Here is a 56773-nt window from a genome sequence, read left to right as displayed (position 1 = left end):
CCACGGTACGAAGGGTGCCGCCGAGTCTGCCCCGGGCGGGACCCCCCGGTCGAACCGATTGTCGACAGGTCGCTGCGGCGCGGGCGGGTTCAGCCCGGACTCGCCGGGGAGCCGCGCCCCGAGGATCGCCGCCGTCCGCGGCGCCGGGGCCGCCCGCTGATCCGGCCGGGAGCCGCCGGCCGGGGCCCGGGGCGTCCTGCCGGGTGACCGGCGCAGTGCCCGCGCCCGCGTGCCGGGTGGGCTACGGTCGGTCCATGTCAGAAGTCATCCTGATCACCGGCGGGGGGCGCGGGATCGGCGCCGCCACCGCCCTGCTGGCCGGCCGGCGCGGCTACCGCGTCTGCGTCAACTACCGCAGCGACGAGGAGTCCGCCGCCGGCGTCGTGGACGGGATCCGCGCGGAGGGCGGGACGGCGATCGCGGTCCGGGCGGACGTCAGCCGCGGCGCCGAGGTCGAACGCCTCTTCACCACCGTGGACGGCGAACTGGGCCCGCTCACCGCGCTGGTGAACAACGCCGGCACGCTGGAGCGGCAGGGCCGGCTGGAGGAGTTCGACGAGGAGCGGCTGACCCGCATCTGGGCCGCCAACATCACCGGGCCCTTCCTCTGCGCGGCCCAGGCCGTCCGCCGGATGTCCACCCGCTACGGCGGCGGTGGCGGCGCCATCGTGAACGTGTCCTCCGCGGCGTCCCGGATCGGCTCGCCGAACGAGTACGTCGACTACGCGGCGTCCAAGGGCGCGATCGACTCGATGACGCGGGGCCTGGCCCTGGAGGTCGCCGACGAGGGCATCCGGGTGAACGCCGTCCGGCCCGGGCTGATCCACACCGGCATCCACGCCCTGGGCGGCGAGCCCGGCCGGGTCGACCGGGTCGCGCCCGCCCTTCCGATGCGGCGCGGCGGCACGGCCGAGGAGGTGGCCGAGTCGATCCTCTTCCTGCTCTCCCCCGCCTCCTCGTACACCACCGGCGCCTTCCTCGATCTCGCCGGCGGTCGCTGACTTCGCCCGATCTCCCGGCCGGGCCGGGCCCGCCCGCCTACCGTGGAAGCCATGACCGCCCGCGAGTTCGACTCAGCGCCCGCCACCGCCACCACCCCGGCCGCGTCCGACACCGGTACCGGCTCCGCCTTCATCACCGTCCCCGGCGTCCGCAACCTCCGCGACGCCGGGGGCACCGGCGGCACCGGCGGCCTGCGCCCCGGCCGGCTCTACCGCTCCGGCTCGTTCCACACCCTCACCCCCGACGGGGCGCAGCGGCTGAAGGCGCTCGGCCTGCGCACCGTCATCGACCTGCGCAGCGCCACCGAACTCGACAACTGGCCCGACCTGCGGCACGGTCTCGACCACGAGAGCGTCCACCTGCCCACCTTCCCGGTCGACCGGGAGAGCACGGACCAGCCCTGGCCGGACAACCAGGCGGACCTCTACCTCTACCTCCCGCGCTACGCCGGCCCCTCCATCGCCGCCGTCATCCGCCGCCTGATCGCTCCCGGCGCCCTCCCGGCCCTGGTGCACTGCGCCGTCGGCAAGGACAGGACCGGACTCACCGTCGCCGTGCTGCAGTCCCTCCTCGGCGCCACCGAGGCCGAGATCACCGCCGACTTCCTGCTCTCCAACGCCGGACTCGGCCTCCTCGACGGCCCGACGCCGTACGTCGACGAGACCGGCACCGAGCGGATCTCCCGCCCGATCACGGCCGCCCTGCTCCGGTCCTCCCTCGACTGGATCCGGCAGAACCACGGCTCGGTCGAGGGCTTCGTCCGCGCGGCAGGCGTGACGGACGACGAAGTGGCGGCGCTGCGGGCCGCCCTGGGGGACGGTCAGACCCCCGGCTGACCCGGCGGCCCGGGCGACCGGACCGGCGGTGTGGCACCCTGGCGGGCGTGAAGCGAAGCGACCTGCTCGACACGCTGGCCGGGATCCGCCAGGCCACCGTCGGGGGCCGCCGGGCTCCCCACAAGCCCCTGCTCCTGCTCTGGCTGTTCGGGCTGCACGCCCGGACCGGCTCCAGCGAGGTCGCCTACCCGGACGCGGAGGCACCCGTCAGCGCCCTGATCAACGACTACGGCCCGCCGATGCGCGATCCCCGGGCGGCGGGCCGCCGGGCCGCCATGCCCTTCGTCCACCTGGAGCGCTCGCTGTGGACGCTGCGCGACGCGGACGGCACGCCCCTCGACACCGGCTTCCGCGACGACGCCGCCGCCCTGCGCGGCGCCGGGGCCGTCGGGCGCCTGCGCCCCGAGGTCGAACGGCTGCTCGCGCAGGACCCGGCGGCGCGGGCGGACGCCGTCCGCCTGCTCCTCGACCGCCACTTCACGCCCACGCTGGAGGCGGCGATCTGCGACCGGGCCGGACTGGGCCCGCCGCCCGCGGACCGGCCCGGCCTCCCGGAGGACCGCGGGACACCGGAGTTCCGGTACACCAGGCGCCGGGTCCGCAGTCCCGCCTTCGCCGAGACCGTCCTCCGCGCCTTCGCCCACACCTGCGCCATGTGCGGCTACGACGGCGCCCTCGACGGCCGGCCCGTGGGCGTCGAGGCCGCGCACATCCGCTGGCACAGCCAGGGCGGCCCGGACGACCTCGACAACGCCCTCGCGCTCTGCTCGCTCCACCACGCGCTGTTCGACTTCGGCGTCCTGGGCGTCACCGCGGACCGCGCCGTCCGCGTCTCGCCGCTCTACCGGGCCTCCAGCCCCGCGGGCCGGGCCGTGACCGCGCTGCAGGACCGGCCCGTGGCACTGCCCGGGCCGCGGCTCACCCCCGGCTCGTACGACTTCCTGCACTGGCACGACCGGCAGGTGTTCAAGCACGCCCGGCCCGCGGCGCACTGAGGCCGACCGCGCCGGTCAGCCCTTCTCCAGCCGCCACCACTGCGCCGGGCTGTCGGTGTCCTCCCACTGGCGCACGGCCGTCCCGGGGGCCGTGCCGGCGTCGGCGGCTTCGAGGGCCTTGCCGCTGACGAAGCTGGTGAGGGTGAAGGTGCCGGGCGCCTCGACGTGCTGTTCGAGCAGCCACTCCTGGGCGCCGAAGGCGTTGGCGGACCACTGCTGGACGAGGGTGCCGTTCTCGGTGGAGGCGCCCGTGACGTCGAGGCGCTTGCCGCTGGCCGCGTTCTCGAAGTGGTAGAGGGCGCCGCCGGGGTGGACGGCGGTGAGCCGCCAGAGCTGGGCGGGGGTGCCGGCGTCCGCCGCGAGCCGGGCCTTGGCCCCACTGCGGTTGCTGCCGTCGGTGATCTCCAGCAGGAGCCCGCTGGCGACGTTGCGTACGCGGTACAGGCCGTCCTCGATGCTCACGCCGGCACACTCCCCATGCTGGTCCCCTGCCGTCGGCGCCGATCCGCGCCTGCGGCCAGTCTGTCACCGCGCTCGGACAGTCCACTCCTCGTAGCCGAGGGCGGCGGCGAGCACGGCGGCCGTGGCGGCGACCTGGGCGAGGGCGGAGACGCCCGTACCCAGCGGGACGGTGACCGCGAGGCAGGCCGCGGCGACGAGGCGGGGCAGCAGCGGGGTGAGCGCGAAGGTCCGACGGACGGCGGCGTTGGCGGCCAGGAACAGCGCGACCCCGGCCGCGAGGGCGAGGGCCTGGCCGGTCGTCACGGGAGCCCCCGGACGGGCCACCGCCGACTTGACGCCCGCCGCGAAGAGGAGGACCCCGAGCAGCAGGCCGTAGTGGCCCAGGTTGTAGACGCTGACGGCGAGCCGGTTGCGGTGGGCGTCGGACAGGGCCGCCATGTGGTGCTCGGCCCGGGTGTCGTCGTCGCGGCCGAAGTAGGCCCACCAGAGGGCGACGCAGACGGCCAGGGTGAGCAGGGCGGTGGCGATCAGCGGGGCGGAGAGCTCCGCGTCGCCGGCTCCGACGCCGATGGCGATCACGGACTCGCCGAAGGCGATGATGACGATCAGGCCGTGGCGTTCGACGAAGTGGTCGGCCCGGAGCTGGAACTGCGGCAGGTCGACCAGCCGGGGGATCGCGAACTGGAGCGCGAAGGCCGCCGCCCAGAAGGCCAGCTGGACGCTCCCGGAGAGGTAGCCGCCGGTCACCACGAGGCCGGTGTTCACCAGGTTGAGGGCGCCCATCCGCAGCACCGAGGTGACCGCGACCCCGGCCGCCGCGAACATGCCGGTGTGGACGGCGACGATCACCAGGTACGCCCAGCCGAAGGCGACGCCGCTGCCCTCGAAGGCGTGCGGCACGGCCAGCGACACCACCAGGAAGGCCGCCATGCCCAGCAGCAGCATCCCCCGGCGTCCGTGGGTGGAGGGCGGCATGGCGTTGGTCAGCCAGATGAAGGCGTCGTACATCCACCAGATCACCGCCAGCATCACCAGTACCTGCAGCAGCCCGCCGACCGTGAGGTGGTGGGCGAGGCTGCCGGTGAGCTGGGTGATGGTGAAGACGAAGACGAGGTCGAAGAACAGCTCCAACGGGCTGACGCGCAGGGCCGGTTCCTGCGCCCCCTGCGGCGCGGCGGCCGCCGGGCCGTCCGCCTCGGTGGCCGTGCCGGCCCGGGCGGTACCGGCGGGGTCAGGGGCTCCGCCGGCTTCGGGCGCTGCGCGTCCCGGGGCTGCGGGTTCGGGGAGGAGAGCGGTCACGGCGCAGAGTATGGACGCTCGACCGCACCGGGGTCGGCGGTTTCGGTCATCCTCCGCCAAGAGCGAACGACAGGGGCCACCGGTCCGTCCGTCGGCGGGTGGCACCGGAGGCCCGCCCCGGCGTCAGCTGCCCACCAGACCCAGCATGCCCCAGACCGCGACCGTCCCCGCGACCACCGTGAGCGGGACGACGATCACCCCGAGCCGGGTGAACACCCGCAGGTTCACCGGCTCGGGCAGCAGCCCCCGCCACAACAGGGTGGCCAGTGACCCGACGTACGTCAGGTTGGGGCCGAGGTTGACCCCGACCAGGACGGCCAGCACCGGCCCCGGCCCGCCCGCCGCGGCCAGCGGGAGCAGGGCCAGCGTCGCGGGCAGGTTGTTGATCAGGTTGGCCAGTACGGCGGCGATCCCGGCCACGGCGAGCAGTTCGGGCAGCCCGCTGCCGTCGGGGAGCAGCCGGCCCAGGGCGTCGCCCAGGCCGTTGTCGACCACCGCCTTGACCACCACCCCCAACGCGAGGACGAAGAGGCAGAAGAAGACCCCGGCCGCACCCGCCAGTTCACGGACGGTGGCCTCGCCGCGCCGAAGCGCCCGGGCACCCAGCACCAGCGTCCCGCCCAGGGCCGCCCAGGCCGGATTGACCCCGGCCAGCGAGGTGACGGCGAAACCGAGCAGGGTCAGGGCGAGCACGACCAGGGCGAACAGCGGCACCGCCACCGGGCCGCGCGGGGGCGGCAGCGGCGCCCCGGCCGCCAGATCGGCCCGGAAGAAGAGCCGGAACACCACGAACTCGATCCCGATCACCAGCAGCCAGGCGGGCCCCATCAGCACCGCGAAGCGGGTGAAGGTCAGCCCGCTGGCGGTGAACGCCAGCAGGTTGGTCAGGTTGGAGACCGGCAGCAGCAGCGAGGCCGAGTTGGCCAGGTGCGCGCAGGCGTAGGCGTGCGGGCGGGCCCGGGCACCGAGCCGGGCGGTGGTGGCGAGCACCACCGGGGTGAGCAGCACCACCGTGGCGTCCAGGCTGAGGACGGCCGTGACCAGTGCCGCCACCCCGAAGACGCCGCCGAGCAGCCGCCCGGGCCGCCCGTGGCAGACCTTGGCGACCAGCTGCCCGGCGGCCTCGAACAGGCCTTCGTCGGCGCAGAGTTTGGCGAGCACCAGGATGGCCGCGAGGAAGCCGACGACCGGCAGGAGTTCACGGGTCTGGGTCCAGGCGTCGGCGGGGCCGACCGCCCCCACGGCGAGCAGCAAACCGGCCGCCGGCAGCGCGGCGACCGCCTCCGGCCAGCCGCGCGGCCGTAGGACGGCGAAGGCCAGTACCACGACCAGCAGGGCTACGGAGAGGACTTCGGCGGCGGCGGTACTCACCGCCCGATCATGGCACGGCTCCCCTGAGCGCCTCGGGCACGGGTGCGGGTGGCCGTGAAGCCGACCGGGACGGGTGCGGGTGGTCGTGGACCGACCGGGACGGGTGCGGGCACCGCCGGTCGCCGGGTTAGGGTCGGAGGATCCGGCCGCCGTCCCCGGGCGGCCCGCGACCCGGTTCCCTGGAGTGGATGATGGCCAAGATCCCCACCGCACTCGTCGCCGCGACCGGCCTGCTCGGCGGCTACGGTACGGCCCGTTGGAGCGGCCGGCGCGAGCTGGGCGGGGTCGTCCTCGCCGCGGCCGGGGCGACCGCCGCCGTCGGGTGGAACCGGCAGGCCGGCACGGGCGCCGCGGTGGCACTGACCGGCCTGTACCTGGCGGCCTTCGGCGGCTCGCACCCGCTGGCGAAGAAGATCGGCGCGTGGCCGGCCGTCCTCACCGTCACGGGTGTGGTGGCCGCCGCCTCGACCGCGGTGACGGCCCGCCGGTAACGCCGCGTCGGCGGGGCCCGCCGGGCCCGGTGGCAGTGCACGAAGGCCGCTCGCCGGTGATCGGCGTGGCCGCCGTGCGCCCGCGCTCAGCCGACCGCCGTGCCGAACCTGGCCTCGAAGGCCGCGCGGTTCGGCGAGACGGGGGTGCGGTCCCAGACCGCGAACACCACCCGGTCGAAGGCGGCTCCGTACTCGGCCAGCCCCGCCTCGAAGGCCTCCGCCACCTGCGCCGGATCGTTGCGGAACACCCCGCAGCCCCACGCCCCGAGGACCAGCTCCCGGACACCGTGCCGGGCGGCCACCGCGAGCACCCGCAGGGCCCGCTCGGCCAGCACGCCGCGCACGTCGGTACCGGCCGAACGCAGCTCCAGCTGGCCCGCGTTGGGCGCCGGAGAGGTCAGGAAGTCGACCTGGTAGGGCTGTCCGAGGAGGGCGCCGTCGTCGCCCCGGAGCACCGGCACGGCGGGCGAGAAGATCACCCGGTGGCTGTAGCGGAGGTCGCTCGACGCCCGGTGCGCCTCGTAGTAGTCGGGCGCCTCCAGCAGGCAGGTGTACAGCAGCGCGCTGCGGCAGACGTCCTCCTCCTGGGCCTTGGCGCCCCGCAGGTAGCCGCCGCCCGGGTTGCGCGCGGACGCGAAGTTGAGCACCCCGACCCGGCTCCCGCCGGCCGCCACCAGCCGCCGGGCGGCCTGCATGCTGCCCTCCGCCGTCACCTCGACCGCCTCGGCCCCTGTCCCCGGTGCCCGCTCGGCCACCAGGGCGGCCAGGGCCTGCGGGGAGTAGGAGACGGTGCCGGCCCGGGCCGCGGCCAGCCCCTCCCGCAGGTCGACCGGCTCGCCACCGGCCGCCCGGTAGCTCCCCCGCTCGGCGATCTGCTCGTTCACCACGGCCACTTGGTGCAGTCTGCTGCTCATGTCCGGAACGGTAGGCGAGCCGGCCCGCCCAGCGCCACCGGTTATTCTCACCTCAAGAACAACGGGCCGGACGCCGGGCGCCGGAGCCCGCGGGCCACAACGCCGACGGGCCCGCCCCACCGAAGTGGAGCGGGCCCGTGGCCTGGTACTACGCCGGCCCGGGGGGCCTAGCGGGCGTCAGTTCTTCCAACGCGGCTTGCGGTCGCCGCCGTTGAAGCTGCCGCCGCGGTCGTCACGGTTGAAGCCACCGGAGCGGCCGCCGCGGTCGTCGCGGTTGAAGCCGCCGCCGGTGCCCTGCGGGCGGCCACCGGAGCGGTGGTCGTCCCGACGGGAGAACGGACGGCTGCTGCTGCCGCGCTCGTCACGGTCGCCGAACGGGCGGGCCGGACGGTCGCCGAAGGAGCGGGCCGGACGGTCGTCACGGTTGAAGCCACCGGAACGGGCCGGACGGTCGTCACGGTTGAAACCGGAGCCACCGCCGCGGTTGTCACGGTCGCCGAAGGAGCGGGCCGGACGGTCGTCACGGTTGAAGCCACCGGAACGGGCCGGACGGTCGTCACGGTTGAAGCCGCCGGAGCGGCCGCCGCGGTCGTCACGGTCACGGTTGAAGCCGCCGGAGCGGCCGCCGCGGTCGTCACGGTCACGGTTGAAGCTGCCCGAACCGCGGCTGTCGCGGCTGTCGCGGTCGCCGTAGGAGGGACGCTCGGTGCGGGCCTCGCGGTAGGCGGGGACGCGCTCCTCCTCGACCGCCGCCGGGGCGACGGTCTCGGTGCCGGCCTCGGCCGCGGCGTCCTCGGTGACGGCGGCCGGGGCCTCGTCCTCGATGCCCAGCTCGGCCCGCTCGCGCGCCGCGCGGGCGGCGAGGCGGTCGGCCTCCTCGCGCAGCTCGGTGGCGCGGCGCTGCGCGCGCTCCAGCTGGCGGGTCATGTCGGCGAGCTCGCGCTCGGCGGCACCGGCGATGCCGGCCGCGCTCTCGGCCTGGACCTCGACGAGCGAGCGGGCGCCGGTGATCCGGGCCACCTCGGCGTCGAAGGCGTGGTCGAGGATGTGGCGGCTGGCGTCGACGCCGGCGTCCTCCATCAGGCGGAACACGCCGCGGCGCTGGTGCGGCAGCACCAGGGTGACGACGGCGCCGGAGCGGCCGGCGCGGGCGGTGCGGCCCGAGCGGTGCAGGTAGTCCTTGTGGTCGCCGGCCGGGTCGACGTTGAGCACCAGGTCGATGTCGTCCACGTGGATGCCACGGGCGGCGACGTCGGTGGCGACGACGACGTTGAGGTAGCCGTCCTTGAAGTCGCCCAGCACCCGGGTACGGGCGCCCTGGGTCATCCCGCCGTGCAGCGCGTCGGCCTTCACGCCGGCCTCGATCAGCTGCTCGGCGACGCGGTCGGCGCCCATCTGGGTGCGGACGAAGATGATCGTCCGGCCCTTGCGGGCGGCGATGGCGTTGGTGATCGGCGCCTTGTCCTTGGGCTTCACCACGAGGATGTGGTGGCTCATGGTGGTGACCGCGCCCTGGGCCGCGTCGACCTCGTGGGTGACCGGGTTCTTCAGGTAGCGCTTGACCAGGCTGTCGATCTCGTTCTCGAGCGTCGCCGAGAAGAGCAGGCTCTGGCCGCCGGACGGCACCTTGTCGAGGATCTCGGTGACCTCGGGCAGGAAGCCCATGTCGGCCATCTGGTCGGCCTCGTCCAGGACGGTGACCATGACCTCGTCGAGCTTGGCGGTGTTGCGGTTGATCAGGTCGCGCAGCCGGCCGGGGGTGGCGACGAGGACGTCGACACCGCGCTCCAGCGCGTAGATCTGGTTCGACATCGAGGTGCCGCCGCAGACGACCTTGAGCTTGAGGCCGAGCACCGAGCCGAAGGGCTCCAGCGCGTCGGCGACCTGCATGGCCAGCTCGCGGGTCGGGACCAGGATCAGGCCGCGGGGGTGCTTCGGCTTGGTACGGCCCTCGGCGCCGGCGATCCGGGTGAGCAGCGGGAGGCCGAAGCTCAGGGTCTTGCCGGAGCCGGTGCGGCCACGGCCCAGCACGTCCTTGCCGGCCAGCGCGTCCGGGATGGTCGCGGCCTGGATCGGGAACGGGGTGGTGACGCCGCGCTTGGAGAGGGCGCGCACCACGTCGTCGTGCAGACCGAGGTCGCCGAACGTGACGGTGGCCTCGGCGGGCTCGACGTCGTCGGCCTCATCGGCCTCGTCGGCGTCGACGCCGTCGATCTCGTCGGTGAAGTCGTCGAGACCGGTCAGCTCGGTGAGCTCGGTCTCGGAGGGGGAAACATCGGCGGCGGACTCGCTCGCGGGCATGGCGAAGCGGGCGTCGTCAACGAGAGACATGCAAAACCTTCCGGAAGTGGCACGCGCCTAAGTCCGGGGTTCTGGTCTCAACCGCCTCTATGCGGTCAGCCACGGATCGCCGGAACGCGCCAAGGGCGCCAGATGGGAATAGGGCGCCAAGCAAATGGTTCAAAGTAACGATCTACTACCATAGACGAACCTGGGGATCATAGGCAAATGCCCTGGCCAGATCGCTAATGGCCGCTCGTCCCCTGGGTCTGCGCCGACGATCCCGAACTGCTGGGCGAGGGCTGCGGGGCGGCGGTGGCCGTCGGGGCGGGCGAGCTGTGATCGGGGGCGGGCGACGGCTGCGGCGGAGCGCTGGGGCCCGCCGCCGGACTGCCCGCCTGCCCGCCACCGGCACCGCCCGCCGCGCCGCCACCGGCACCGCCGCCGGCCGTGGGCGCCGGCGAGAGACCGCCGCCGGCTCCGGGCGTGGCCACCGGGCCGGTCTGCTCCGGCTCCCCCGGCCCGGCCCCCGGCACCGCGACCACGCCCGCCACCGCCGCACCCGGCGGAGCCGCCGCCGGCTCGCCCGGCACCGCGGCCGGGGGCGACATCGTCGCGTCGCCCGCCACCACCGCCGGACGCTCGCTGTGCCCCGTGCCGGCGTGGTTGCCGCCGGCCGCACCGGCCGCCGCTCCGCTCCTGCCCGCCGTACCGACCGAACCGACCGGCAGTGAGCCGCCCTGCCGGTCCGAACTCGGGCCGACCGACATGCAGCCCGTCAGCCCCAGGCCGGCCACCGCCAGCACCGCCGCCGCCCGCGCGGCACCCGCCCGCACCGCGCGGGCCCGCGGCGCGGCCACCCGCGCCGCCAGCACCCGCGCCGGGAACACCGGGAGCACCCCCGCACCCGGAACCGCGGGCGCCCGGCCCGGACCGGCCTCCACGTCACGAACCGCCTGGACCGACCCCATCGAACGAACCGCAGTCACCGAGCTCCCTCTCCTGCCGGCCCGGCCGCCCGCTGCGCACGGCCGTTTCCGGTGCCCAACGCGCCCCGGCCGACGGGGACACGGGCACCCGGCCACGAAGGTCGCGAGGGCATCCGCTCGGCGCAACCCCGCCGGGCCGCCCCGCCGTGGGTTCGGGTGCGACCCAGCCCCGGACGGCCGGAGCCCCGCCGGTGAACGGGCCGCCGGCGGCGCGGACGGGCCGGCGGTGTACGCGCGGACGGCCCGCCGGGGTGGCGGACGGGCCGGGCGCTAACCCCAGACGGCGTGCGCCAGCCCCGTCCCCGCGTACACCGCCGCCAGGCCGGCCGCGATGCTCCCCGCCACGTTGGCCAGCGCGTACCGCCGCACGCCGGTCCCGGCCAGCCGCAGCGTCTCGTACGAGAAGGTCGAGTAGGTGGTGAGCGCACCGCAGAACCCGGTGCCGAGCAGGAGTTGCAGGTGCGAGGAGGCCGCCCCGGCCGCCGCGGCGCCGGTCAGCAGCCCCAGCACCAGACACCCGGTGACGTTCACCACGAAGGTGCCCCAGGGGAACACCGAGTCGTGCCGCGCCTGGACGGCCCGGTCCGTCAGGTAGCGCAGCGGCGCGCCGACCACCGCCCCCGCCACCACCAGCAACCAGTTCATCGGCGCTCCTCCCCAGGTCCGTTCGGCGCGCCGCCGGCCCGGCGCCCGGGCCGGAGCACCTCGCAGCGCTCCAGGGTCACCAGCCCGGCCGGGGCCAGTTCGTCGAGCTCGGGCAGGAACGCCCGCACCCGCTCCTCGGTGTCCACCAGCACCACGGCCACCGGCAGGTCCTCGCCGAGGGACAGCAACCGCGAGGTGTGGATCACCGAGGAGGCGCCGAACCCCTCGATCCCCCGGAAGACGCTCGCCCCGGCCAGGCCCGCGGCGTGCGCCCGGTGCACGATCTCGCTGTACAGCGGCCGGTGGTGCCAGGTGTCGTACTCGCCGACGACGACGGTCAGCCGCAGCGCCGCACCCTCGGGCCCGTCCACCCCGTTCCGGCCGTCCGGGCCGTTCACCCCGTTCAGCCCGTTCGGGTCGTTCACCCCGTTCAGCCCGTTCGGGTCGTTCGGGCCGTTCACCCCGCGCCCCCGGACTCCGGACCGCCACGACCGGACCGCCCGCGGCGACCGACGGCCGGGCGGCGGATCAGCCACCGGGTGAGACCGGCCGCCGCCCAGACGGCGGCCAGCGCCGCGAACAGCGTCAGGCCCAGATAGGCCAGCCCCGCCCCGGGCCGGCCCTCCGCCAGCAGCCGGTGGACGTCCACCGCGTAGGTCGAGAAGGTGGTGAACCCGCCCAGCACACCGGTGCCGAAGAACGGGCGGACCAGCGGATGCACCGGCCGGCCCTCCGTCACCGCCACCAGGAAGACCCCGATCACCGCGCAGCCGGCCACGTTCACCAGCAGCGTCGTCCAGGGGAACTCCTCCGCCCCGCCGGTCGGCCACCACAGCCCCGCCGCGTACCGCGCGGACGCCCCGAGGGCCCCGCCCGCCGCGACCACGCCCACCGCCGGCCAGTGGCCGCGCAGCAGCGGCGGTCGTCGCACCGCGTCCCGCCCGCCCGCGGCCGCCCGCCGCAAGGTCCGCTCCGAACTCATGACCCCATGAAACACCTGCGCCGATCTCCTGGCACCGCGTCACCCCAGAGCCGACAATGAACCGTGGAGATGACCCGGGAAGACTTCGAACTGCTCGTGAGCGACGCCCTCGACCAGATCCCCCCGAAGCTCGCGGCCATGATGGACAACGTCGCCGTCTTCGTCGAGGACGAGCCCGACCCCACCGCCCCGGACCTCCTCGGCCTCTACGAGGGCACCCCCCTCACCGAGCGCGGCGAGTGGTACGCCGGCGTCCTGCCCGACCGGATCACGGTCTACGTGGGCCCGACCCTGCGGCAGTGCGAGACCCGCGAGGACGTGGTCGCCGAGGTCCGCACCACGGTGATCCACGAGGTCGCCCACCACTTCGGCTTCGACGACCACGAGCTGGACGAACTCGGCTGGTCGTGACCCCCGCCCGGCCCCCCGCCGACCCGCCGCCGGGGGCTCCCGGACCCGCGCCACGCCTGCCGGACGAAACCGTTTTGGCGATCCGCCCGGCATCCCATATGCTTCTCGACGTCCCCGAACGCTGGAAACTTCAGAACCGGACAGGCCGCAAGCCCTCATCGTCTAGTGGCCCAGGACGCCGCCCTTTCAAGGCGGTAGCACGGGTTCGAATCCCGTTGGGGGCACGTAGTACCGTAGTGAAGTCGGCATCGCAAGATGCCGAAGCGGATAGGATCCGCACGAGGTCCTGTGGAGCAGTTGGTTAGCTCGCCACCCTGTCAAGGTGGAGGTCGCGGGTTCAAGTCCCGTCAGGATCGCTCGTCCCGCAAGGGACGGTGCAGTACGGCCAGGTAGCTCAGTTGGTACGAGCGTCCGCCTGAAAAGCGGAAGGTCGCCGGTTCGACCCCGGCCCTGGCCACAGCTGCTGAACAGCACGAAGGCCCCACCGAGTCCGCTCGGTGGGGCCTTCTACGTGCCGCGTCCGCCGGTGAGGTCACCGGCCCGGATCTCGCGGTGACCCTGCCGGGCGGTCAGAACTGGCGGCGCTTCCCGGGCCGCTGCTGCCCGGGTTTGCCGAGAGCCCTCCTGAGCTTCTGGGCCTCGTACTGTCGCCCCACGGCGGTCAGCACCGAGGTGAGGTCCTCCGTGAACCTGACGGTGTCGGGGTGATCGTTCCCGAGCACGCGGAGGCTTCGGCTGCGGGTGTCCTTGAGAAGGCCGATCGCCTTCTCGTGGTTTCGGAGGGCGTACAGGGTCACGGCGAGGCTGTGGGCGGAGCGGAGGGTGTCCGGGTGGTCGTCGCCGAGGACGAGGCGACGGCGCTCCAGGACGTCCTGCTTCATCGGAAGCGCTTCGTCGAAGCGGCCCAGCGCGTGCAGGGTCACGGCGAGGCCGTGGGCGGAGTCGAGAGTCTGAGGGTGATCGTCGCCCAGGAGGAGCCGACGGCGCTCCAGGACGTCCTGCTTCATCGGAAGCGCTTCGTCGAAGCGGCCCAGCGCGTCCATGGCCACGGCGAGGCTGTGGGCGGAGTCGAGGGTCTGAGGGTGATCGTCGCCCAGGAGGAGCCGACGGCGCCCCAGGACGTCCGTGTCGACGGGGAGCGCCTCGTCATAGCGGCCCAGCGCGTGCAGCGCCACGGCGAGGCTGTAGGCGGAGTCGAGGGTCTGGGGGTGGTCGTCGCCGAGGACGAGACGGCGGCGCCCCAGGACGTCCTCGACCATCGGGAGCGCCTCGGTGTGCCGGCCCAGGTTGCTCAGGGTCGCGGCGAGGTCGTGGGCGGAGCGGAGGGTGTCGGGGTGGTCCTCGCCGAGGATGAGCCGACGACGCTCCAGGACGTCCTCGACCATCGGGAGCGCCTCGGCGTAGCGGCCCAGGTCGACGGTGGCGTGGGCCAGGTACTGGGCGCAGGTGAGGGTGTCCGGATCGTCCGCACCCGCGGCTTCGGCCCAGACCGGACGGAGTGCGCCGGTGAGTTGGTGGGCGGTTCGGGCCTGTCCGCTCCTCAGCAGGTAGAGGACGGCCTGGGTGAGGGATCGGCGCAGTTGCGGGTGGCCGGTGGTGATGTCCTGGCGATCGGTGAGGTGGGCGGTGAGGGCGGCCCAACGGGGCCAGAGCGTGGGGTTCTCCGGGTCCTCCGGGGTGGCGGCGGTGAGGACTGCGGCGACGTCGTGCTCCGCGGCGGCGGTGTCGGCCGGGCCGGTCTGGTCGCGGAGGATCGCCTGGGTGAGGCGGTGGATCTGGAAGGCCTCGTGGTCAACGCGGGCGAGGCCGTAGCGGGCGAGCGCCTGCAGGGCGGTCTGGGGCCACATGAAGTCGTCCGGGTCCACGGTGACGGTGGTCAGACGATCGCGGGCGGTCTCCAGCCAGGCGGTGGGGATGGGCTCGGGGCCGAAGAAGGCGCCCAGGCGCAGTACCGCGGCGGCCTCGGGGTGGTCGTTGGCCAGGCGGGTGGTGGCGATGTCCACCGTGGCGGCGAGCGGGGCCGGGTACCCCTGGGGAAGGCCGTTCCGCAGCAGACTCGCGGTTCTTTCGGTGAGCAACCGGCGGTAGCGGTCGGGGGTCATGCCCGTGGTGATCACGCCGGCGGCCTGGGCGAGGGCGAGCGGGAGATCGCCGAGGGCGTCCGCGAGGACCTCCGCGTGATCGCGGGCCAGACCGGGGGCGCGGGCGGTGAGGTAGGCCAGTGACTCGGCCCGGGTGAACACGCCGAGGTCGAGGCTGCGGACGCTCCCCGCCCAGTCGGGATTGCGGGAGGTGATGAGGACGTGGCCCGGCCCGCCGGGCAGCATCGACTCGAAGGCCTCGGGGTCCTCGGCGTTGTCGAGGATGATCAGCCAGCGGTCACGGGTGCGCAGGTGTTCCAGCAGGGTGCGCGCGTTGTGCTCGGCACCGGCGTCGGGCTTGGCCAGGCCCAGGCGGGTGGCCAGTTCGTTGTAGCGGACGGCGAGTTGGTCGGACTGCTCGGCGTCGATCCACCACACGATGTCGTACTGGCTGGCGAACCGGTGAGCGTACTCCAGGGCGATCTGGGTCTTGCCGATGCCACCGAGGCCGTGCAGCGCCTGCACCACGGCCTGCCGGCCTCCCAGCAGCCCGTCCCGCACCTGCCCGAGCTGTTCCTCGCGCCCGGTGAAGTGAGGATTGCGCCGCGCCACCCTCCACGCCTGCGGCATGCCGACGCTGCTGGGCAGTCGCGGCGTCCGGCCGTCGGTCGGGGAGCCCGCCACGGTCACCGCGCCGGACGCGGGGCCGCCCGGGAAACCGGGCGCGGTGAGCGGGACGGTGGGTCCGTTGACGGCCTCCAGCAGGGCCGCCCGCGCAGCGGACTCGTCCAGGCCGTGCAGGTCCTTGCGGAGGACGGCGGACACCATGTCAGGGATGTCCGCACTGGTGAGGGGCTCGATCGTGACGGGGACCAGCCGCTCCCGGTTCGCCACGACGGAGGTCCACTCCTCGCCGGTCCACCGCCCCGGAGCGAAGTAGTTGTTGGAGAACAGGGCGACCACCGCGTCGGCCTGCTCCAGGGCGGCGGTCATCCGCGTGACGAAGTTGTCCCCGGTGCGCCAGTCCCACACGTCCAGCTCGACCCGGTGCCCCCCGTCCCGCAGCTGCCAGGCCACCCACTCGGCCCACACCCGATCAGGTCCCGCGTAGCTCACGAAGACCGACCGCGCCCCTGCAACCATCCCCGCCCACTTCCCGACGATCACGCCGCCATCGCACTGCCCCAATCATTCTGCGCTTGCGTCGACGAGCGGCACGATTCGTGGAAATCGCAGTAACTCGGTCGGCGGATCAGGAGTTACCGCGGGCGCCGAGGAGCGGGGATGCGAATCCCGAACCTGCACGCGGGTCCGAGCCTCCGGCGCCTGGGGGGCGCGGCGACGAGGCGTCGGGCCGCCTGAACTCCGGCGGAGCGGCGGCCGGCGGGCTGCCCCGACCGCCGCCCCCGTACGGGCCGCACCGGCCCCGTCCCGGACTACGCTGAGATGCGGTCCGGCGCACCCAGGAGGCATCGCGCATGGACCCGGAGCACTTCGCACTCCTCGAAGAGGCCCGCAGGAGCCTGCCCGACGGGTTCAAGGTCGAGCTGTCGGGCGACACCATCGTCATGACGGTCAGCCCCTCCGGCATCCACCAGCGGAACCTTCTGATGGGGATCCCGCTGTACCTGCTGATCGACGCCCGGCAGAAGACCGTGACGCTCTTCAGCCGTCCCGACGGCACGAGGTACCACCGCCGCGAGGACATCGAGTTCGGGGAGACGCTGCACATCCCCGAGCCGTTCGACTTCGACCTGGTCACGACCGAACTGCTCCCGTACTGATCCACGCCGACGCACGACGGGACGTCGGCTTCGAGCCTACGGCGACGCCGGTGGGCGGTGGCGATCCGAGGACGAGCAGCAGCGGAGACGGCTCCACGACCGGCGCCGCGGCGTGAAACCGTCCTCGGTCAGCGCTTCTTGCGGCCACGCTTCTTCTGTTTCTGCGACCCCAGCACGCGCTGCGCCTCGTAGTGCCTTCCCGCCTTGATCAGTGCGCCGGCGAGGCTTTGGGCAGCTTTCACGGTGTCAGGGTGCTTGTCACCGAGGATGCGTCGGCGACGGTTCAGAACATCTTCAAGAAGTCGGACCGCCCCTGCGTGATCCCGCAGGGTGATGAGCGTGATGGCGAGACTGTGGGCGGAATGGAGTGTGTCGAGGTGGTCGTCGCCCAGCGCACGGCGGCGCCGGGCGAGCGTGTCCTCGTCCATGCGGCGCGCCTCGGCAAACTTCCCGAAGTTGTGCAGGCTGATGGCGAGGCTGTGAGCGGAACTAAGAGTGTCGGGGTGGTCGTCGCCCAGCGCACGGCGGCGCCGGGAAAACGTGTCCTCCTTGATGCGGCGGGCCTCGACATGCTCACCCAGGTCCTTCAGGGTGATGGCGAGGCCGTGGGCGGATCTGAGTGTGTCGGGGTGGTCGTCGCCGAGGGCGCGGCGGCGGCGGGCGAGCGTGTCCTCGTTCATCCGGCGGGCCTCGGCATGCTCACCCAGGTTGTTCAGGGTCACGGCGAGGCTGTGGGCGGAATGGAGTGTCTCGGGATGGTCGTCGCCGAGGGCGCGGCGGCGCCGGGCAAGCGTGTCCTCGTTCATCCGGCGGGCCTCGACATGCTCACCCAGGTAGGTCAGGGTGGCGGCGAGGCTGTGGGCGGAATGGAGTGTCTCGGGATGGTCGTCGCCGAGGGCGCGGCGGCGCCGGGCAAGCGTGTCCTCGTTCATCCGGCGGGCCTCAACATGCTCACCCACGTTGTTCAGGGTGGCGGCGAAGCTGTTGGCGGATTGCAGGGTGTCGGGGTGGCCCTCACCCAGGACACGTCGGCGCCGGGCGAGCGTGTCCTCCTTGATGCGGTGCGCCTCGCTCTCCTCCCCGAGGTTGTTCAAGATCACGGATAGGTCATTGGCGGATTGCAGGGTGTCGGGGTGGTCGTCGCCCAGGACACGGCGGCGCCGAGCAAGCGTGTCCTCACCTACGCGGCGTGCCTCGGCAAGCTCGCCGACGTCATACGTGGCGTGGCCGAGGAACTGCGCAGCGGTGAGGGTGTCGGGGTGGTCCGGGCCGAGGTCGGTCTCCCACGCTTCGTGGAGTGTGGCGGCGAGGTCGCGGGCGGGGCGTGACTGGCCGCCTCTGATCAGGTAGTGGGTGGCGTCGAGGATGATCTGCCGCAGCGTCGGCTGCCCGGCCGGTTCGAGGTGGGGTGCGGTGAGGTGCGGTGTGAGGGCCGCCCAGTCGGGCCAGGTCTGCGGGTCCTGGGGGTCGCCGGGGTGGGCGGTGGCCAGGAGGGTGGTGGTGTCGGCCCGGATGGCTGCGGCTTGTTCGGGTGTGGTCTGGTCGCGGAGGACGGCTTGGGTGAGGCGGTGGATCTGGAAGCTTCGGTGGTCGATGCGGGCCAGGGCGCGGCGGGCCAGGGGTTGGAGGGCGGAGCGGGGCCACAGGAGGTCGTCGGGGTCGCCGAGGACGGTGGTCAGCTGTGGGCGGGCCTTCTCCAGCCAGGCGGTGGGGACGGGTTCGGGCCCTAGGAAGGCGCCCAGGCGTAGCAGGGCTTCGGCGTCGGGGTGGTGTTCGGCCAGGCGGTCGGTGGCGATGGTGACGCTGGCGGCGACGGAGAGCGGGTAGCCGGGGGCGTCGCCTTCCTTCAGGAGCCGTGCGGTGTTGGTGGTGAGGAGTCGGTGGTAGTTGTCCAGGGTGGTGCCGGTGCCGATGACGCCGGCTGCCTGGGCCAGTGCGAGGGGGAGGTCGCCGAGGTCGTGGGCGAGGCCGTCGGCCTGTTCGGGGGTGATGCCGGGGATGCGGGTGGTGAGGTAGGCCTGGGAGTCGCTGCGGGTGAAGACGTCCAGGCCGGTCTGGTGGGCGATGCCCGTCCAGTGCGGGTTGCGGGAGGTGATCAGGGTGTGGCCGGGGCCCTGGGGGAGCCATTCCTCGATCTGGCCGGGGGCTTCGGCGTTGTCGAGGACGATCAGCCAGCCGCCACGGCCGCTCAGGTGGTTCAGAAGAGTACGGGCGTTGTGTTCCGTTCCGGCGGCGGGCTTGGCGATGCCCAGGCGCTCGGCGAGTGCGGCGTAGCTGCTGGGGATCTGGTCGGCCTGCTCGGCGTCGATCCACCAGATGACGTCGTACTGGCCGGCGAAGCGGTGGGCGTACTCCAGGGCGAGTTGCGTCTTGCCGATCCCGCCCATCCCGTGCAGTGCCTGGACGACCGTCTGGTGCCCGTCGAGCAGTCCCTCGCGCAGCCGGATCATCTCGGCCTCGCGGCCGGCGAAGTCGGGGTTGCGCCGCCGCACGTTCCACGTTCCGGGCAGGCCGGTGCTGCCGGGAAGCCGTGGCTGGTCCGCGGTCGACCGGACGGCTTCCGTAGCCGGGGTGGTTCCGGGGAAGCCGACGGGGCCGCGAGGGCCGGCGGGGCCGTGGACGGCGTCGCGCAGGGCTGCGAGCGCGCCGGTCTCGTCCAGTCCGTGCAGTTCTCGGCGGAGCCGGGCGCTGAGGATGTCGGGGATCCTGCCGGTGGCGAGCGGGGCGATTTCCAGCGGAACGAGTCGGTTCTGGCTGGCGATCGTGGCGGTCCACTCGATCTGGGTCCAGCGCTCGGGGGCGAAGTAGGCGTCGGAGAACAGGGCGACGACCGCGTCCGCCCGCTCCAGGGCCTCGTTCATGCGCAGGATGAAGTCGTCCCCGGTGCGCCAGTTCCACCGGTCCAGCTCCACGCGGTGGCCGGCCTGCTTCAGCTGCCAACCGACCCACTCGGCCCACAGCCGGTCCGGCCCGGCGTAGCTGATGAAGAACTGCTGGGCGATGTCGGCCACCCTTGTCCCCTGCGTCTAGACGATCACGGTCACACAGCTGCAGAGGCAATGATTCCCCCTGCGGGGTGCGCAGGTCGGTGGATCGGGAAGATGGCCGCGGGAGTGAGCGGTTGACGTCCTGGCTCTACGAAGTGACGACCCGTCCGGCCTCACGAAAGCCCGCCTCCGAGCCCGCGATCGTTCCGGCGAGGCCGCCCGCCTGGCCCGGTCGCGGGGTGCCGCGTCGACGAATGCCGACGCCCCCGCAGCGAATCGCTCGGGGGCGTTGTCCGTACCGGCCGAGCCGGTACGCCGGAGAACCTCCGCCGGCCGGCGCGATCGGCGCGCCGACCGGCGGAGGGGGTGATCAGGCCTGCGGCGAGCGGCGGCGCGAGACGACGACCGCGCCGGCGCCCAGCACGACGGCCGCGCCGGCGGCGCCGGCGAGCTGCCCGAGCGGGGCGGTCGCGCCGGTGGCGGCCAGCGAGCCGCCGGCGACCCGGGTGCCCGTCGTGGTGCCCGCGGTCGAGGTGGTCGCCGTGGTCGCCGTGCCGGTGTTGGCGGTGGTCGCGGAGGCGGGGACCACGGTGGTGCCCGTGGTGCCGGTGCCGGCGTTGCCGTGGGCAGCCTCGGCAGCGGCCTTCGCGGCGGCCTCGTCCTTGGCGCGGGCCGTGAACTGGCCCTCCTTCAGGAAGGCCCGGACGTCCGTGATGGCGCCGTTGAGCGCGGCGGTGCCGGCCTTCCGGACCTCGGGGCCGCCGGCCTCGATGATCTGGGAGACGTGGATCCGGTCGTCGCTCGCCCGCAGCGGCTCCAGCTCGGACTTGAGGAAGTGCTCGACCTCCGCGGCGGTGCCGGCCTGCGCCTTCGCCGCCGCCTCCCGGACGTGCCGGCCGGTGCTCGGGTCATCGAGGATCCGCTGGACCTCGGCGCGGTTCTCGTCCTCGGCGCGGGCCACGAACTGCCCGGTCTTCAGGAACGCGCGGACGTCCTCGATGGTGCCGGACATCGCGGTGTTGGCGGCCTTCTGCACCGCCGGGCCACCGCGGAACATGATCTGGCTGAGCAGGACCCGGTCGTCGTGCTCCGCAGCGTTCTTGACCCCCACCTTGAGGAACTGCTCGACCTCCGCGGCGGTGCCGGCGAGCGCCTTCTCCGCGCCCTCGCGCACACCCGGCCCGCTGTTCGGGTCGTCGAGGATCCGCTGGACCTCGGCCCGGTTCTCGTCCTCCGCGCGGGCCACGAACTGCCCCACGTTCAGGAAGGCGCGGAACACCTCGATGTCGTCCGACTCGAAGGCGGCGAAGCCGGCCTTCTTCAGGACCGGACCGGCGCCGTTCGTGAGCCGCAGGATCGCGATCCGCGCGTCGTCCCGGCGGATCCGGTCCACCTCGGCCGCGAGGAAGTGCGCCCGGTCCGCCGGGGTGCCGGCGAGCACGATCGCCACCTGCTCGCGGAGGTAGTTGCTCGGGGCCGTGATCAGGTAGTCGTTCGGGTAGACGAGCAGCTTCTCGATCGCCGCCCGGTTCTCCTCGTCCACCTTCGTCCCGGCCGGGTCGGCCTGCTCCTGCCCCGCGGGGGCGCTGTCGGCGAGCGCCGGGGTGGCGCCGAAGGCGATGGGTGCGGCGGCCGTGGCGAGGAGGACGGCAGTGGCGAGCGAACGACGGATCTTCAACGGTCCCCCGGGATCTGAATACGAGTGAGCTCCGCCGCGACTGGACAGCGGCCGGCCGAGTGATCGTATAGCGACGACACCGGAACGGCGAACACGTTTCCGCCACGTCCTACTCATCGGGAACCGTCGAACGTGAGCACGACGCGGTGCCGGCGACCGGCCGCACCCCCGCCGTTCAGGAGCGCCGGGCACCACTCAGGGACGCCGGGCGCCGATCGCCCCGGCGGGCGGGCGGCGGGGCGCCAGGCCGTGGCGGGTGCGGGGCTGCAGGGCCGCCCGGAGGGTCGGGGCGAGGATCCTGCGGATCTCGGCCGAGGTGGGGCGCGCGAGGGTGGGGAGCGGGTTGAGGTAGCGGGTGAAGATCAGGCCGCCGATGACGGTCACGGCGGCGGCGGCCCGCTCGGTGGCGTCGGGGCCGCCGAGATATTCAGCGATCCTGGCCAGCACCTCCTGGTCCAGGTACTCCCGGAAGACCCGCATCACGTCCTCGTTCTGCACCGCCAGCTCGTTGAAGGCCGTGTCGTCCCAGAGGTCGGTGACGGCCCGCAGCAGGCGGTCCGGCAGGCCGGCCGGGTCGCCCGCCAGCGCGGGGGCCAGGGCGAGCGACCGGGCGCACTGGACCTGCGTGACCACGCCGAACAGGCCCTGCTTGGAGCCGAAGTGGTAGCTGATCAGGGCCGAGTCGACGCCCGCCTCGGCGGCGATCGCCCGGACGGTCGTGCCGCGGTAGCCGTGCTGCAGGAACAGGCCGCGGGCGGCCTCGACGATGAGCTCCCTGGTCGGCGGATTGCCGCGCGGGCGGCCTCTGGATTTATTCATCACGGTGGAATATCGCGGCCCGCCCCGGCAGTGTCAAGGCGTCCAGAGCCCCGGAACCGCCGGGGCGGGGTGAGGGAGTGATCGCATGCGTATCGTCGTTCTCGGCGCCACCGGCCCGACCGGCCGTGAGCTCACCGGGCAGGCGCTGGCCGCCGGCCACCAGGTCACCGCGGTGTCGCGGCGCGCCGCGAGCCTGCCGGCCGCGGCGGGGCTCACCGCGGTCGGCGCGGACGCCACCGACCCGGACGCGCTCGACGCGGTGGTGCGGGGCAGTGACGCCGTCGTGTCCGCACTGGGCGTGCCACCCGGGCGCCGGCCCGTCGACCTCTACTCGTCGGCCACCCGGAACGCCCTCGCGGCGATGGGGCGGCACGGGGTGAAGCGGCTGCTGGTGGTCAGCTCCAGCGTCACCGATCCGCACTGGCGCCCCAGCGGGGCCCTCTTCTTCAACCACGTCCTGGACCCGTACGTGAACCGGGTGATCGCCCGGACCGCGCACGAGGACATGCGCCGGATGGAGGCGCTGCTCACGGACAGCGACCTGGACTGGACGATCGCCCGGCCGTCCGGGCTCTTCGACCACCCGGTGGTGACGGACTACCAGGTGGCCGAGAACAGCGGCGACGGGGTGTTCACCGCACGCGCCGACCTCGCCGCGGCGATGCTGCGGGAGCTCGCCGGGGGGCGTTTCGTCCGCCGGGCCATGGGCGTGGTCACGACGGCGGTGAAGCCCGGCATCCCCCGGCTGATCTGGCGGGAGGCCACCCGGAAGAAGTGACGGCCGCGGGCCCCAGGCGGGCTTCCCCGACGGCAACGGACTTCCGGGGGGCTGCTTCCCCGACGGCAACGGACTTCGGGGGGCTTCCCCGACGGCCGCGGAATGTCCCGGGAGCGGGCGGCAACCTTTCCCCGGACGGCGGCAACTGAGGACCGGACAGCACCCCCTCACCGTTAGGACCCCCCTCACGTGTCTGCCTCCCCGCACCGCCGTTCCCCCTCCCGCCGGCGCCTCGCCGTCCTCGGCGCCGCCCTGCTGACCGCCGTCGGCCTGGGCTCGGTGCCACTGGTCGTCAGCGCGCAGGCGGCCGCCGCCGACCTCGGCCACGCCGTCCTGCCGGCCGCTGACGGCTGGGCCGCGAGCGGCTCGGGCACCACCGGCGGCAAGGCCGCCGACGCGGCGCACGTGTTCACCGTCTCCACCCGGGCGGAACTGGCGAGGGCGCTCAAGGCCGGTCCGGCCGACGCACCGCGGATCATCCAGGTCCGGGGGGTCGTCGACGCCAACACCGACGACGCGGGCAAGGCGCTGACCTGCGCGGACTACGCCTCCGGAACGGGGTACTCGCTGACCGCCTACCTGAAGGCGTACGACCCGGCCTCCTGGGGCCGCTCCAAGCTGCCGTCCGGCTCGCAGGAGAGCGCGCGGGCCGCCGCCCAGGCCCGGCAGGCGGCCCGGGTGGTGCTCTCCGTGCCGTCCCGCACCACCATCGTGGGGGTGCCCGGCACCGGTGCGACGATCACCGGCGGCAGCCTCCAGGTGAAGGGCGCGGACAACGTCGTCATCCGCAACCTCACCTTCGGCGACACCCGGGACTGCTTCCCGCAGTGGGACCCCATCGACGGCTCCTCGGGGAACTGGAACTCCGCCTACGACGCGGTGACGCTGCGCGGCTCCACCCACGTGTGGGCCGACCACAACACCTTCGGCGACGGCCCGCACTACGACCGGTCGAACCCCTCCTACTTCGGGCGGGAGTACCAGGTGCACGACGGCGCGCTCGACATCACCAACGCCTCGGACCTGGTGACGGTGGAGTACAACCGCTTCACCAACCACGACAAGACCATGCTGATCGGCAGCAGCGACTCCGACCACGGGCTGCGGGTCACCCTGCACCACAACGTGTTCCAGGGCGTCGTCCAGCGGGCGCCGCTGGCCCGGGTCGGCCGGATCCACCTGTACGACAACTACTACGAGACGGCGGAACTGAACGGGTACGCCCACAGCTACAGCATCAACTCCCGAGCCGGCGCCCAGGTCGTGGCCCAGAACAACTACTGGGCCCTGTCGTCGGACCGGAAGGCCTCGCAGCTGCTCAGCGGGGACGGCACCGGCGCGGTGGCGGGTGGCGGGAACCTGGTGAACGGGCAGCCGACCGACCTGGTGGCCGCGTACAACGCCGTCAACTCGAAGAAGATCAGGACGACCGTGGACTGGACCCCCACGCTGACCGCCGGCCTCCAGCCCGCCGCCGGCCTGCCCGCCGCGCTCGCCAGGACGGCGGGTGCGGGCGTGCTCACCGCGTCCGGCACCTTCGCCCGGTAGGGCCGCCGCCGCGCGGGCGGGCCACCGCCCGCGAGCCCGGACCACCCGGTCACCGTCCCGGGCCCGCCCGCCTTCGCAGGCCGGGCACCTCACACGGAGAGGTCTCCTCCGGCATGGCCGCCGACGACGCATCCGCGGAGTTCCACGACTTCTTCGAGCGCCACTACGCCGAGCTCGCCCGGCTCGCCCAACTCCTGACGGGCGAGCCGGACACCGCCGACGACCTCGCCGCGGACGCGCTGGTCGCGCTCTGGCACCGCTGGGACCGGGTGCGGGCGGCCGGGCATCCGGTCGCCTACGCCCGCGGCGTGGTCGCCAACCTGGCCCGCGGCCGGATCCGCAGCGCCGTACGCGAGCGCCGGCGGGTCACGCTGTTCTGGGCGCGGCGGGCCGACCCCTCGGACGGTCCGGACGTCGCGGCCGTGGTGGACGTCCGCGCGGCGCTGAGCCGGCTGCCGTTCCGCAAAACGGACCTGCGTCGTGCTGCGGCACGCCTTCGACCTCTCGGAGAAGGACACCGCGCTGGCCCTCGGGATATCGGTCGGTACGGTGAAGAGCCAGACCTCCAAGGGCATGGCCGAGTTGGAACGGATGCTGGGCGGGCGCCCCGCCGAAGAGCTGGTGGGGAGGAGGACCTGATGGACGAGGACCTGCGCGCACGGCTGCGCGAGGCGGCGGCGGCCCACCGGCCCGACCGGGCCCGGATGCTCGCCCGGGTGGAGCGCGGCACCTCCCCGGGGGCCCGGCCGGGGCGCCCGCGGCCCCGGTCCGCCGGCCCGGCGTCCTGGCCGAGGGTCCTGGTGGCCACGCTCGCCACCGCCGGGACCCTGGTGGCGGGCGGGTTCGCGGTGGCCTCCGTCGTCCGGGGCCAGGCCCCCCGGCCGGGAACGGTCACCGGACCCACCGCCCCGACCCGGACCCCGGCCCCGGTGCCGCCGACGACCTCCCCTCCACCGTCCTCGCCGTCCTCACCGACCTCCGTGGCCACCCCGGCCACCCCGGCCCCGCCGTCCCCCACCGCCTCATCCGCGGCCCCGTCCACGCCCACCACGCCGGCCGGCGGGCCCCCGCCCGGCAGCCCGCACACCACGGACGGCCCGCTCTGGGCGGACGGCTCGGTGGACCCGAGCAGCACCGGCACCCGCGCGCAGAGCAACGTGACGATCAAGACCCGTACCCCGCTCACCTCGCTGACCGTGGAACTGCGGATCCCGCAGACCGGCGGCGTCCAGGACGCCGGCACCGTCCAGACCCTGCCCGCCGCCGACTTCACCGTGGCCGTGCGCCGGGAGGGCGACGTCCTCGTCTACCGGTGGACCCTCCGGGCCGGCCGGACCGTCCCGGTCGGGCAGCACCTCTTCGCCGGCCGGTACGACCACGCGCCGGGCGGACGGGACGCCAAGGACGACACCTACCGCGCCGACGCCGGGACGGCCGACACCGGCGCCTCGGTCTGGGGCGACTTCGCCCCCACCCGGTGAGGCCGGCCGCGCCGCTGCGGCTCCCGGTGGCCGGCGCGCCCGGCCGGCCCGGGGCGCCGGTGCGGTGGGCGTTCGCTACTCGGACCCGGGGGCTGTGACACTGGAGGGGCTCGAAAACTGAGGTGCGCGCCGCCGCACCTCCTTGCGAACCTAGAGGGATGCCCGCAGTGAGTTCTCCCGTAGCCCAGTCCGCCGACGCCCCCGACGGCGGCCTCAGCAAGGGTCCCGACCGGGGGCCCGGCATCGGTGAGCTGGCCGCCCGCCTGCCCGAGCTGACCCTGCGCGACCAGCAGCGGATCGGCCGCCGGCTGGAGGGCGCCCGGCGGGTCCGCAAGCCCGAGGCCTGGCAGAAGGTCGCCGCCGAGATCGCCTCGGACATCGACCGCGCCGAGCTGCGGGTCGAGCAGCGCCGCAGCGCCGTCCCGGAGATCACCTACCCCGCCGAGCTGCCGGTCAGCCAGAAGAAGGACGACATCCTGGCGGCGATCCGCGACCACCAGGTGGTGATCGTGGCCGGTGAGACGGGCTCCGGGAAGACCACCCAGATCCCGAAGATCTGCCTGGAGCTGGGCCGCGGCGTCAAGGGCCTGATCGCCCACACCCAGCCGCGCCGGATCGCCGCCCGCACGGTGGCCGAGCGGGTGGCCGAGGAGCTGCACACGCCGCTCGGCGAGGCGGTCGGCTGGAAGGTCCGCTTCACCGACCAGGTCGGCCCGGACACCCTGGTCAAGCTGATGACGGACGGCATCCTGCTGGCCGAGATCCAGACCGACCGCGAGCTGCGCCAGTACGACACCCTGATCATCGACGAGGCGCACGAACGCAGCCTCAACATCGACTTCATCCTCGGGTACGTCAAGCAGCTGCTGCCCCGCCGCCCCGACCTCAAGGTCGTCATCACCTCGGCGACCATCGACCCGGAGCGCTTCGCCAACCACTTCGGCGACGCCCCGATCATCGAGGTCTCCGGCCGGACGTACCCCGTCGAGGTCCGCTACCGCCCGATCCTGGACGAGGGCGACGAGGACGGCGAGGACGAGCGCGGCGACGTGGACCGCGACCGCGACCAGATCCAGGCGATCTGCGAGGCCGCCGAGGAGCTGCAGGCCGAGGGGCCGGGCGACATCCTGGTCTTCCTCTCCGGTGAGCGGGAGATCCGCGACACCGCGGACGCCCTCAACAAGCTGAAGCTGAAGTTCACCGAGGTCCTCCCGCTCTACGCCCGGCTCTCCTCCGCCGAGCAGCACCGGGTGTTCCAGCGCTCCTCCAGCCGACGGATCGTGCTGGCCACCAACGTCGCGGAGACCTCGCTCACCGTCCCGGGCATCAAGTACGTGATCGACCCGGGCACCGCCCGGATCTCCCGCTACAGCCATCGCACCAAGGTGCAGCGGCTGCCGATCGAGGCGGTCAGCCAGGCCAGCGCCAACCAGCGCAAGGGCCGCTGCGGCCGCACCTCCGACGGCATCTGCATCCGGCTGTACTCGGAGGAGGACTTCCTCTCCCGGCCCGAGTTCACCGACGCCGAGATCCTGCGCACCAACCTGGCCTCGGTCATCCTGCAGATGACGGCGGCCGGGCTCGGCGACATCGCGGCCTTCCCCTTCCTGGACCCGCCGGACTCGCGCAACATCAAGGACGGCGTCAACCTGCTGCACGAGCTGGGCGCCCTCGACCCGGCCGAGAAGGACCCGCGCAAACGCCTCACCCCGCTGGGCCGGCAGCTCGCCCAGCTGCCGGTGGACCCCAGGATGGCCCGGATGGTCCTGGAGGCGGACAAGAACGGCTGCGTCCGGGACGTGATGGTGATCGCCGCCGCCCTCTCCATCCAGGACCCCCGCGAGCGCCCCACCGAGAAGCGCCAGGCCGCCGACGAGCGCCACCGCCGCTTCAACTCCGAGACCTCCGACTTCCTCGCGTACCTGGCCATGTGGCGCTACGTCAGGGAGCAGCAGAAGGAGCTCTCCTCCTCGGCCTTCCGCCGGATGTGCAAGTCCGAGTTCCTGAACTACCTGCGGATACGGGAGTGGCAGGACGTCTACACCCAGCTGCGCACGGTCGCCAAGCAGCTCGGGGTCACGATCGAGGAGCCCCACCCCGACGCGGAGCCGGACGCGGACCGGATCCACCAGTCCCTGCTGGCCGGCCTGCTCTCGCACATCGGGCTGTACGACGTGGAGAAGCGCGAGTACGCCGGTGCGCGCGCCGCCCGGTTCGCGGTGTTCCCCGGGTCGGGCCTGTTCAAGAAGCCGCCGCGCTGGGTGATGTCGGCCGAGCTGGTGGAGACCTCGCGGCTCTGGGCCCGGATCAACGCCAGGATCGAACCGGAGTGGGTGGAGCCGCTGGCCGGCCACCTGATCAAGCGCAGCTACAGCGAGCCGCACTGGGAGAAGAAGGCCGGCGCGGTGCTGGCCTACGAGAAGGTGACCCTGTACGGGATGCCGATCGTCGCCCAGCGCAAGGTCAACTACGGCCGGATCGACCCGGAGCTCTGCCGCGAGCTGTTCATCCGCAACGCGCTGGTCGAGGGCGACTGGGAGACCCACCACGACTTCTTCGCGGCCAACCGCCGGATGCTCGGCGAGGTCGAGGAGCTGGAGAACCGGGCCCGCCGCCGGGACATCATGGTCGACGACCAGACCCTCTTCGACTTCTACGACGCCCGCCTGCCCGAGGACGTCGTCTCCACCCGGCACTTCGACTCCTGGTGGAAGAAGACCCGCCACGACCAGCCCGACCTGCTCAACTTCGAGAAGTCGATGCTGATCAACGACGCGGCCGGCGGCGTCACCGAGGAGGACTACCCGGACTACTGGCAGCAGGGCAAGCTGCGCTTCAAGCTCACGTACCAGTTCGAGCCGGGCAGCGACGCGGACGGCGTGACGGTGCACATCCCGCTGCCGGTGCTCAACCAGGTCACCTCCGAGGGCTTCGACTGGCAGATCCCGGGGCTGCGGGAGGAGCTGGTCACCGCCTACATCCGGGCCCTGCCGAAGGCGGTGCGCCGCAACTTCGTGCCGGCGCCGGACTTCGCGCGGGCCGCGCTGCGCCAGGTGAGGGAGCGCCAGGCGGCCGGGATCTTCGGGTCCGCCGAGCCGTTGCTGCCCTCGCTGGAGCACATCCTGCGCCGGCTGACGGCGGTCACCATCCCGCCGGAGGCCTGGGACGACGAGCGGGTGCCCGAGCACCTCAAGGTCACCTTCCGGGTGGTGGACGGCAAGCGGAAGCTCGCGGAGTCCAAGGACCTGGAGGAGCTGCGGCTGAAGCTGAAGCCCAAGCTCAAGGAGACGCTCTCCTCGGCGGCCTCCGGCCAGGGCATCGAGCAGAGCGGGCTGACGGCCTGGCCGGCCTCCCTCCCGGTGCTCCAGCGGACCTTCGAGCAGCGCTCGCGCGGCCACTCGCTGCGCGCCTACCCGGCCCTGGTGGACGAGGGCGCGACGGCGGGGGTGAAGCTGTTCGACACCGCCGAGGCCCAGGAGGCGGCCATGTGGGCCGGTACCCGCCGGCTCCTGATGCTGACCACCAACTCGCCCGCCAAGTCGATCCAGGGCCGCCTGGGCAACCAGGCCAAGCTCGCCCTGTCGCACAACCCGCACGGCTCGGTCCCGGCCCTGTTCGAGGACATCGTGGCCTGCGCCACCGACCGCCTGATGGAGGCGGCCGGCGGCCCGGCCTGGGACGAGGCGGCCTTCGGCAAGCTCTTCGACAAGGTGCGGGCCGACCTGTACGAGGTCTCGGCGGACACCACGCTGAAGACGGCGACGGCGCTGATCGCCTTCCACAAGGCCTCGACCCGGCTGAAGACGGTGAGCAGTCCGGTCCTGCTGACGGCGGTGAACGACATCCGGCTGCACCTGGCCTCGCTGGTGCACCCCGGCTTCGTCACCGACACCGGCTGGCGCCGGCTGGGCGACCTGAAGCGCTACCTGCTCGCGGTGGACCGCCGGCTGGAGGCGCTGCCCAACCACCCGCAGCGGGACGCCCAGCAGCTGCTGAAGGTGCAGCAGGTGCAGCGGGCCTACGGCGAGCTGCTGGCGGCGGTGCCGGCCGGGCGCCGGCCCACCCCGGAGGTCCGGCAGATCCGCTGGATGATCGAGGAGCTGCGGGTCAGCTTCTTCGCCCAGTCACTGGGCACGCCGACCCCCGTCTCCGAGAAGCGGATCATGAAGGCGATGGAGGCGGCGCAGGCGACGCTGTGAGCTGCGGAGGGCCCTCGGGAGCCGGTTCGACCTGGGGGCCCACCATGCAGTACGATCTGTCTTGTTCGCAGCGCAAGCCGGCGGACGACAGAGTGAAAATCTGGTCCTGTGGAGCAGTTGGTTAGCTCGCCACCCTGTCAAGGTGGAGGTCGCGGGTTCAAGTCCCGTCAGGATCGCAGTAGACAAGAGGCCCGGAACCGCGAGGTTCCGGGCCTCTTGCGTTTGACGTCCGGTCAGCCCGTGCCGGCCCGTGCCACCCTGCGTCAGCCCTGGCCGGTCAGCCCGGTTCCACTGCTCGGCAGGAGTCGGCGGGGGTCGGTGATGGTCCCCGGGGGTCCGCGGGGGTCGACGGGCCCCGGCACGGCCGTCGGGCCGCCCGGAGGTGCCGGGGGCGACGGGAGGTCGCCGGTGGCGGCGCCGGGACCCCGCGACCCCCGGAGGCCGGGATTACCCCAGCTCAGGTCTAGACCACAAGCATCCCGAGTGTGACGGTCATCACGTGCCCTTTCCTGAGACCGGACACCGGCGACCCCCCTCAGGACGGCACTAATTTAATATATAAAATTGCACTGCCATTAGCCGGGAATCCCCCCCGCCCCACAGATATCCGATCGTTACCCGGAAGAAAACATTCCGGCCACCCGATAGGGGACTCCGGCCAACGCCGAAGGGACCGTCTCCCAGACCCGGCGGAGTCTGGGAGACGATCCCTTCGATCTAAAAGAGCCTTTGGCGCTGTCAGGCCTCGGTGCGCTGAGCCGGAATACCGGCCAGCAGAGCGCGCACCTCCGCCTCACGGTAGCGGCGGTGACCGCCGAGCGTGCGAATGGACGTGAGCTTGCCTGCCTTGGCCCAACGCGTAACCGTCTTCGGGTCCACGCGGAACATGGTGGCGACCTCTGCCGGTGTCAGCAGTGGCTCAGCATCAGGGGTACGAGCGGTCATGAGCGGCCTCCTCGGAGAACCGAACCAGGGCGGTTCTATCCTTCAAATTCTGCACCTTGGCCCGCGATGCCCGAAATGACATACACAGGCCGAGTCGGTTATAGGACGAACGGCTTGTCCTGGTGTCTACAACTACACCATCCGTCCAGCCCCATCGGCCAAACCGCCAAAATTGGCCCCTACCGGGGCCAAGAGCGACGGATGGCGATGGACCATCCCATAACGGGCAGTCACTATTTCGTGACATTCGGTTATCATGGGGCCAGACCCGCTGATTCCCCACAAAGCACACATCTACTCCAGAACCACCCAAAAGTGGGCATGCTCGTGTGGAGGTGGGCTGGTTGTCCCATTTTTACACATAGGGGTAAGTTCACGTCAACGGTGAGTAGTGTCACGTTCGACAGATATTGACCCGAACCGGGACCTAGGTCACGAGCCCCGGGCCCAAGGGCCCCTTCCGGTCCGACCGCCCCGCCGACCACCCCACCGAGCGCCCCACCGCCCGGCGCACCCCGCCGCCCTGACACGGGCTCATCCCCCTCCTGCCGGCCCGGCCGCCCCGTCCCGTCAGTTCGCGTGCCGCAGGGCCAGTACCCGCCGCCAGCGCAGCGTCACCGTCTCGTACGCCGACATCGCCGCCGCCGTGTCGCCGGACCGCAACGCCGCCAGCCCCTCCTCCAGCTCCCCCGCCGACCGGTCCTCGGCCAGCCGCTCGGGCCCGAGCAGGTGCACCAGCCCGCCGTAGTCGAGCTCCACCAGCGAGCGCGGGTGGAACTCCTCCAGCCACCGCCCGATCCGCTCCGCCCCCAGCGCCGCCTCCTCCCGCACCACCCCCGTCCGCAGCGCCCGGTAGGCCCGCGCCACCCGCCGCCGGGCCTGGGCCATCGGCGTCAGGTAGAACAACGCGGCGGCCACCGGTTCATCCCCCTCCTCCGGACCGGCCGGGGCGGGCGGGACGAAGCAGCGGTCCTCCTCCCCGAACGGCAGGAACCAGCGCACCGGCACCTCCCAGCGGTTGGTCAGGATCCACGGCCGGGCGTCCGGGTGCCCGGCCCGCCAGCGCTCCCGGTCCGCCTCCGCGGCCGCCCGGGCGGCCGGCGGCAGCGCGGTGTCCAGCAGCGCCACCGGGGCGCTCTCACGCAGCTCGTCCAGGGCCTGCCAGCTGCGCAGCCGGGTGGCCCACGGACAGACGTAGGTGACCCCGTCCACGGCCCGCACGAAGGCCCGGTCGCTCTCCCGCTCGGGCAGCGGGCGCGGCGTGCGCCCCACCAGGTCGGCGAGCGCCGCCCGCTGCTCCTCCAGCGCCGCCCGCGCGACCGGCTGCTCCACCGCGCCCGCGTCCGGGCCGTGCGCCGCGGCGTACGCCTGCCAGCGGGCCCGGTCGGGCTCGGGAAAGGCGGCCAGCGGCTCGTAGACACGCAGGTGGGCGGTGTAGGGCGGGAGCACGGAGGTGCGCACGGCGGTCACGCTCTGCATCGTCGCACGCACCACCCACGGGCCGGGAGGGTGCGCACGGGAACGGCGTGGCCCCGGCCCGGGCCGGTTCCCCGCCCGGGACCTCCCGAGGGGGGCGATCGCCCGGCCCCCTCGGACTACTCTTCGCCATAGGCGCCCGCACCACAGCAGCGGGCCTCGGATACTGGAGTCACCACAGTGACCGACGTACAGACCGCATCCGCGACGCACCCCGCACCCGGCGTGCTCAGCAGGATCTTCCGCACCGAGCAGGACGGCGCCCCCGGCGACGGCCACGAGCAGGTCGTGCTCTGCCACGACCGCAGCTCCGGACTCAAGGCGATCATCGCCATCCACTCCACCGCCCTGGGCCCGGCCCTCGGCGGCACCCGCTTCTTCCCGTACGTCACGGAGGAGGAGGCGCTGGAGGACGCGCTGCGCCTCTCCCGCGGCATGAGCTACAAGAACGCGCTGGCCGGCCTGGACCTGGGCGGCGGCAAGGCCGTGATCATCGGCGACCCGAACGCGGACAAGAACGAGGCGATGCTCCGCGCCTACGGCCGCTTCGTGGAGTCCCTGCGCGGGCGCTACATCACCGCCTGCGACGTGGGCACCTACGTCCAGGACATGGACGTGATCGCCCGCGAGACCGCCTTCGTCACCGGCCGCTCGCCCGAGCAGGGCGGCGCCGGCGACTCCTCCATCCTGACCGCCTTCGGCGTCTTCCAGGGCATGCGGGCCACCGCCCGGGCCCGCTGGGGCCAGCCGACCCTGCGCGGTCGCCGGGTCGGCGTGTCGGGCGTCGGCAAGGTCGGCCACTACCTGGTGGGCCACCTGGTCGCGGACGGCGCGCACGTGGTCGTCACCGACGTCTCCGAGGCGGCCGTCAACCGCGTGCGGGCGGCCCACCCGGACGTCGAGGTGGTCGCCGACACGGCGGCGCTGCTGGCGGCGGGCCTGGACGTCTACGCCCCGTGCGCCCTGGGCGGCGCGCTGGACGACCACACGGTGGGCGCGCTCGGCGCCGCCGGCACCGCGGTGGTCTGCGGCGCGGCCAACAACCAGCTGGCCCACCCCGGTGTCGAGAAGGACCTGGCCGACCGCGGCATCCTGTACGCGCCCGACTACCTGGTGAACTCCGGCGGCGTGATCCAGGTCGCCGACGAGATCCAGGGCTTCAACTTCGAGCGGGCCAAGAACAAGGCCACGAAGATCTTCGACACCACCCTGGAGATCTTCACCCGGGCCACCGCCGACGGCGTGCCGCCGGCCGTCGCCGCCGACCGCCTGGCGGAGAAGCGGATGCGGGAGATCAGCTCGCTGCGGACGATCCTGCTGCCGGGCACCCGCGCGAACTGACCGGGGCGTGGGGGGCGGGGCGCCCTCCGGGGTCATCCCCCGTCCCCCACGCATCACAATGTGGAACCGGATTCTCACTTCCGCACCCGATCGGGCGATCCCGGACCCCCCTTGGGGGGATAATCGAGCCTGGAACGACGGACCTGAATCACCTCCGGACAGCTTGCTGAACTCCGGAAAACCGCCTGTGACCTGGAAAGACCGGGTCTCGGGTGCGGGCGGTGCGCGCCACGTCACACTGACGACGTACCGCCCGGCGGCAGAAACAGGTACCGTTAATGCTCCAAGGGACGGTTCTCCCCATTCGGGCAGGCCGCTCCTGATCATGAACACGTGTCAGACTCGGGGCCGTGAGCCCCATCGTTGAGGGGGTCGACCCATGGGGCGCGGCCGGGCCAAGGCCAAGCAGACGAAGGTCGCCCGCGAGCTGAAGTACAACAGCGGCGGGTTCGACGCCAACCGTCTGTCCAGCGAGCTGGGCGTTTCGCCCTCCATCCCGATCAGCCCTGAGCCGGTCGAGGAAGAGGACGAGGACGACCCCTACGCGGCGTATGCGAATCTCTACGCCGACGAGGACGAAGAGGATGACACCGAGGCGGACAGCGGCCACTCCCAGGCCCGCCGCCGCGCGTAGTCACAGCCTGGCCTGACCGGCCTGGTGCCCAGTGCGCCAGGCCGGTTTTCGCCGTTCCCGCGGACCGGTCGGGCACCCGCCCGGACCTCGTGTCCCGGCCGGCGGCCGGGGCACATCCGGCGTCCGGGAAGGGCCGGGGCCGGACAGCCGGGAGCCCTCCACCGGTCAGCGGCGGAGGGCTCCCGTGCGGCCCGCTCAGCCCGCGGTGAAGCCCTCGTACGCGTTGTAGAGGGCCGCGCCGTCGGTGTGCTCCTCGGTGCGGTCGACGATGTCGCCGAGCAGCCAGGCCTCCACTCCGCGGTCCTCCAGGATCGCCAGCACGGTGTCGACCGAGTGCGGCGGCACGACGGCGACCATGCCGACGCCCATGTTCAGGGTCTTCTCGATCTCCAGGGTGGCCACCTTGCCGACCCGGGCGACGGTCTGGAAGACCGGCAGCGGCGTCCAGGTGCCGCGGTCCAGGCGGGCGTGCAGGCCGGCCGGGATGACCCGGGCCAGGTTGGCCGCCAGGCCGCCGCCGGTGACGTGCGAGAAGGCGTGGACCTCGGTGGCGCGGGTGAGCGCCAGGCAGTCCAGGGAGTAGATCCTGGTCGGCTCCAGCAGCTCCTCGCCCAGCGTCCGGCCGAACTCCTCGACCTTGCGGTCCAGGCTCCAGCCGGCCTCGTTCAGCAGCACGTGGCGGACCAGCGAGTAGCCGTTGGAGTGCAGGCCGGAGGCGGCCATCGCGATCACCACGTCGCCCGCGCGGACCCGCTCGGCGCCGAGCAGCGCGTCGGCCTCCACCACGCCGGTGCCGGCGCCCGCGACGTCGTAGTCGTCCGGCCCCAGCAGGCCGGGGTGCTCGGCGGTCTCGCCGCCCACCAGCGCGCAGCCGGCCAGCGCGCAGCCCTCGGCGATGCCCTTGACGATCTGCGCGACCCGCTCGGGGACGACCTTGCCGACGCAGATGTAGTCGGTCATGAACAGCGGCTCGGCGCCGCACACCACGAGGTCGTCGACGACCATGCCGACCAGGTCGTGGCCGATGGTGTCGTGCTTGTCCATCGCCCGCGAGATGGCGACCTTCGTCCCCACGCCGTCGGTGGCGGAGGCCAGCAGCGGCCGCTCGTAGCGCTTGAAGGCGGAGGCGTCGAACAGTCCGGCGAAGCCGCCGAGGCCACCGACCACCTCGGGGCGGTTGGCCTTCTTGACCCACTGCTTCATGAGTTCGACGGCGCGGTCGCCCGCCTCGATGTCGACACCTGCGGCGGCGTAGGTGGCACCGCTCTCGTTGCTGGTCACTGCGTGCGGCCCTCTCGGGTCAGGGGGGTGAACGAACTGCGGGGCCCGGTGACGGGCCCCGCAGCGGGAGAACTACGGGCGTCGCAGCGCGTCGGCCGCGCCACCGCCGCCGAGCAGCGACTGGACACCGTCCAGGTCCGCTCCGGAGTGCGGTTTGCCGCGGACGGCGGGGGGCTGCTGGCTGCCCTTGATCTCGGCCTCCAGGAGCAGCTTGCCGAGCAGCGCCGGGTCCGGCAGCTCCATCGGGTAGACCCCGTCGAAGCAGGCCCGGCAGAGCTTGTCCTTGGGCTGCGTGGTGGCCTCGATCATGCCGTCGATCGAGATGTACGCCAGGGAGTCCGCGCCGAGCGTGCGGCCGATCTCCTCGACGGTCATGCCGTTGGCGATCAGCTCCGCGCGGGTGGCGAAGTCGATGCCGAAGAAGCAGGGCCACTTCACCGGCGGCGACGAGATCCGGATGTGCACCTCGGCGGCGCCCGCCTCGCGCAGCATCCGCACCAGGGCGCGCTGGGTGTTGCCGCGCACGATCGAGTCGTCGACGACGACCAGGCGCTTGCCCGCGATGACTTCCTTGAGCGGGTTGAGCTTGAGCCGGATGCCGAGCTGGCGGATGGTCTGGCTGGGCTGGATGAAGGTGCGGCCCACGTAGGCGTTCTTCACCAGGCCGGAGCCGTACGGGATGCCGCTGGCCTCGGCGTAGCCGATCGCGGCCGGGGTGCCGGACTCCGGGGTCGCTATCACCAGGTCGGCCTCGACGGGCGCCTCCTTGGCCAGCTTGCGGCCCATCTCCACGCGGGAGAGGTGGACGTTGCGGCCGGCGATGGAGGTGTCGGGGCGGGCCAGGTAGACGTACTCGAAGACGCAGCCCTTGGGCTTGGCCTCGGCGAAGCGGCTGGTGCGCATGCCGTTCTCGTCGATGGCGATGAGCTCGCCGGGCTCGACCTCGCGGATGTAGGAGGCGCCGCAGATGTCCAGCGCCGCCGTCTCGGAGGCGACCACCCAGCCGCGCTCCAGCCGGCCGAGCACCAGCGGGCGGATGCCCTGCGGGTCGCGCGCGGCGTAGAGCGTGTGCTCGTCCATGAAGACGAGCGAGAAGGCGCCCTTGACCTCGGGCAGCACCAGCTGGGCGGTCTCCTCGATGGAGAGCTCAGGGTGGCCCGCGAGCAGGGCTGTCACCAGATCCGTGTCGTTGGTCGCGGCGCTGCGGCCGGACCGGGAGACGTGCTCCTCACCGGGCAGTCGGGCGACCATCTCCGCCAGTTCGGCGGTGTTCACCAGGTTTCCGTTGTGCCCGAGGGCCAGCGAACCGTTGACGGTCGCGCGGAAGGTCGGCTGGGCGTTCTCCCAGACCGAGGAACCGGTGGTCGAGTAGCGGGCGTGTCCGACGGCGATATGCCCGTGCAAGGACCCCAGGGAGGCCTCGTCGAAGACCTGGGAGACAAGTCCCATGTCCTTGAAGACGAGAATCTGGGAGCCGTTGCTCACTGCGATGCCCGCGGATTCCTGTCCACGGTGCTGCAGGGCGTAAAGGCCGAAGAACGTGAGCTTGGCGACCTCCTCGCCGGGAGCCCAGACACCGAAGACGCCGCAAGCGTCCTGGGGGCCTTTCTCGCCGGGAAGAAGATCGTGGTTGAGTCTTCCGTCACCACGTGGCACGTCTTCGAGTCTAGGGCAGTTGGCACAGCCTTCCCGAACGGGGGAGGGCCCCGGGGTCGGACGATCCACCGGCGACGCGCGTAGACAAAACCCCTTACCGGAACCGCATTTCGATTCCCGGAATCGGCCGGACCACCCCCCCTGCCTTGCGGAGCGCCCCTGTTGACCCACGGCCGCGACCGCCGGCCCGGGACCGCCGCCCCCGCAAAACGTGACCCTGCTCACCCGGGGCCGGCCACCCGCCCGGGCCGCCGCCGGCGCGCCCCCGGGGGCCGGCACCGCTCCGCCCCTCCCCGGCCCGTTCCGCCGCCGGCCCGCTGCGCCACGGGCAGCCGGCCCCGGCCACGGCCCGGCCGGCTCAGGGCTCAGGCCGCGGGCAGCAGCAGTCGCCAGGAGGCGGCGTGCACCGTCCAGGTCCGGGAGCGGACCGGGCCCACCGGATGCCCGTCCGCCTCGTAGTCGAAGCCCCGCCCGGCCACCGTGACCGAGCCGGCCCGGGCCCGGACCAGCGCACCCGGCGCGCGCACCACGATCTCCATGGCGCCCTCGCCCAGCGGCAGGCTGACCTGGACCACCCGGACCGGCCGGTGGACGTCGGCGAGCAGCCGCCCGTCCGCCTCCACCCGCAGCCGGGCCTCGGGGTGCTCGCCGCCGCGCTCGGACGCCGTGGCGGTCGCCTGCTCGGCCGCAGCCAGTTTCGCCCATAGCGAACGCCAGCCGCCCGTCCGGCCCAGTCCGCGGCGCACTCCCGCACCGACGATCCGGACCGCTCCGAGCACCACCCCGCCACCGTCGTCCACCAGCAGGTCGAGCTCGCGCGGGGAGCCGGTGAGGACGGCCCGGGCGGCCCGTACGGGCTCGGCGGGCACCCCCAGCGCCCTGGCCGCGTTCAGCTCCGCGGGCCGGCCCACCGGGATCAGCCCGACCGGGTCGCTGCCCAGTTCACGCTGCCGGTACAGGGCCTGCAGCACCCGTTGCAGGGCCAGATCCGATCCGATCACCACCGGTCGCCGACGGCCCCGGTGCGAAAGAACCCGGTCGAGCTCGGAGGGACTCTCCGGGTGCGCCACCTTGACGTCCGCGCCTCCGCAGAGCACATCCTTCGCGATCCGGACCGACTCTCCGTCGGTCTGCTTGGCGGCCGGGTCGAGCAGGACGAGCAGTGGCTCGCCGTTGCCGGGGGTGGCAGCGTGGGATGCGGGCGTGGACAGGGACGACACGACCGGTCCTTCCTCAGGTAATCTCTCGGTGCAAGAGCCCCTTGCGCTATTGCGCCAGGGGCTTCGTCTATCTCGGGGCAGACTGCGGCCTACGCAGGATGCCCCAACCGGAAGGGGTGTACGCCTGTGCCGGCACTCGTGCTCGTTGGCGCTCAGTGGGGGGACGAGGGCAAGGGGAAGGCGACCGACCTCCTCGGTGGCTCCGTCGACTACGTCGTCCGCTACCAGGGCGGCAACAACGCCGGTCACACGGTGGTCATCGGCGACCAGAAGTATGCCCTGCACCTGCTCCCTTCCGGCATCCTCAGCCCGAATGTGACGCCGGTGATCGGCAACGGCGTCGTGATCGACCCGGGTGTCCTGCTCTCCGAGCTGAGCGGCCTGAACGAGCGCGGCATCGACACCTCGAAGCTGCTGATCTCGGGCAACGCCCATCTCATCACCCCGTACCACCGCACCCTGGACAAGGTCACCGAGCGCTTCCTCGGCAAGCGCCGGATCGGCACCACCGGCCGCGGCATCGGCCCGACCTACGCGGACAAGATCAACCGTGTCGGCATCCGGGTGCAGGACCTCTTCGACGAGTCGATCCTGCAGCAGAAGGTCGAAGCGGCCCTGCACGACAAGAACCAGCTGCTGGTCAAGCTCTACAACCGCCGCGCCATCCCGGCCGACCTGGTCGTCCAGGAGTACCTCGGCTACGCCGACAAGCTGCGCCCCTACCTCGCCGACACGACGCTCGTCCTGGACGAGGCGCTCAAGGCGAACAAGGTCGTCCTGCTGGAGGGCGGCCAGGGCACCCTGCTGGACGTCGACCACGGCACGTACCCCTTCGTGACCTCGTCGAACCCGACCGCGGGCGGCGCCTGCACCGGCGCCGGCATCGGCCCCACCAAGATCGACCGGGTCATCGGCATCCTGAAGGCCTACACCACCCGCGTCGGCTCGGGCCCGTTCCCGACCGAGCTGCTGGACGCCGACGGCGACGCGCTGCGCCGGATCGGCGGCGAGCGCGGTGTCACCACCGGCCGTGACCGCCGCTGCGGCTGGTTCGACGCGGTGATCGCCCGCTACGCGACCCGGGTCAACGGCCTGACCGACTTCTTCCTGACCAAGCTGGACGTGCTCACCGGCTGGGAGGAGATCCCGGTCTGCGTCGCCTACGAGATCGACGGCCGGCGCGTCGAGGAGCTCCCGTACAACCAGTCGGACTTCCACCACGCGAAGCCGATCTACGAGAACCTCCCCGGCTGGACCGAGGACATCAGCAAGGCGCAGACCTTCGCCGACCTGCCGAAGAACGCCCAGGCGTACGTGAAGGCGCTGGAGGAGATGTCGGGCGCCCCGATCTCCGCCATCGGCGTCGGCCCGGGCCGGACCGAGACGATCCAGATCAACTCGTTCGTCTAGTCCGCCCCGGCACGTCCGGTCCGCCTCCGCGCGGGACCGGCCCCGCTGCACGAAGGGCCCTGCGGTTCGCCGCAGGGCCCTTCGGCGTTCCCGGCGCCGTCTGCGACCCGGCCGGAAGCCGGGATCCGGGCCGTCACTGCCACCGACTTTATGCACTAGTTCAATAACCAGTTGCATCTAGTGCAATCTCGGGCTAGTTTGCCGACCATGACCGCCAAGCTGCCCGCGCCCGTCACCCTCACCGGCCGCCACATCCGCCTGGAGCCCCTCGGCCGGCACCACCTGTCCGAGCTCTTCGCCGCCGTCGGCGGGGACGAGGAGGTCTGGCGCTGGATCCCCACCGCCACCCCCCGCACCCCGGAAGAGCTCGGCGCCGTGATCGAGAGCCGGCTCGCCGAGATCGACGCCGGCACCGCCGTGGTCTTCGCCGTGATCGACCTGCGGGACGGCCGTGCGATCGGGATGACCGGCTTCCACGCCTTCAGCGCCGAGAACGAGCTCGTCGAGATCGGCGGCACCTGGTACGCCAGGTCGGCCTGGCGCACCGCGGTCAACACCGAGGCCAAGCTGCTGATGCTCACGCACGCCTACGAGGACCTGGGGATGGGGCGGGTGTTCTGGAAGACCGACCACCTGAACGAGCGCTCCCGCAACGCCGTCCTGCGGCTCGGCGCCACCTTCGAGGGCATCCACCGCCGCGAGCGCCGGCGCCCGGACGGCACCTGGCGCGACAGCGTCTACTTCTCGATGCTGGCGGACGAGTGGCCGGCGGCCAGGGCCCGGCTCACGGAGCGGCTGGCCCGCGGCTGAACGCGCGCGGACGGCCCGGCCCGGGGGAGTGAGCACCGGGCGGGTGGCGACGCCGGCCAGGCGCCGGAGACGTCAGGCGATGGCCGCGGCGACGATGGCGGCCACCGCGAGGTTGCAGCTGGCCGTCACCCACACCGCCGGGTGCGGCTCGGGGTCGACCAGGATCGCGCCGAGCCGGCCGGGCGTCAGCAGGTCCACCGCCCAGAAGGCCACCGCCATCAGCACCAGGCCGAGCAGCCCGAACAGGGCGGTGGAGGCGAGCCCCTTGCCGAACTCCTCGTAGGTGTAGAGGATCGCGGTGAAGACGATGCCGCCTATCCCGAGCAGGGCGGAACTGAGCAGCACCGCCGCGTTCCGGTTGCGCTCCACCCAGATCTGCCGCCCGAGCCTGCCCGGGGTCAGCAGGTCGACCAGCCCGACCCCCAGGAGCAGCAGCACCACGCCCACGCCGCCGAACGCCGCCGCCACGCCGAGGCCGTGCAGGATGTCGTTCATGGGCGCTCCCCCGAATCTGGTGCCGCCGCACCGGACCGTCTCCGCGCGGGTCAAGGATCGGCAAAACATATCCCATGGACCCCGGGCCCGCGCGGGTCGGAAGCGGATCAGCACCGCGGGGCCGCATCCCCCCGGGACGCGGCCCCGTCCCGCCGGCGGGCCTGCGCCGGCCGCCGACGCGGGCCCGCCACCCGCCCCGGTCGCCGGGCCTCAGTCCTCCTCGTCCACCAGGTGGTCCACGCAGGCCGCGACGGCGAGCAGCAGCCCGGCGTCGGCGCCCTCGGCGACGTCCACGCCGTAGGTGTCCCGGATCCGGAACCACTTGCGGGAGATCCGGGCGACCTCGTCGCCGTTGTCGTCCTCGATCCGGTAGTCCTTGTCGATCAGGTTCCCGTGCACCGTCAGCTCGCCGCCGGCCGCGAGCTCCACCCGGTACTTGTCGCGGAACGGCGTGAAGAGCTTCTCCCGGACGGTCGCGACCACGTCGCCGTCGGCGTTCTCGATCTTCATCGCGTCGCGGACGGTGAACGCCTTCTCCTTGATCACCGCCACCACCTCGCCGGTCGCGTCCTTCAGCTCGAAGGTGTCGCGCAGCCGCAGGACCTTGCCGTCCACCAGGTAGGCCTTGCGACCGCCCTCGTCCTCGATCCAGTAGTCGTCGCCGATCGCGAACAGCCGCTCCCTGACCAGGTACCTCATGCCGTCTCCCGTTGTCGCCGTGTCGGTCTCCCATTCGACCCGATCCCCGGCCCGCTGCCCAGCACCCGCGCGGAGCGGGTTCAATGCCCGTATGCGAAGCGTCGAAACCAGCGCCGTCCCGACCGACCGACTCGATCTGCTCCCCCTGCGCCCGGAGGACGCCGAGGAGATGGCCGCCGTCCTGTCCGACCCCGCCCTGTACGCCTTCACCGGCGGTGAGCCCGCCACCGCCGAGGCCCTGCGCGCCCGCTACCTGCGCCAGTGCGCCGGCTCCCCGGACCCGGCCGTGACCTGGTGCAACTGGATCCTGCGGCTGCGCGCCGACGGCCGGGCCGCCGGGTACGTCCAGGCCACCGTCACCGCCGGGGCGGCCGAGATCGCCTGGGTCGTGGGCACCCCCTGGCAGGGCCGGGGCCTGGCCGCCGAAGCCGCCCGCGCCCTGGTCGCCCGGCTCCGGGAGCAGGGCGTGCGCACCGTCGTCGCCCACGTCCACCCCGGGCACCACGCCTCGGCCGCCGTCGCCCGCGCCGCCGGCCTCGCGCCGACCGGGGAGCTCCACGACGGTGAGGTCCGCTGGCGGGCGGAGCTGTCCCCGGAGCAGCCGGCCGGCTGAGCGGCCCGGAGGCCACGATCGGGCCGACCGTCCGGAATGCGGAGGTCGGACGTGCGGTTTGATGGGGGTATGGCTTCTCGTGCACGCGTACGCGCCCCTGAACTGGTCGGAGCCGGTGGTTGGCTCAACACCGGCGGCAAGGATCTCGTCCTCGCGGACTTCCGCGGCAAGATCGTGATCGCGGACTTCTGGACCTTCTGCTGTGTGAACTGCCTGCACGTCCTGGACGAGCTGCGCGAACTGGAGGAGAAGCACCGCGACACCGTGGTGATCGTCGGCGTGCACTCCCCCAAGTTCGTGCACGAGGCGGACCACCGGGCGGTGGTCGACGCGGTGGCGCGGTACGAGGTGCACCACCCGGTGCTGGACGATCCCGCGCTGGTCACCTGGAAGCAGTACGCGGTGCGGGCCTGGCCGACGCTGGTGGTGATCGACCCCGAGGGGTACGTGGTCGCGCAGCACGCCGGTGAGGGGCACGCGCACGCGATCGCCCGGCTGGTCGAGGAGCTGGAGGCCGAGCACGAGGCCAAGGGGACGCTGCGGCGGGGCGACAGCCCGTACGTCCCGGCGGAGCCGGTCGCGCGGGAGCTGAAGTTCCCCGGCAAGGCCGTGCGGCTGCCGGGCGGCACCTTCCTGGTCGCGGACACCGGGCACCACTCGCTGGTCGAGCTGGCCGAGGACGGCGAGAGCGTGGTGCGCCGGATCGGGGACGGCGAGCGCGGGCTGGTCGACGGGCTCTCCCCCCGGTTCAGCGAGCCGCAGGGGCTGGCACTGGTACCCGAGGGCCTGGACCTGGGCTACGACGTGGTGGTCGCCGACACGGTGAACCACGTCCTGCGCGGGGTGCGGCTCGCCGACGGCGAGGTGCGGACGCTGGCCGGCACCGGGAAGCAGTGGTGGCAGGGCTCGGCGACCGAGGGCCCGGCCACCGGGGTGGAACTCTCCTCGCCGTGGGACGTCGCCTGGTTCGACGGCCGGGTCTGGATCGCGATGGCCGGCGTGCACCAGCTCTGGGCCTTCGATCCGGCCGCCGGGACGGTCGCGGTGGCCGCCGGCACCACCAACGAGGGCCTGGTGGACGGGCCGGTGGCCGAGGCCTGGTTCGCCCAGCCCTCGGGGCTCGCGGTGTCGGCGGACGGCGACCGGCTCTGGGTCGCGGACTCGGAGACCTCGGCGGTCCGCTGGGTTTCACGTGAAACGATGACCGTCCACACCGCCGTCGGCACCGGCCTGTTCGACTTCGGGCACCGGGACGGCGAGGCCGGACAGGCCCTGCTCCAGCACCCGCTCGGCGTGACGGTGCTGCCCGACGGCTCGGTGGCGATCTCCGACACCTACAACCACGCGCTGCGCCGCTTCGACCCGGCCTCCGGCGAGGTGACCACGCTCGCCACCGACCTGCGCGAGCCCTCCGGCGCCGTGCTGGTGGACGGCGACATCGTGGTGGTGGAGTCCGCCCGGCACCGGCTGACCAGGCTGCGGCTGCCCGAGGAGGCCGTCCGGGTCGAGTCGGTGGCGCACCGCACCCAGCGCGCGGCCACCGAGGTCGCGCCGGGGGTGTTCCAGCTGGACGTGGTGTTCTCCGCGCCGAGCGGGCAGAAGCTGGACGAGCGCTACGGCCCGTCCACCCGGCTGCTGGTCAGCTCCACCCCGCCGGAGCTGCTGCTCTCCGGCGCCGGGGCGGACTCCGCGCTCGACCGGGAGCTGGTGCTGTCCGAGGAGGTCGCCGAGGGCGTGCTGCACGTGTCCGCGATGGCGGCCTCCTGCGACGACGACCCCGAGATCGAGTACCCGGCCTGCCACGTGCACCAGCAGGACTGGGGGGTGCCGGTGAAGCTCACCCCCGGCGGCGTGCGCCGTCTGCCGCTGGTGCTGGCCGGCATGGAGTAGCCGGCCGCGCCACCCGTGCGGGGCCCCGGTCCGTCCTCCCGACGGGCCGGGGCCCCGTTGCGCGCGGTCAGCCCTCCAGGAACGCCTTGATCGCGCTGGCCAGCAGGAACGGGTCGTCCGCACCGCACAGCTCGCGGGCCGAGTGCATGGACAGGGCGGCGATCCCGCAGTCCACCGTGGTGATCCCCAGCCGGGCCGCCGTGATCGGGCCGATGGTGGTGCCGCAGGGCATCGCGTTGTTGGAGACGAAGGTCTGCCACGGCACGCCGGCCCGCTCGCAGGCGGCGGCGAAGACGGCCCGGCCCACGGCGTCGGTGGCGTACCGGTTGTTGACGTTGACCTTCAGGATCGGTCCGCCGTTGGGCAGCGGGTGGTGGCCGGGCTCGTGCCGCTCGCTGTAGTTCGGGTGCACGGCGTGGCCCATGTCGGAGGAGAGGCAGACCGTGCCGGCCAGCGCGCGGGCGCGGTCCTCCGGGGTGCCGCCGCGCGAGTAGACGCTGCGCTCCAGCACGTTGCCGAGCAGCGGTCCCTGCGCGCCGGTGTCGGACTCGCTGCCCGTCTCCTCGTGGTCGAAGGCGGCCAGCACCGGGATGTACGGCAGCTCGGCGCCCTCCGCGGCCGCCGCCGCGGTGGCGGCCAGCGCGGCGGCGGCCGCGTGCACGGAGAGCAGGTTGTCCAGACGGGGGCCGGCCAGCAGCTCGCGGTCCCGGCCCAGGTACGAGGGCGGCTGGACGTCGTGGGTCATCAGGTCCCAGCCGACGATGTCGTCCGCCGGGACGCCGGCGCGCTCGGCGACGTACTCGATCAGCGAGCCCTCGTCGGTGGGGCCGAGGCCCCAGATCGGCGTCAGGTGGCGCTGCTTGTCGAGCTTGAGGCCGTCGTTGACCTGACGGTCGAGGTGGATCGCCAGCTGCGGCACGCGCAGCAGCGGCTCGTCGATCTGGACCAGCCGCGCCGTCCCGTCCCGGAGCGCGAGGCGGCCGGAGAGGCCGAGGTCGCGGTCGAGCCAGGTGTTCAGCGGGACGCCGCCGTAGATCTCCACGGCCACCTGCCGCCACCCCGCCGAGCCGGTGTCCGGCAGCGGCTTCACGCGCAGGTTCGGGGAGTCGGTGTGGGTGCCGACCACCCGGAACGGCGTCTGCGGGCCCGCGCCCTGCGGCACGTACCAGGCGATGAGTGCGCCGCCCCTGATGACGTACCGTCCGCCGGTCGTCCCGTCCCAGGCGTCGGTCTCGGAGACCTGCCGGAAGCCGACCTTCTCCAGCCGCTGCGCGGCGCTCGCGACCGCGTGGTAGGGCGACGGTGAGGAACCGAGGAAGGCGATCAGGTCATCGGTGTGCGTCCGGTCGAAGAAGGCCTGGCGGGCGGCGGTCGACATGCTGCTCCTGGGTCGAGGGAGGGCCGAAAACCGGATGGGGGGTCGGCTTGGCACCATTGAGCATATGCCCGTACACGGACATGACAGCCGGAACCCGGGAACGGGTACAGAACGCGGACGGCCCTGTGAAGTAACGGGGTGAACGCGGTCCGTCAGATCCGCTCGCCGGGGGCGGTAACCGCCCCCCTCGGGAGGCCGGCTGACTGCGCGTCCGCGTGCGGGGCGGGCCGCCGTGCCCCGGGACCGGACAGCACGAAGGGGGCCTGCCGGTTCGGCGGGCCCCCTTCGTGCTGAGGGTGGGTCAGGCGGTCAGACGGGAGGTGTCAGTCCCGGCACGCCCCGGGCGGGGCGGGCGCGGTGACCGGCGGGCGTCCTAGAACGCCTCCTCCGCGAGGTCCATGATCTCATTGTCGATGCCCTCGGCGATGATCCGCTGCGGGGTGACGGTGGGCAGGATGTTGCGGGCGAAGAAGCGGGCCGCGGCGACCTTGCCCTGGTAGAAGGCGACGTCCTTGCCGGTGGCGCCGGCCTCCAGCTTGGCCAGGGCGACGGTGGCCTGGCGCAGCAGCAGCCAGCCGATCACGACGTCGCCGGAGACCATCAGCAGGCGGGTGCTGTTGAGGCCCACCTTGTACATGTTCTTGACGTCCTGCTCGACCGAGGAGAGGTCGGCGAGCATCTTGCCGACGATCGCCTCCAGGTCGCCGGCGGCCTTGGCGAGCAGCTCCCGCTCGGTGGCGAGGGCGTCGCCGGCCTCGGCCGCGCCGAGGAACTTCTGGATCTGCTCGGAGACGGCGGTGAGCGCCTGGCCGCCGTCCTTGACGATCTTGCGGAAGAAGAAGTCCAGGCCCTGGATCGCGGTGGTGCCCTCGTAGAGGGTGTCGATCTTGGCGTCCCGGATGTACTGCTCGATCGGGTACTCCTGCAGGTAGCCGGAGCCGCCGAAGGTCTGCAGGGACTGGGCGAGCTGCTCGTAGGACTTCTCCGAGCCGTAGCCCTTGACGATCGGCAGCAGCAGGTCGTTGAGGCGCTCGGCGGCCTCGTCGTGCTCGCCGCGCAGGCGGGCGGCCAGGACGTCGTCCTGGGTGGACGCGGTGAGCAGCACGAGGGCGCGCATGCCCTCGGCGTACGCCTTCTGGGTCAGCAGCGAGCGCCGGACGTCCGGGTGGTTGGTGATGGTGACCCGGGGGGCGTTCTTGTCCAGGAAGTTGGAGATGTCGGCGCCCTGCACGCGCTCCTTGGCGTACTCCAGCGCGTTCAGGTAGCCGGTGGAGAGGGTGGCGATGGCCTTCGTGCCGACCATCATCCGGGCGAACTCGATGATCTTGAACATCTGGCGGATGCCGTCGACGCTCTCGCCGAGCAGCCAGCCCTTGGCCGGGTGCTTGGCGCCGAAGGTCATCTCGCAGGTGTTGGAGGCCTTCAGGCCCATCTTGTGCTCGACGTTGGTGGCGTAGACGCCGTTGCGCTCGCCGAGCTCGCCGGTCTCCCAGTCGAAGTCGAACTTGGGCACGATGTAGAGGCCGAGGCCCTTGGTGCCCGGCTTGCCGCCCTCGGGGCGGGCCAGCACCAGGTGGATGATGTTCTCGGACATGTCGTGCTCACCCGAGGTGATGAAGCGCTTCACGCCCTCGATGTGCCAGGAGCCGTCCTCCTGCTTGATCGCCTTGGTGCGGCCGGCGCCGACGTCGGAGCCCGCGTCGGGCTCGGTCAGCACCATGGTGGCGCCCCACTGCCGGTCGACCATGAGCTGGGCGACCTTGGACTGCTCCTCGGTGCCCTCCTCGTGGACGACGCCGGCGAACGCCGGGCCGGAGGAGTACATCCAGACGGCCGGGTTCGAGCCGAGGATCTGCTCGGCGAAGGCCCAGATCAGCGAGCTCGGGGTGACCTGGCCGCCGATGGCCTCCGGGATGCCCAGGCGCCACCACTCGGCGTCCATGAAGGTCTGGTAGCTCTTCTTGAACGCGGCCGGGATCGGCGCGGTGTTGGTCTCGGGGTCGAAGACCGGCGGGGTGCGGTCGGTCTCGGTGAACGAGGCGGCGAGGTCGTTCTCGGCGAGCCGGGCGATCTCGCTGAGGATGTTCTTCGCGGTCTCGACGTCCATGTCGGCGAACGGACCGGTGCCGTACACCTGGTCGCGGCCGAACACCTCGAAGAGGTTGAACTCCACATCACGCAGGTTGGACTTGTAGTGACCCATGGCCGTTTTCTCCGGTTCGTCGCTTCCGGGGGTTCGCCGCGCCGGGCACCCCACTTACCCACCAGTAGACCTCATGATGCTACCCGGCGGTAACTTGTTCAAGCCCTTCGCGGCGAATCAGTGGCGAATCGGCTATGAACGTTGTCACGTCGCCGGCCCGCACACCCGTGGCAACCCTCCACAACGCCGGACGGGTAGTCCTTGTCAGGATCGACCGCCGCACAGGGGAGCGCGCTCCCGATAGCCTGTCCGTGTGTACGGCTATGACCAGACCGCATACCCGAGCGACCCCTACCAGCAGGCGGGGCCGCAGCCGGGAATGAACGGCATGCCCGGCCCCGGCCCGTACGGCGAGCAGCCGCAGGCCGCGCCGCAGCAGTCCCTCTACCCGGAGCCCTCGCCGCCCTCGCTGGCGGACGCCGTCCGGGCCTTCACCACGGGCTCGATGGCGGTGGAGGACTTCCAGGCCATCTTCATCACCTCCAAGGTGCACTGCCCGCGCGGCGACCGCCCCGGATTCCTCGCGCTGCACAACACCCCCACGCCGGTGATCCCGATGTTCAGCTCGCTCAAGGAGCTGCGCCGCTACGCCGGCAAGGAGTCCAAGCACTTCAGCGTCACGGGCGCCGAGGTGCTGGACCTGCTGCCGACGGGGTACGGCTTCGCCCTGGACATGGAGGGCGAGCACCGGATGGTGTTCGACGCCAAGGCCGTGGAGCAGATGGTGGACTTCACGATGCGGCGGATGTACGGCTGAACCGGCGGGCGCCACCCGCCGGGCGTCGCCGCACCCACATAGTTCAATCTTCAACTTGCTTGTGGTTGAGGATTGAACTATTCTGTGGGACGTAGGCCACACACCCCGAAGGAGGCCGACATGCCCGCCGTGACCGTCGACAACCCGCTGACCCTCCCGCGCGTCGCCACCCCCGACCCCGCCGCCAACACGCCGCGGCCGGTCCTCACGGTGGTCACCGCTCCCGAGGGCTTCGAGGGCGAGGGCTTCCCGGTCCGCCGCGCCTTCGCGAAGATCAACACCAAGTACCTGGACCCCTTCATCATGATGGACCAGATGGGCGAGGTGGAGTACGGCGTCGGGGAGCCCAAGGGCACCCCCTGGCACCCGCACCGCGGCTTCGAGACCGTCACCTACCTGATCGACGGCGAGTTCATCCACAAGGACTCGCACGGCGGCGGCGGCCACCTCGGCGGCGGCGACACCCAGTGGATGACGGCCGGCTCCGGCATCCTGCACATCGAGACCCCGCCCGAGTCGCTGGTCGCCACCGGCGGCCTCTTCCACGGCATCCAGCTCTGGGTCAACCTGCCGGCCTCCGACAAGATGACCGCCCCGCGCTACCAGGACATCCACGGCGGGCACGTCAAGCTGCTCTCCACGCCGGACGGCGGCGCGATCCTGCGCCTGATCGCCGGCGACCTGGACGGCCACCGCGGCCCGGGCGCCACCCACACCCCGATCACCCTGCTGCACGCCACCGTCACCCCCGGCGCACAGGTCACCATCCCGTGGCGGCGCGACTTCAACGCCCTGGCGTACGTCCTGAACGGCGACGGCAGGGTGGGCGCCGAGGGCCGCCCGGTGCACACCGGGCAGGCGACGGTCTTCGGCGAGGGCGACACCCTCACCATCGCCGCCGACGCCAAGCAGGACTCCCGGCACCCCAACCTGGACGTGATCATCCTGGGCGGGCAGCCGATCCGGGAGCCGGTGGCCTGGTACGGGCCGTTCGTGATGAACAGCCACCGCGAACTGGAGCAGGCCATGAAGGACTTCCAGTCCGGCTCCTTCGGTCACCCGATCGACTGAGACCGGCCCTCCCCGGCCCACCGATGCCCGGCCGCCCCGGCCGGGCATCGCCCGCACCCGGCCGCAGCAGCACCCGGCCCGCAGTACACCCGGCTGACGGCACCGCCCGGAAATCGTGGTGGCGATCAGAACCTGGCGTAGAGGGCCGAGGCGTCGTCGTGGGCCTTGCCGCGCGGCCAGCGCTCGCACCGGGCGTCGGCCCGCTCGACCTCCCTGACCTGCGCGATCAGCTCGGCCGGGCCCGACTCGTCGAGCAGCCGCAGGGCATCCGACCAGCTGCCCAGGCCGAAGCGCTCGGTGAACCGGGACGCGCCGTCCGAGACGGCGGCGAGGGCCCGCAGTTCGGCGAGCGGCACGAAACCCGTCTCGGCGTGGGCGGCCGCCTTCGGCGAGGCGGCCGCGATCCACGGGCCGTTGCCGGTGTTGCGCGCCGCCCGGACGGCCATCGCGTACCGCAGGTGCAGCTCCTCGCGCTCGGCCGAGCCCGGCACCGTCGTCCAGATCTGCCGGCGCAGCTCCTCGCCGCCGGGGAAGCGCTGGTTGTCGCCGATCACCCGGGGCGGCCCGTCCCGGTACTGGAGCACCAGCAGCGAGTCGCCGAGCACCAGGTACTCCAGCGAGCGGCCGTGCCGACGGGCGGCCACCACCATCGCGGCCGGGGTGTTGTGGTGCGCCAGGTCGCAGCGTCCGCCGTGCAGCGCCGCCGTCTCCGCGATGGCGTCGGCCAGGCACTCGGCGATCGAACGGTCCGGGCGGTCGGTCAACCGGGCCAGCAGGTGCACCCCCAGTCTCCGCACGAACCACGGCGTGCCGTGCCGGCACCCGGAGCCCATCGCCTCCGGCGAGCTCGATCCGTCCAGCAGCACCAGCGCCTCCGGCGAGGCCACCGCGAAGTCCTCGCTCTCCCGGCCCGGCTCCTGCGGTTCCCCTGCGAGCTGTACGTGCATCCCGTCAGTGTGGCCGCCGGGTGGGCGCGGTGCACAGACCCGTGCACGCCGTCCCCGGCCGGTGTCCGGTGGCACCCGGACGATTGCCGACATACCGTCGTATATCCCCGTCCCGTCCGGCCCCGCCGAGCGGGACGACCGACCTCGCGCGAGGAGTGCTCCGATGGTCTGGCAATTCATCGTCCTGGTGGCCGCCTCCATCGGCTTCCCCACGGCGGCCCTGCTCTACTTCATCGGCGGGCCGAAGTTCCCCGACGAGGACGCCCGCACGCGCTGACGCCGGGGCCGCACGCGCCGACTCCGGGGGCGGCCGGGCCGGCGGAGCGGAATCGGGCCGCCGCACCCTCCTGGACGTGGCATCGTGTGCATGACGGCATGATCCGGTGCCACCCCCGTCCAGGAGGTCCTGAATGAGCAGCGATACGAGCGGTGTGGCGGAGAGCGAGACGCCCGCGACCCCGCAGACGCCCGAGACCGAGGCGCCCGCCCAGGACGACGTGAAGGCGAAGTTCCTCGCCGCGCTGGAGCGCAAGCAGGGCAGCCGCTCCGACGCCGCCGGCGGCGGCAACGGCGCCGACGGCAAGATCCACGGCACGCACGGCGCGGCCGGCGGCAAGCGCAACTTCCGCCGCAAGAGCGGCGGCTGAGCCTCCGCGGCCGGCAGCGGAGCGGGCGGTCCCCCACCGGGGAGCCGCCCGCTCCGCCGTTGCCGGGCCGCCCCCACCGGGCCCGGACCTACTGGGGCGTGGCCGCGGGCACGGGCGCGGGCTCGGACAGGAAGCCGATCACGTTGTCGATCACGGCGGGGGTGCCGAGGATCCGGCCGTGGCCCAGGCCCCGGGTGACGATCAGCTCCAACCGCTCGCCGTAGACCGCCTTGAACCGGTGCGCCTGGCCGACCGGGACGACGGCGTCCCCCTCGTCGTGCACCACCAGGACCGGCATCGGGACGGCGGCCGGGTCGTGGACGGCGTCGAGGCGCTGCCAGCCGCCCTCGCTCGTGACGGCCAGCTCCCGTCCGATCCGGCTCCGCAGTTCCCGCTCGACCCGCGCGTTCAGGCCGAGGCCGGCGCAGAAGGCCGCCGGCAGGTAGCCGAACTCCGCCACCCCGGCGACCGCGACCAGCCGGCCGGCCCGCACCCCGTCGCGCAGCGCCAGGACGGCGCCGGGCACACCCAGCGAGTGCGCGATGACGGCGTCGAAGGTGCCGTGGCGCTGCTGCAGGGTCCGGATCACCTCGCGGTACTCCAGGATCGTGGTCGTCCGGCCGCCGGAGGCGCCGTGGCCCGGCGCGTCGAACGCGACCACGCTGTGGCCGAGCGCGCGCAGCGGGGGGACGAAGGCCGCCAGGCGGGAGGCCCTGGACTGCCAGCCGTGCACCAGCAGGACGGGACGGCCGCCGTCCCCCCAGCGGTAGACCACCACCCGCCGGCCTCCGACGGTCACCTCCTCGGTGACGGCACGTTCGTGCACCTCGCGCTCCGAGTCGCGCAGCCGGGCCCGCCGCCCGGGCCGCAGGAAGAGTTCGACGGCGCCCCGGCCCGCGAGGCGCGGGGCCACCAGCGACGTGGCGTTCAGGGCGGTGCTGACGAGTGCGACGGCCGGTTTCATCTGTTCTCCCGGTCAGGGTTCCTGGATGGGGATCGAGCGCGGGAAAATATTAGCACGACCGTTCGTGCAGTTTTCAGGTCAGGGAACCGCCGGAGGCGCATGCGCAGAAGCCGTGCCGCGGTCCTGCCCACCGACCGGGCGGGCCCGAACACGGCGGCGCGCAGGCCCGGACGACCCGGGCCGGCCCTCAGCCGGGCAGCAGCGCGGGGTCGGTCGCCTCGGCCGACAGCAGGCTCCGGACCGCCCGGGCCGCCCGCTCGTACGGCTGCGGGTCGTCGTACAGCACCGCGTGCGAGTTCGCCGTCTCCATCACCCCGATCAGCATGAAGGCCAGCTGGCCGAGGTCGGCGTCCGGGCGCAGCTGGCCCACCGCCCGGGCCTCCGCCAGCGCCCCGAGGACGAAGGACTCCCACTCCCTGGACGTCTCGGCGAGCAGGTCGCGGACCGGCCCGGGGCGGGCGTCGAACTCCGCGGTGACCTCGTAGAAGAAGCACCCGCCGGGGAAGACCCGGGCCCGGGAGTACTCCAGCCAGCCGGTGCACAGCGCCCAGACGTGCCCGAGCCCCGGGGCGGCCGGACGCGCCGGCTCGACCACCGCGTCGAAGAAGATCCGCCGACCGGCCCGGACCGTCGCCAGCTGCAGCTCCTCCTTGGAGCCGAAGGTGGCGAACACCCCGCTCTTGCTGAGACCCAGGTCGGTGGCCAGCCGGCCGATCGACAGCGCGTCGAGGCCCTCCACCGAGGCGATCGCGACCGCGCGCCGCAGCACCGCCCGGCGGGTCTCCTCACCGCGCAGGACGCGTCCGTCCGTGGAAGAGCCGGCCACTGCCCACCTCAGCTGTCGCGACGGGAACGGCGGCGCGCCCGTCCGCACCCGCGAACGGCCCGCACACCCTGGTGCCGCCAGGGTATAGCCCGGCGGCGCACCGGCGGCCGGCCCGTTCCGGCCGGGATCGCCCCGTCCGGCCGGGATCGCGAGGGATGCCCGGCCGGGATCGCGAGGGGTGCCCGGCCGGGCAGCCGCCGCCGACGGCGGGCCCGCGGCGCTAGTCGGCCGGCTCCGCCAGCAGCCGCTCAAGCACCGCGGCGTGTTCGAGCAGCCGCTCGTCGCCGCCCGCCGCCCCGACGCACTGCAGCCCGAGCGGCAGCCCGTCCGGCGACCGCCCGGCGGGCAGCGCGACGGCCGGCAGCCCCGCGTAGCTCCAGGGGAGGGACATCACCGCGTCGCCCGTACTGTCCAGGCCCCGCGGCGCGGGCCCGGGCGCGGCCGGGGTCAGCCAGAGGTCCACCCCGGCGACGGCGGCCTCGGCCGCCACCCGCTCGGCGAAGTGCACCCGGGCCCGCAGCGCCGCCGCGTAGTCGTCGCCGTCGACGCCCTGGCCGTGCCGGATCGCGGCGGCGGTCTCGTGCCGGTAGAGGCCGCCGAAGCGGGTGAACCAGTCCGCGTGCGCCCGCGCCGCCTCGTACCCGCTGACGGTCCGCAGGTGGCGGACCACCTCGTCGAAGTCCGGGATCAGGTCGATCCGGCGCAGGGTGAGTCCGGCCGCCTCCAGGCTCGCGAGCCGCGCCGCGAAGGCGGCCGCGGCGACCGGGCCCGCCCGGTCGAGGTAGGGGCCGACCGGAACGCCCAGGACCGGCCCCCGGCCGGATCCGGCCGGGGGCCGCCAGTCGTCGCAGAGGACGGATGCGGCGAGGGCGGCGCCCGCCAGGTCGGCGGTGAAGACCCCGGCGGTGTCGAGGGTCGGCGCGTAGGGCAGCACGCCGTCCAACGGGATCCGCCCGTGGGTGGGGCGGAACCCCACCACCCCGCAGTAGGCCGCCGGGCGGATCACCGAGCCCAGGGTCTGGGTGCCGATCGCGAGCGGAACCAGCCCGGCCGCGACGGCCGCCGCCGAGCCGCTGCTGGAGCCGCCCGGGGTGTGCGCGGGGGCGTGCGGGTTGCGGGTGGGGCCGGGGGCGGTCATCGCGAACTCGGCGGTCACGGTCTTGCCCGCGACCAGGGCGCCCGCCGTCCGCAGCCGTCCGACCAGCCCGGCCTGCGGTCCGGCCAGCACCCCGGGCGGCAGGGCCGAGCCGGCGTGGGTGGCCAGGCCGTCCACCCGGATGACGTCCTTGACGCCGACCGCCACGCCGTAGAGCGCCGGCCGGGCCGACGGCCGGGGGTGCCGGGCGGCCAGGGCGGCGGCCTCCTCGTGCAGCCGGCGGTGGCGCCCCGGCTCGGGGACGAAGGCGTGGAGCAGCGGGTCGAGCCGCTCGACGAGGGCGCAGAGCCGGTCGACGTGGTCGGGGAGCGCGGGCCGGTCGGCCCGCAGGGCGGCGGCCTCGCGGGTCAGCGACCGCGCGGCGGCCAGGGGCTCCACCTCGGCCTCCGTCCCCTCCTCCGGCTCCGGCTACTCGTGCTCGGCGGGCAGGTAGGGCGCCTCGCGCAGGAAGGTCGCCCCGCAGGTGTGACAGCAGAGCTCGGCGGTCCGGCCCCAGGCGGTCGGCTCCTCGGCGGCGGCCGCGGGGTCGATGTCGCGGCCGCACATCGCCACCTGCTCGCCCTCCCGGACCATGTGCCAGGTCTTCACCCCGGCGGAGGGGCCGCCGGACCCGTACTCGGCACGCATCTGATGCAACATGTCCCCATCGTCCGGCGGCCGTTCGGGCCCGGCAACCCGGACCGGGCCCGTCTTCCGCGACCGGCCCCGCTGGGGGCGGCCGGGGCCGGGGCGAGCGCCGCGGCCCGGGCGGGCGGGGCGGCTCAGCCGTCCAGCAGGGAGCCGTGCAGCCGCAGGCGGGCGATCCCGCCGTCCGGGTAGACGTCCAGCCGGACGTGCGTGGCGGGGCGGGGTTCGGCGAGCAGTAGGCGGTGGACGGCGTCCGGCTGGAGCCGGGTGCGCGGCAGCAGCTCGAACCAGCCGTCCGGGCCGCTCGCGTCGTCGCGGCCGGACAGGGCGGCCCAGCCAGCGGCGTTGCCGACGTAGCAGCCGGTGTCGATCTCCACGGCCCGGATCGCGCCGCGCCCGGCGAGCCGCAGCCGGACCCAGTCGTGCCCGCCGTCGCGTCGGCGGCGGTTCTCCCAGCCGTCGCCCATCGCCCGCGACCGGCCGGGCATGATCATGTTGGCGGGCGACGAGAAGAAGCGGTCGGAGGCGTCCTCCACCACTGCGCCGTTCTCCAGGGCCGCCAGGTCGAAGGTGCCCAGGGCGGCCAGCCAGGCGGGGTCGGGGCGGGCCTCGCCGTGCACCCGCAGCCGGGCGATCCCGCCGTCGGGGTACTGGCTGAGGCGCAGGTGGGTGAAGCGGCGGCGGCCCTCCACCGCGAAGCCGTTGGCGGCGTGGCCGCGCACCGCCGAGCGCGGCACCAGCGGCTGCCAGTCGGCCGCGAGCAGCTCCTCGGGGCCGGGGACACCGGGGAGCTCGACGCCGTCGACGGCTATCTGCCGCGGGTGGTTGCCCCGGAAGTGGGCGGTGTCGACGACCACGCCGTGCACGACTCCGGGCACGCCCAGGCGGATCAGCACCCAGTCGTGGTCGTCCGCGCCCGGGTGCGGGCCGGCGGTGGCGGCGCCGCGCCGGCGGCGGGTCTCCCACCCGTCCATGATCTGGCCCTTGTTGCCGAAGGTGTGCGGGCGGAACTCGGCCGGCTCCGGCAGCAGCAGGTTCTCCCGCTCGGCGAAGAGCTCGTCGTTGGCGGCCGGCACGGAGCCGCCGAGCCGGCGGTCGGCGAGGTCGGTGAGGGCGGTGAACGGGAAGTCCCCGCCGCGGTAGTCGGCGTAGGGGTCGCCTCCGGAGTAGGGGAGGGCATCGGTCGGGGACGCGGTCATGTCGGGCACCTTTCGGCCGGAGCGCGGTGGCGGTCGGGGCGGTTCCTCCACTGTGGCGCCGGACGAACCGTCAGGTCCATCGCAAAGATCTGACCGGAACGTTCAGTACGACTTCACGTTCCGGGCCGTGGCGGTGGCGGCGTCGGCCGCCGACTCCAGCGCGGCCAGCACCCGCCGCACCGGCGGCGCCTGCTCCGTCCCCACCCGGACGGCGGCCACCACCCGGCGGGTCGGCAGGTCGGCGGGCAGCGCCCGCACCACCGCGGCCCCGCCCCGGCCGGCGGAGGCCAGCCTGGGGACGAGGGCGACCCCGATCCCGGCCGCCACCATCGCCAGGATCGCCGACCAGTCGGCGGCGGTGTGCGCCCGCTCGGGCACGAACCCGGCGTCCGCGCAGGCCCCCAACGTGATGTCCCGCCAGGGGCCGGCCGCACCGTAGATCCAGGGCTCGCCCGCGAGGTCCGCCAGCCGCAGCCCGGGAGCCCCGGCGAGCGGG

General features: G+C 73.3%; 48 protein-coding genes, 4 tRNA genes and 1 pseudogene (1 of these 53 only partly in view). 24 read left to right on the top strand and 29 right to left on the bottom strand.

All coding sequences use genetic code 11. The features are described from left to right. The first annotated feature begins 254 nt into the window (after positions 1-254). The 3 genes from ACFTWP_RS09835 to ACFTWP_RS09825 are packed head-to-tail and all read left to right on the top strand — an operon-like array spanning position 255 to position 2833. Positions 255-1001, top strand: coding sequence for an SDR family oxidoreductase (locus ACFTWP_RS09835; RefSeq protein WP_380263791.1), 747 nt, complete (start codon positions 255-257; stop codon positions 999-1001). A gap of 51 nt (positions 1002-1052) precedes the next feature. After that, on the top strand, positions 1053-1838 hold the full coding sequence (locus ACFTWP_RS09830; protein WP_380263790.1) for a tyrosine-protein phosphatase: 786 nt from the start codon (positions 1053-1055) through the stop codon (positions 1836-1838). Positions 1839-1885: 47 nt separating this feature from the next. Then, a complete protein-coding gene (locus ACFTWP_RS09825; RefSeq protein WP_380263788.1) occupies positions 1886-2833 on the top strand; it encodes a phosphorothioated DNA-binding restriction endonuclease in 948 nt (315 codons plus the stop codon). Positions 2834-2848: 15 nt separating this feature from the next. On the opposite strand, the gene ACFTWP_RS09820 is transcribed toward ACFTWP_RS09825, so the two are convergent. The 3 genes from ACFTWP_RS09820 to ACFTWP_RS09810 form a co-directional block, all read right to left on the bottom strand. Beyond that, positions 2849-3295 carry an RICIN domain-containing protein gene (locus tag ACFTWP_RS09820; RefSeq protein ID WP_380263787.1) on the bottom strand — a complete coding sequence of 149 codons (447 nt, stop codon included), beginning with the start codon at positions 3293-3295 and terminating at the stop codon, positions 2849-2851. 63 nt (positions 3296-3358) lie between these two features. Next, positions 3359-4594 (bottom strand): low temperature requirement protein A, encoded by a 1236-nt coding sequence (locus tag ACFTWP_RS09815; RefSeq protein WP_380263786.1) that lies wholly within the window; start codon positions 4592-4594, stop codon positions 3359-3361. 123 nt (positions 4595-4717) lie between these two features. Further along, the gene (locus ACFTWP_RS09810) at positions 4718-5965 is read right to left on the bottom strand and encodes an SLC13 family permease (RefSeq protein WP_380263784.1); all 1248 of its coding nucleotides are present in this window, start codon (positions 5963-5965) and stop codon (positions 4718-4720) included. 191 nt (positions 5966-6156) lie between these two features. On the opposite strand from ACFTWP_RS09810, the gene ACFTWP_RS09805 reads away from it, so the two are divergent. Next, entirely contained in the window at positions 6157-6456 is a 300-nt protein-coding gene (locus tag ACFTWP_RS09805) for a hypothetical protein (RefSeq protein WP_380263893.1), read from the top strand. A gap of 86 nt (positions 6457-6542) precedes the next feature. Here ACFTWP_RS09805 and ACFTWP_RS09800 read toward each other — a convergent pair whose 3' ends face one another. The 6 genes from ACFTWP_RS09800 to crcB (ACFTWP_RS09775) form a co-directional block, all read right to left on the bottom strand. Beyond that, positions 6543-7370: a TIGR02452 family protein gene (locus ACFTWP_RS09800; protein ID WP_380263782.1), complete on the bottom strand. Its 828-nt coding sequence runs from the start codon at positions 7368-7370 to the stop codon at positions 6543-6545. 177 nt (positions 7371-7547) lie between these two features. Beyond that, a complete protein-coding gene (locus ACFTWP_RS09795; protein WP_380263780.1) occupies positions 7548-9701 on the bottom strand; it encodes a DEAD/DEAH box helicase in 2154 nt (717 codons plus the stop codon). Positions 9702-9895: 194 nt separating this feature from the next. Beyond that, positions 9896-10639, bottom strand: coding sequence for a hypothetical protein (locus ACFTWP_RS09790; protein ID WP_380263779.1), 744 nt, complete (start codon positions 10637-10639; stop codon positions 9896-9898). A gap of 270 nt (positions 10640-10909) precedes the next feature. Beyond that, a complete protein-coding gene (crcB, locus tag ACFTWP_RS09785) occupies positions 10910-11284 on the bottom strand; it encodes a fluoride efflux transporter CrcB (protein WP_380263777.1) in 375 nt (124 codons plus the stop codon). After that, complete coding sequence (locus ACFTWP_RS09780) at positions 11281-11655, bottom strand: DUF190 domain-containing protein (protein WP_380263891.1); 375 nt, start codon at positions 11653-11655, stop codon at positions 11281-11283. The genes crcB (ACFTWP_RS09785) and ACFTWP_RS09780 overlap by 4 nt, the downstream gene beginning before the upstream one ends. 86 nt (positions 11656-11741) lie before the next feature. Next, positions 11742-12266, bottom strand: coding sequence for a fluoride efflux transporter CrcB (gene crcB / locus ACFTWP_RS09775; protein ID WP_380263775.1), 525 nt, complete (start codon positions 12264-12266; stop codon positions 11742-11744). A gap of 69 nt (positions 12267-12335) precedes the next feature. Between crcB (ACFTWP_RS09775) and ACFTWP_RS09770 the strand changes: the two genes are divergently transcribed. The 4 genes from ACFTWP_RS09770 (at position 12336) to ACFTWP_RS09755 (ending at position 13134) form a co-directional block, all read left to right on the top strand. After that, positions 12336-12677, top strand: coding sequence for a metallopeptidase family protein (locus ACFTWP_RS09770; RefSeq protein ID WP_380263774.1), 342 nt, complete (start codon positions 12336-12338; stop codon positions 12675-12677). A 151-nt stretch (positions 12678-12828) separates the two neighbouring features. After that, a tRNA-Glu gene (locus ACFTWP_RS09765) sits at positions 12829-12901 on the top strand. 58 nt (positions 12902-12959) lie between these two features. Beyond that, positions 12960-13033, top strand: a tRNA-Asp gene (locus ACFTWP_RS09760). Positions 13034-13060: 27 nt separating this feature from the next. After that, positions 13061-13134: transfer RNA gene (locus ACFTWP_RS09755), tRNA-Phe, on the top strand. Positions 13135-13246: 112 nt separating this feature from the next. Here ACFTWP_RS09755 and fxsT (ACFTWP_RS09750) read toward each other — a convergent pair. Next, on the bottom strand, positions 13247-15925 hold the full coding sequence (fxsT, locus tag ACFTWP_RS09750) for an FxSxx-COOH system tetratricopeptide repeat protein (RefSeq protein ID WP_380263772.1): 2679 nt from the start codon (positions 15923-15925) through the stop codon (positions 13247-13249). A 311-nt stretch (positions 15926-16236) separates the two neighbouring features. On the opposite strand from fxsT (ACFTWP_RS09750), the gene ACFTWP_RS09745 reads away from it, so the two are divergent. Further along, the gene (locus ACFTWP_RS09745) at positions 16237-16542 is read left to right on the top strand and encodes a hypothetical protein (RefSeq protein ID WP_380263770.1); all 306 of its coding nucleotides are present in this window, start codon (positions 16237-16239) and stop codon (positions 16540-16542) included. Between the two features lie 128 nt (positions 16543-16670). On the opposite strand, the gene fxsT (ACFTWP_RS09740) is transcribed toward ACFTWP_RS09745, so the two are convergent. The 3 genes from fxsT (ACFTWP_RS09740) to ACFTWP_RS09730 form a co-directional block, all read right to left on the bottom strand. Continuing rightward, a complete protein-coding gene (fxsT, locus tag ACFTWP_RS09740; RefSeq protein WP_380263768.1) occupies positions 16671-19553 on the bottom strand; it encodes an FxSxx-COOH system tetratricopeptide repeat protein in 2883 nt (960 codons plus the stop codon). A gap of 346 nt (positions 19554-19899) precedes the next feature. Next, positions 19900-21207, bottom strand: coding sequence for an ALF repeat-containing protein (locus ACFTWP_RS09735; RefSeq protein WP_380263766.1), 1308 nt, complete (start codon positions 21205-21207; stop codon positions 19900-19902). Between the two features lie 195 nt (positions 21208-21402). Continuing rightward, positions 21403-22026 (bottom strand): TetR family transcriptional regulator, encoded by a 624-nt coding sequence (locus tag ACFTWP_RS09730; protein WP_380263764.1) that lies wholly within the window; start codon positions 22024-22026, stop codon positions 21403-21405. A gap of 85 nt (positions 22027-22111) precedes the next feature. On the opposite strand from ACFTWP_RS09730, the gene ACFTWP_RS09725 reads away from it, so the two are divergent. From ACFTWP_RS09725 to ACFTWP_RS09700, 6 genes and pseudogenes are all read left to right on the top strand, one after another. Continuing rightward, positions 22112-22804, top strand: a complete 693-nt coding sequence (locus tag ACFTWP_RS09725) for an NAD(P)-dependent oxidoreductase (protein ID WP_380263762.1) — start codon at positions 22112-22114, stop codon at positions 22802-22804. Between the two features lie 189 nt (positions 22805-22993). Further along, positions 22994-24352, top strand: a complete 1359-nt coding sequence (locus ACFTWP_RS09720; RefSeq protein WP_380263760.1) for a polysaccharide lyase family 1 protein — start codon at positions 22994-22996, stop codon at positions 24350-24352. A gap of 113 nt (positions 24353-24465) precedes the next feature. Then, positions 24466-24991, top strand: a pseudogene (locus ACFTWP_RS09715) (SigE family RNA polymerase sigma factor). Further along, positions 24991-25833, top strand: coding sequence for a hypothetical protein (locus ACFTWP_RS09710; RefSeq protein WP_380263758.1), 843 nt, complete (start codon positions 24991-24993; stop codon positions 25831-25833). The pseudogene ACFTWP_RS09715 and the gene ACFTWP_RS09710 overlap by 1 nt, the downstream one beginning before the upstream one ends. A gap of 167 nt (positions 25834-26000) precedes the next feature. After that, entirely contained in the window at positions 26001-30032 is a 4032-nt protein-coding gene (hrpA, locus tag ACFTWP_RS09705; RefSeq protein ID WP_380263757.1) for an ATP-dependent RNA helicase HrpA, read from the top strand. A 102-nt stretch (positions 30033-30134) separates the two neighbouring features. Further along, a tRNA-Asp gene (locus tag ACFTWP_RS09700) sits at positions 30135-30208 on the top strand. 562 nt (positions 30209-30770) lie between these two features. On the opposite strand, the gene bldC is transcribed toward ACFTWP_RS09700, so the two are convergent. Continuing rightward, a complete protein-coding gene (gene bldC / locus ACFTWP_RS09695) occupies positions 30771-30977 on the bottom strand; it encodes a developmental transcriptional regulator BldC (protein ID WP_014137253.1) in 207 nt (68 codons plus the stop codon). Positions 30978-31547: 570 nt separating this feature from the next. Next, the gene (locus tag ACFTWP_RS09690) at positions 31548-32456 is read right to left on the bottom strand and encodes a hypothetical protein (protein ID WP_380263756.1); all 909 of its coding nucleotides are present in this window, start codon (positions 32454-32456) and stop codon (positions 31548-31550) included. 177 nt (positions 32457-32633) lie between these two features. Here ACFTWP_RS09690 and ACFTWP_RS09685 point away from each other — a divergent pair, with 177 nt between their 5' ends. Together ACFTWP_RS09685 and ACFTWP_RS09680 are read left to right on the top strand one after the other, a co-directional pair. Further along, entirely contained in the window at positions 32634-33794 is a 1161-nt protein-coding gene (locus ACFTWP_RS09685) for a Glu/Leu/Phe/Val dehydrogenase dimerization domain-containing protein (RefSeq protein WP_380263754.1), read from the top strand. Between the two features lie 379 nt (positions 33795-34173). Further along, entirely contained in the window at positions 34174-34428 is a 255-nt protein-coding gene (locus tag ACFTWP_RS09680) for a DUF3073 domain-containing protein (protein WP_380263753.1), read from the top strand. A 195-nt stretch (positions 34429-34623) separates the two neighbouring features. Here ACFTWP_RS09680 and purM read toward each other — a convergent pair whose 3' ends face one another. From purM to ACFTWP_RS09665, 3 genes are all read right to left on the bottom strand, one after another. Then, the gene (gene purM / locus ACFTWP_RS09675) at positions 34624-35709 is read right to left on the bottom strand and encodes a phosphoribosylformylglycinamidine cyclo-ligase (RefSeq protein ID WP_380263752.1); all 1086 of its coding nucleotides are present in this window, start codon (positions 35707-35709) and stop codon (positions 34624-34626) included. Between the two features lie 72 nt (positions 35710-35781). Beyond that, positions 35782-37365, bottom strand: coding sequence for an amidophosphoribosyltransferase (gene purF / locus ACFTWP_RS09670; protein ID WP_380263750.1), 1584 nt, complete (start codon positions 37363-37365; stop codon positions 35782-35784). 365 nt (positions 37366-37730) lie between these two features. After that, entirely contained in the window at positions 37731-38576 is an 846-nt protein-coding gene (locus ACFTWP_RS09665; protein WP_380263890.1) for a diacylglycerol kinase, read from the bottom strand. A gap of 135 nt (positions 38577-38711) precedes the next feature. On the opposite strand from ACFTWP_RS09665, the gene ACFTWP_RS09660 reads away from it, so the two are divergent. Further along, positions 38712-39995 (top strand): adenylosuccinate synthase, encoded by a 1284-nt coding sequence (locus tag ACFTWP_RS09660; protein WP_380263748.1) that lies wholly within the window; start codon positions 38712-38714, stop codon positions 39993-39995. Between the two features lie 207 nt (positions 39996-40202). Continuing rightward, a complete protein-coding gene (locus ACFTWP_RS09655) occupies positions 40203-40805 on the top strand; it encodes a GNAT family N-acetyltransferase (RefSeq protein ID WP_380263746.1) in 603 nt (200 codons plus the stop codon). A gap of 72 nt (positions 40806-40877) precedes the next feature. Here the strand turns inward: ACFTWP_RS09655 and ACFTWP_RS09650 are convergent, their stop codons facing one another. Next, positions 40878-41300, bottom strand: coding sequence for a DUF350 domain-containing protein (locus ACFTWP_RS09650; RefSeq protein WP_380263744.1), 423 nt, complete (start codon positions 41298-41300; stop codon positions 40878-40880). A 210-nt stretch (positions 41301-41510) separates the two neighbouring features. Beyond that, positions 41511-41999 (bottom strand): LURP-one-related/scramblase family protein, encoded by a 489-nt coding sequence (locus ACFTWP_RS09645; RefSeq protein WP_380263742.1) that lies wholly within the window; start codon positions 41997-41999, stop codon positions 41511-41513. A gap of 91 nt (positions 42000-42090) precedes the next feature. On the opposite strand from ACFTWP_RS09645, the gene ACFTWP_RS09640 reads away from it, so the two are divergent. Together ACFTWP_RS09640 and ACFTWP_RS09635 are read left to right on the top strand one after the other, a co-directional pair. Further along, a complete protein-coding gene (locus ACFTWP_RS09640) occupies positions 42091-42612 on the top strand; it encodes a GNAT family N-acetyltransferase (protein WP_380263740.1) in 522 nt (173 codons plus the stop codon). A 69-nt stretch (positions 42613-42681) separates the two neighbouring features. Further along, positions 42682-44502, top strand: coding sequence for an NHL domain-containing thioredoxin family protein (locus ACFTWP_RS09635; RefSeq protein WP_380263738.1), 1821 nt, complete (start codon positions 42682-42684; stop codon positions 44500-44502). A gap of 67 nt (positions 44503-44569) precedes the next feature. On the opposite strand, the gene ACFTWP_RS09630 is transcribed toward ACFTWP_RS09635, so the two are convergent. Together ACFTWP_RS09630 and ACFTWP_RS09625 are read right to left on the bottom strand one after the other, a co-directional pair. After that, a complete protein-coding gene (locus ACFTWP_RS09630; RefSeq protein WP_380263736.1) occupies positions 44570-45880 on the bottom strand; it encodes a M18 family aminopeptidase in 1311 nt (436 codons plus the stop codon). A gap of 373 nt (positions 45881-46253) precedes the next feature. Next, positions 46254-48083, bottom strand: a complete 1830-nt coding sequence (locus ACFTWP_RS09625) for an acyl-CoA dehydrogenase (RefSeq protein ID WP_380263735.1) — start codon at positions 48081-48083, stop codon at positions 46254-46256. A gap of 253 nt (positions 48084-48336) precedes the next feature. Here ACFTWP_RS09625 and ACFTWP_RS09620 point away from each other — a divergent pair, with 253 nt between their 5' ends. Beyond that, positions 48337-48840, top strand: coding sequence for an SseB family protein (locus tag ACFTWP_RS09620; protein WP_380263733.1), 504 nt, complete (start codon positions 48337-48339; stop codon positions 48838-48840). A 120-nt stretch (positions 48841-48960) separates the two neighbouring features. Then, entirely contained in the window at positions 48961-49911 is a 951-nt protein-coding gene (locus ACFTWP_RS09615) for a pirin family protein (RefSeq protein ID WP_380263731.1), read from the top strand. Between the two features lie 125 nt (positions 49912-50036). Here the strand turns inward: ACFTWP_RS09615 and ACFTWP_RS09610 are convergent, their stop codons facing one another. After that, positions 50037-50858: an integrase gene (locus tag ACFTWP_RS09610; RefSeq protein WP_380263730.1), complete on the bottom strand. Its 822-nt coding sequence runs from the start codon at positions 50856-50858 to the stop codon at positions 50037-50039. Positions 50859-51268: 410 nt separating this feature from the next. On the opposite strand from ACFTWP_RS09610, the gene ACFTWP_RS09605 reads away from it, so the two are divergent. Then, entirely contained in the window at positions 51269-51505 is a 237-nt protein-coding gene (locus tag ACFTWP_RS09605) for a DUF5302 domain-containing protein (protein ID WP_380263728.1), read from the top strand. 88 nt (positions 51506-51593) lie between these two features. On the opposite strand, the gene ACFTWP_RS09600 is transcribed toward ACFTWP_RS09605, so the two are convergent. The 6 genes from ACFTWP_RS09600 to ACFTWP_RS09575 form a co-directional block, all read right to left on the bottom strand. Beyond that, positions 51594-52469, bottom strand: coding sequence for an alpha/beta hydrolase (locus ACFTWP_RS09600; RefSeq protein ID WP_380263727.1), 876 nt, complete (start codon positions 52467-52469; stop codon positions 51594-51596). A gap of 187 nt (positions 52470-52656) precedes the next feature. Then, positions 52657-53295, bottom strand: coding sequence for a TetR/AcrR family transcriptional regulator (locus tag ACFTWP_RS09595; RefSeq protein WP_380263725.1), 639 nt, complete (start codon positions 53293-53295; stop codon positions 52657-52659). Between the two features lie 220 nt (positions 53296-53515). Beyond that, positions 53516-54829 (bottom strand): amidase, encoded by a 1314-nt coding sequence (locus ACFTWP_RS09590; RefSeq protein WP_380263723.1) that lies wholly within the window; start codon positions 54827-54829, stop codon positions 53516-53518. A 30-nt stretch (positions 54830-54859) separates the two neighbouring features. Continuing rightward, positions 54860-55090, bottom strand: a complete 231-nt coding sequence (locus ACFTWP_RS09585) for a hypothetical protein (protein WP_380263721.1) — start codon at positions 55088-55090, stop codon at positions 54860-54862. Between the two features lie 122 nt (positions 55091-55212). Further along, positions 55213-56277: an allantoicase gene (gene alc, locus ACFTWP_RS09580; RefSeq protein WP_380263719.1), complete on the bottom strand. Its 1065-nt coding sequence runs from the start codon at positions 56275-56277 to the stop codon at positions 55213-55215. Positions 56278-56379: 102 nt separating this feature from the next. Then, on the bottom strand, positions 56380-56773 hold the 3' end of the coding sequence (locus tag ACFTWP_RS09575) for a LysR family transcriptional regulator (RefSeq protein ID WP_380263717.1). Its footprint extends 539 nt past the window's final position; only the last 394 of its 933 coding nucleotides appear in the window; its start codon lies off the right edge, out of view — the gene reads right to left on this strand; the stop codon is at positions 56380-56382.

Source organism: Kitasatospora sp. NPDC057015, assembly GCF_042673745.1.
Lineage (GTDB): Bacteria > Actinomycetota > Actinomycetes > Streptomycetales > Streptomycetaceae > Kitasatospora.
The sequence above is the reverse complement of the archived record's forward strand: the minus strand, read 5'-3'. Positions and strand labels throughout refer to the sequence as shown.

Coding starts and splice junctions, on each gene's coding strand:
- ACFTWP_RS09605 (WP_380263728.1), top strand. CDS start 51,269: ATGAGCAGCGATACGAGCGGTGTGGCGGAGAGCGAGACGCCCGCGACC.
- bldC (WP_014137253.1), bottom strand. CDS start 30,977: ATGACCGCTCGTACCCCTGATGCTGAGCCACTGCTGACACCGGCAGAG.
- ACFTWP_RS09725 (WP_380263762.1), top strand. CDS start 22,112: ATGCGTATCGTCGTTCTCGGCGCCACCGGCCCGACCGGCCGTGAGCTC.
- ACFTWP_RS09730 (WP_380263764.1), bottom strand. CDS start 22,026: ATGAATAAATCCAGAGGCCGCCCGCGCGGCAATCCGCCGACCAGGGAG.
- ACFTWP_RS09630 (WP_380263736.1), bottom strand. CDS start 45,880: ATGTCGACCGCCGCCCGCCAGGCCTTCTTCGACCGGACGCACACCGAT.
- alc (WP_380263719.1), bottom strand. CDS start 56,277: ATGACCGCGTCCCCGACCGATGCCCTCCCCTACTCCGGAGGCGACCCC.
- ACFTWP_RS09680 (WP_380263753.1), top strand. CDS start 34,174: ATGGGGCGCGGCCGGGCCAAGGCCAAGCAGACGAAGGTCGCCCGCGAG.
- crcB (WP_380263777.1), bottom strand. CDS start 11,284: ATGAACTGGTTGCTGGTGGTGGCGGGGGCGGTGGTCGGCGCGCCGCTG.
- ACFTWP_RS09645 (WP_380263742.1), bottom strand. CDS start 41,999: ATGAGGTACCTGGTCAGGGAGCGGCTGTTCGCGATCGGCGACGACTAC.
- ACFTWP_RS09770 (WP_380263774.1), top strand. CDS start 12,336: ATGACCCGGGAAGACTTCGAACTGCTCGTGAGCGACGCCCTCGACCAG.
- ACFTWP_RS09635 (WP_380263738.1), top strand. CDS start 42,682: ATGGCTTCTCGTGCACGCGTACGCGCCCCTGAACTGGTCGGAGCCGGT.
- ACFTWP_RS09795 (WP_380263780.1), bottom strand. CDS start 9,701: ATGTCTCTCGTTGACGACGCCCGCTTCGCCATGCCCGCGAGCGAGTCC.
- ACFTWP_RS09835 (WP_380263791.1), top strand. CDS start 255: ATGTCAGAAGTCATCCTGATCACCGGCGGGGGGCGCGGGATCGGCGCC.
- ACFTWP_RS09800 (WP_380263782.1), bottom strand. CDS start 7,370: ATGAGCAGCAGACTGCACCAAGTGGCCGTGGTGAACGAGCAGATCGCC.
- ACFTWP_RS09650 (WP_380263744.1), bottom strand. CDS start 41,300: ATGAACGACATCCTGCACGGCCTCGGCGTGGCGGCGGCGTTCGGCGGC.
- ACFTWP_RS09655 (WP_380263746.1), top strand. CDS start 40,203: ATGACCGCCAAGCTGCCCGCGCCCGTCACCCTCACCGGCCGCCACATC.
- ACFTWP_RS09640 (WP_380263740.1), top strand. CDS start 42,091: ATGCGAAGCGTCGAAACCAGCGCCGTCCCGACCGACCGACTCGATCTG.
- ACFTWP_RS09600 (WP_380263727.1), bottom strand. CDS start 52,469: ATGAAACCGGCCGTCGCACTCGTCAGCACCGCCCTGAACGCCACGTCG.
- crcB (WP_380263775.1), bottom strand. CDS start 12,266: ATGAGTTCGGAGCGGACCTTGCGGCGGGCGGCCGCGGGCGGGCGGGAC.
- ACFTWP_RS09710 (WP_380263758.1), top strand. CDS start 24,991: ATGGACGAGGACCTGCGCGCACGGCTGCGCGAGGCGGCGGCGGCCCAC.
- ACFTWP_RS09690 (WP_380263756.1), bottom strand. CDS start 32,456: ATGCAGAGCGTGACCGCCGTGCGCACCTCCGTGCTCCCGCCCTACACC.
- ACFTWP_RS09805 (WP_380263893.1), top strand. CDS start 6,157: ATGGCCAAGATCCCCACCGCACTCGTCGCCGCGACCGGCCTGCTCGGC.
- ACFTWP_RS09625 (WP_380263735.1), bottom strand. CDS start 48,083: ATGGGTCACTACAAGTCCAACCTGCGTGATGTGGAGTTCAACCTCTTC.
- ACFTWP_RS09615 (WP_380263731.1), top strand. CDS start 48,961: ATGCCCGCCGTGACCGTCGACAACCCGCTGACCCTCCCGCGCGTCGCC.
- ACFTWP_RS09745 (WP_380263770.1), top strand. CDS start 16,237: ATGGACCCGGAGCACTTCGCACTCCTCGAAGAGGCCCGCAGGAGCCTG.
- ACFTWP_RS09830 (WP_380263790.1), top strand. CDS start 1,053: ATGACCGCCCGCGAGTTCGACTCAGCGCCCGCCACCGCCACCACCCCG.
- ACFTWP_RS09585 (WP_380263721.1), bottom strand. CDS start 55,090: ATGTTGCATCAGATGCGTGCCGAGTACGGGTCCGGCGGCCCCTCCGCC.
- ACFTWP_RS09610 (WP_380263730.1), bottom strand. CDS start 50,858: ATGCACGTACAGCTCGCAGGGGAACCGCAGGAGCCGGGCCGGGAGAGC.